The sequence below is a fragment of the Candidatus Oscillochloris fontis genome, assembly GCF_004138135.1.
GTDB classification, from domain to species: Bacteria; Chloroflexota; Chloroflexia; order Chloroflexales; family Chloroflexaceae; genus Oscillochloris; species Oscillochloris fontis.
Genome location: NZ_RYFD01000025.1, coordinates 1 through 57,671, shown reverse-complemented (window position 1 = coordinate 57,671; position 57,671 = coordinate 1). Strand labels below are relative to the sequence as shown.

Genomic DNA, 57,671 nt, shown 5'->3' with positions numbered 1-57,671 from the left:
ACGCGGGCCAAGCGGTGGTGATCTACTACGGCATCCCCGACACCCGCATCACCCACGTTGATGTGCCGCCACCCTTTGAACTGATCGACTCATCAGGCTTAGAGGCCATCGAAGCTACCCGTGCGTTAGGCGCTCGCACGGTGGTGATCACCTACACCGACGCACAGCGCGAGTTTGTGCAGAGCCTGGGGTTTGGCAGCAGCCTACGCGGGGTGGTGAGCCTAGAGGAACTGCGGCGGCGGCTGGGGAGCGATTTCGAGTGGCCCAGAACGATGCCCGAACTGCCCGATTCCAAGGCCGACCCAGCGGGGCTGAAGGAGGCGGTGCGGCGCTTCAGTGAACTGACCTTCAAACCACTGGGGGCAGCGGTGGGCCACTACCTCCGCAGCGCCGACAATCCACGCGGCTACCCCGATCTGGTGATCGAGCGCGCCGGACACGATGCGCTGGCGGTGAGTGCCATGCTAGTGAAGCCCTTCACCGGGCGAATCATCTACTTTGAAGATCTGGGCGGGCGGCGCTACTCCTTCTTCGCCCCACAGATCTGGATGCGCCAGCGGCGCATTCTGATGCCCACCGCGAACATCTACGGTACCCACCTCTCCAACGCCTACGAGATTGTGCGTCTGAGCGACGAGATCAGCGCGGGGCAACTGAGCATCACCGAGCCAACCCTGGTGCCGTGGGAGGAACTGCGCGAGGCCCACCAGGCCATGTGGGAGAACCGCCACGCCGCCGCGACCTATGTGGTCAACCATGCGCTACCCACCGCCGGGTTGCGCACCAAGGACGAATTGTACGAGGCGTGGGAACGTCGCCTCGCATAGATGATCGGTTTTTACCGCCGAGAACGCGGAGGGGCGCAGAGGAACGGAACGGAGGGGCATGCGTTATTTATCCGCAGATTGCGCAGATTATTCCGGTTATTCACCGCCGAGAACGCGGAGGGGCGCAGAGGATGGCAGCATCCCAATGCGTCCCCCTCTGCGTTCCTCGGCGTCCTCGGCGGTTAAATAAGCCTACCGCAGGGAGACCTACAAACCAGTCCCCCTCTGCGTTCCTCGGCGTCCTCGGCGGTCAAATGAGGTTCACCTCCGTAACTGTTCACACTTGGGGTAAAGGAAGCTTCTGATTGACGCAAAGGCGCAAAGACGCAAAGGTTTTGTTGCAGGCTTTGCGCCTTGGCGTCTTTGCGTCAAAACCGGAATGCTAGGAGAACTGTGAACAATTACTCACCTCCGAGGATCGCAGTGTGATCATTGCGTCGGGGCTGCGCCCCGACAAGGCCACCATATTGTGCTATAGTGGTGCCAGCCAATTCACTAGAGCGAGCCACACCATGCCCACCACCGATCTTGAACTCACGATCACCCGTGCTGCTGATGGGGCAACCACCGCCGCCCTGCGGGCTGAGTTGCCCAACCACCGCGCCGATCTCGTGCCACCCGAACCGGTCTCCCTTGATGCTATGGCGCTGCGTGCGCTCACCACCATCCCCGATGCTTACGGAGCCGCCCTGACCGCGATGGTCTTTGCACCGGGGTTGCGCGAGGCTTGGCAGCGGGTGCGCGGCTTTGCCGAAGCGGGCCAGCCGGTGCGGGTGCGCCTCGTGCTGATCGGCGATGATGGGCTGCACGCTATCCGCTGGGAGTTGCTGCGTGACCCCGTGGATAGTACGCCGCTGGCCTCTAGTGAACGCACGCCCTTTTCGCGCTTCATGGTCACTGCGAGCTTGGCCGAGGTGCAGGCCCCGGCCAAACCCACCCTGCACGCCGTCATCGCGGTGGCGAACCCGGATCTGCTACCCAGATACCAGATGGCCCCGGTGGATGTCGCCGCTGAGGTGCAACGTGCCCAGCGCGGCCTGGGTGATCTGGCCGCCACGATCCTGGATGGCCGCGAAGGTCGCCCTAGCGCGAGTCTGGCCAACATCGCTGCCGCGCTGCGCGAGGGGGCCAGCATCCTCTACTTGGTGTGCCACGGGGCGCTGCACGGGGATGGTTCCTCCCTCTTCCTGGAGATGGATGCCAGCGAGGCGTACCAGCCCACCGCCGGGGCGGCGCTGGTGCAGCAGATCAGCGCGCTGACCCGCCACCCGCTGTTGGTGGTGCTCGCTTCGTGCCAGGGGGCGGGCAACACCTACGAACTGTTGGCCGCACTTGGCCCGCAGTTGGCCCGTGCTGGAATTGGCGCGGTGATCGCCATGCAGGGCAATGTGCCGATGGCCCTGGTGGCCCAACTGATGCCGCGTCTCTTCACGGAGCTGCGCCGCGACGGCCAGATTGACCGGGCACTCGCGGCGGCGCGCGCCGCGCTGCACCAGCACCCCGATTGGTGGATGCCGACGCTCTGGATGGCGGTGCGGGACGGAGCGTTGTGGCGGGCGGAGGTGCCTGTTGCAGCACCCTCGCCAAACTTCTCTATCGGTACGGTGCAGCAGATCACGATCAACGGCGGCAACGTGGGCAGCATCATCGGCACAAACTATGGCAACCCGCCTGCCCCGGCGGGGGCGCAATCCGAAGCCATCACCCACCAGCACACCCTCTTGGCGACCCATCGGCGCACCCTCGGCCACTACCTGCAACAGCTTGCCGTCTTCGGTACGGCCTATGCTCCCCCGCATATTATGCACGGTGCCACAGAGGCACGAGCCGGGATCGCCCGCGCTAAAGCGGCGCTGCGCGCTCTGGGGGTCATGGTTGAAGATCTCCCAGATGACACCCTATGAGCCAGCAAGACGCCATCATCACCGCTCTTGCCGCCGCACTCCCCGCCGAACTAGCGGGGCATGCGGGCGATCTCGCCGCGCTGCTCTCCCGTGATCCAGCGGCCATCGCAACCGAAATAGCCGCACGCCCGGTGCTGGCCGTCGCACTAGCCAGTCTCGCTGGGCAGACCATCGCGGTTGCTGGAGCGCCCTTACAGTTCGCCCGCCACCAGATCGGGACGCTCCAAGAGATCACGATCTCCGGTGGCTATGTCCACCAGATTATCGGCACCGCGATCAGCATCCAACTCCCGCCGGTGGGGACGTATCGCGACCTCGCCGCCGCCCTGGAGTTACTCGCCGCCCTCCCACTGGATGACCTGCCGCCCCATGCGCCACTCCCCACGCCCCACCGCATGCCCTTCAGCCGCAACCCGCACTTTGTCGGGCGTGGCGATGACCTCCATTGGCTGGCGGCGACGCTCAAGGGGGGCGCGACCGCCGCGATTGGCCAGATTGCCGCCGCCACTGGGTTGGGTGGTATCGGCAAGACCAACCTCGCCACCGAGTTTGCCCACCGTTACGGCAAGTTCTTCGCTGGGGGCGTCTTCTGGCTCAGCTTCGCCGACCCCCAGGTCATCACGGCCGAGATCGCCGCCTGCGGCATGGCGCTCAACCTACCCGGCTTCGCCGACCTCAAGATTGACGATCAGGTGCGGCGGGTGATCGCCGCGTGGCAGGAAGCGCTGCCGCGCCTGTTGATCTTCGACAACTGCGAAGACGAAGCGCTGCTGGCCCAGTGGCGACCGACGACGGGCGGGTGCCGGGTGCTGGTGACGAGTCGGGCGAGCCAGTGGGAGAGCGTCCTGGGCGTGGTGGAGCGGCGGCTGGATGTACTCGAACGGGCGGAGAGTATCGCCTTGCTGCGCAGCCTGCGCGAAACTCTGGGGGAAGACGAGGCGGCGATGCTGGCCGAGGTGCTCGGCGACCTACCGCTGGCCTTACACCTCGCCGGAAACTTCCTGCGCACCTACCCCCAGGAGCAGCCCGCAGCCTACCGGCAACGCCTCGCGAGCGCCCTGATCAACCATCCCTCGCTCATGGGACGCGGCTCGCGCCACTCGCCAACCAACCACGAACTCCATGTGGCTGTTATGCGCACCCTCACCGACGGTAGCCCCGAAGCGTGTGCTGCGCTCATCGAGAAGCTCACCGTCACCGCCGACGTCTACGCCACCGGGGCGGCTCCTGGTTCCCACGCCGCGCAGCTCGCCGCGCATCTGCGGGGCTTGGCCGAGCATGTGCGATCCTCGTCGTCGTAGGGGCGCATCGCGATGCGCCCCGCGTTATGTGTCCGCAGATGACGCAGATTGCGCAGATTATTCCGGTTCGTAACCCCAGAGGAACGGAACGGAGGGGCATGCGTTATTTATCCGCAGATTGCGCAGATTACGCAGATTATTCCGGTTCGTAACCGCAAAGGACGCAGAGGGGCGCAGAGGGAGACCTACAAACCCTCCCCCTCTGCGTCCTCGGCGGTTAAATAAGCCTACCGCAAGGGAGACCTACAAACCCGTCCCCCTCTGCGTTCCTCTGCGTCCTCGGCGGTTAAATGAAGCGTACCGCAAGGGAGACCTACAAACCCGTCTCCCTCTGCGTTCCTCTGCGTCCTCGGCGGTTAAATGAAGCGTACCGCAAGGGAGACCTACAAACCCTCCCCCTCTGCGTTCCTCTGCGTCCTTGGCGGTTAAATGAAGCGTACCGCAAGGGAGACCTACAAACCCCTCCCCCTCTGCGTCCTCGGCGGTTAAATGATTAAACCCCTACCCCCCCGCATCATCCCCCAGGATAACCACCACATCCGCCGCGCTCATTACCCCCGGCGCGGTGCCCCGCACCACCTCGGCCTTGAAGATTTGACTCAGGCGGCGCACTGTGGCCGGTTTGCCACTCGGATCATAAATGACGGTGCGCGGGTAGTTGCCTTCGGGGGCATTCTCTGGCGGTAGGAGGCGAAAGCCGTTCGCCTCTAACTCCAAACTAATCGTGCGCGCCAGACCAGGGGTGCTGGTGCCGTTCATCACGAGAATCGTTGCCTGCTCCTGGGCCTCGTTGGGCGGCGCGACAAACGCATCGAGTACCTGCTGAATCCCAGCGGGGTCCCAGATCAGATTCGAGCCGATCTCGGTCATGCCCACGACCTCCGGGCTGATGCGCAGTTGCCCAATCGCATCCGGTTCGAGGCTGCCAGCCAAACCGAGCAGGCCGATCAGAACATCGAGGCGATCAATCGGCATCGTGGTCATAACAGGTGGGGTGCTGCCATCTTCTCCGGCGACCGCAGCCAGTAACCCCGGCACGGCCCAAACCTGACCGAGCATCCCCTTCGCCTGGAACTCGTGTAGGATGGCGCGCATGACCTGCTGTTGGCGTTCTGAACGCCCAAAATCGCTGTCAGCGTGGCGGGTGCGGGCGTAGATGAGCGCCCGCTCACCATCCATGCGCTGCGGCCCTGGCTGAAACTCCACCCGCATGATCCCGAAGTCTGCGGTGGGGTACTCATCATCTATAATCAACTGCGGGACATTGATCGTAATCCCTCCGAGGGCGTCAATCATGCCCGCAAAGCCGTCGAAGTTGATCTGGGCGGTATAGTCAACCCGCATGCCCCGGCTGCGCAGATCGAGCACCTGCTCCACCGTCTGGGCCGCGAGCGCCATCCCGCCCTGCTCCGGGGTCGTGCCGGGGCCATACAACTCTTCGGTGCGCGCATAGCCCTGGCCATAGGCGACATTGATCTTGGTGGTGCCAATATCGGGTAATTCGACTTGGGTATCACGCGGGATGGAGAGCAGACTCACCCAGCGCCCGACAGCATCCAGGCGCACGAGGATGAGTGTGTCGCTGCGTACCCCCTCTTCAGGATGGTCGGGGCGTGCATCCACACCGATCAGCAGCAGGTTGGCTCCGATCAGGGGCGTGGCAAGCGGTGGGTTGGAACGTACCTCCGCCAGTGTGATCGCCCCGGCGAGGCGATGCACCTGCCAGTAGAAGATGCCCAGTCCGAGCAGCATGGCCAGCACCAGCAACCCCAACCCCAGCCGGATCTTGGCCCAGGGGAAGCGCGGTGCAGGTGGGGGCGCGGCGGAACGGCGGCGCATCGCCACCGTTTCGCCCGTATAGGCGCGGGGTGGGGTGGAGGGCATGGGGTTCCTTTCGATAGACCTCCGGTGTGGTACGGCTTGTTGTACAAAAAACCGCCACCCACACTAGGTGTCACCGAGCGCGGCTACGATGAGGGCAAAAAAGTCAATTAGTCGGCGATGATTTCGTTCAAGCCATCAATAATTTCGTCCACATCGCTTGGGTCAACGGCACCTACGCGGTTACTGAGGCGTTGGACGGAGAGGGTGCGAATCTGGCTGACTTTGACCCACGATGGTTTGGGTAAGGTTCCATCGGGGAGCGGATAGGTCAATGGATAGCCTGCTAAAGGGCGTTGGCTGGTGATCGCGAGCGCAATCACGGTTCCGGAGCGCGCATTAAAAACGTCATGGCTGATCACGAGTACTGGGCGCGTCCCGGCTTGTTCGAAGCCACGGACGGGGTCAAGATCAGCCCACCAAATATCCCCTCTTAATATACTGGCCATTGCGCGCTATCCTGTTCAAACTGCTCTTCGGCCAATGCCTGTTCGTCCACGGGCGAGAGTTTCGCACTTTCGCGGGCTAAACGGTGCCGACGCATCCGCGTTAATTTATCGGCAAGGGCTTCCTGAATCGCTTTACTCCGATTGGCAAACACCTGTTGCGCAACGAGGCGGTCGAGTTCTGCGAGCAGGCTACTATCAATGGTAATCGCAACCTTGGTGGTCGTCATACGCTACCTCGTGTGCGTGTATCAATCGTCGCAATTTGGTATGATAAATTATCATACCACAGCATACAGGTGATTGCAAGGAATTCCATAACCGTATCGGGGCGCACGATCCAGAATCACGATCCTGTGAACGTCATGCTATGTTGGGGACGCTGCCGCCCAACATGTCTTGTCCATCCTTTACAAACCAATGATCGCCCGCCACACCACCTCGTCATTGATCGGGAGTTGGGTAATCCGCACGCCCACCGCACTGCGCACCGCATTGGCCAGCGCCGCCGCTCCGGCGGTAATCGGCGGCTCACCGACACCGCGCGCCCCGAATGGCCCATGCGGAGCCGGGTTTTCGAGCATGATCGCCTCAATGCTCGGCAGATTGTCGGCACGCGGCAGCGCATAGTCCATAAACGTGGCGGTAAGCAACTCACCATGCTCGTCGTAGCGCAGCGCCTCGTACAAGCCCCAACCTACCCCCTGCGCCGAGGCTCCATGCATCTGGCCCTCGACCAGCATGGGGTTGAGCGCAAAGCCGACATCCTGGATGGCCACGTAGCGCAACGGCGTCACCCGCCCCGTCTCCGGGTCAACCCGCACCTCCACCAGATGCGCCACAAACCCCGGTGCATTCTCGGCGGGTGCGGTGCGACCCACACCCACAATTGGCCCTGGCCCGCCCGCTTGTCGTTCGCCCCGGCGGGCCAGTTTACCCAAGGGGATGCTGCGCTCCGGTGCGCCACGCACACTCACCTGGCCCGCCCCTAGTTCCAGATCCGCAACCGGAGCCGCCAATATCGTGGCGGCCAGTTCTAATAGTTGCTGGCGTGCCGCCTGTGCGGCTGCCGCCACCGCCGCACTCACACTGTAGGTGATCTGGCTGCCACCACTCGAACCCGCAAACGGGCCAGTGCGCGTATCACCCTGGATGATCTCCACCTGCTGCGGCGCAACCCCCAGGATCTCGGCGGCCACCAAGACAAAGCTACTATTCACCCCGGAGATGTCCACCGAACCCACATGCACCCGCACCGTCCCGTCGGCGTCCACGCGGCACACCGCCGCCGCCGGGGTAGAGCTACACGGCCAGCCACCAATCGCTAAGCCCACCGCGTGGCCCGGCTCAGTCGGGCGCTGCGTCCAGAGCGGGTGGCTCCGCGCCGCCTCAAGCACCTGCACCAAACCAATCGAGGGCCACGGGTCGCCATTGCCCATCAGATCGCCCTCGCGGGCGGCATTGTGCAACCGCAACTCTAAGGGGTCGCGGCCCAACTCACGCGCCAGATCATCCATACTCGACTCGATGGCAAACGTGGCCTGCGGCGCACCCGGCGCACGGTACGAACCCACCTGGGGTTTGTGGGTCAACACCTCGGCCACGGCGATCTCGACATTCGGGCAGCGGTAGTAGCCACCCAGCAAGACGGCTACAATCCCACCCAGCGGGTAGGGGTAGACGCCATTGTCGAGCTTGACATCGGCCTTGAGCGCGGTGAGCGTACCATCCTGAGCCGCACCGAGCGTCAGCGTGATCAGCGTTGCCGGCGAGGGGGTAGTAGTCAGGAAATCCTCGCTGCGGGTGAGGGTGAGGCGCACCGGACGCCGCATGCGCAGCGCCGCCGCCGCCACGAGTGGCTCGATGATGCCATACTTGGCCCCGAAGCCACCGCCAAAGGTGGTAGGCACAATCGTCACTTGGTTGAGCGCAAGACCCAGCACCCGCGCCACTTCAGCACGCACCCCAAACTGATCCTGGGTCGCGGTATAGATCGTCAGGGTGGAACGGAACGGATCAACATCGGCGAGGCAGGCATGGGGTTCCAGGTAGCCCTGATGGACAATCGGGGTGCGGTAGGTGCGAGTGAGGGTGACAGCGGCGGCAGCCAGCCCCGCCTCCACATCACCGCGCTGAAAGTGCTTCTGCTCGTGGATGTTGGTGGGCGCGTGGGCCGCAGTATCGGCGCTGCCGCGTGCCACCGCCGCGTGGGTCGCCGTCAGATCAGCCCCGGCCTTGGGCACACCGTGCGGCCAGATCAGTGGCGCAGACGGATCGAGCGCCTGCTCCAGATCGGCCACCACCGGCAAGGGATCATACTCGGCTTGCAGCGCGGCCAGCCCATCGGCGGCGGCGGCCTCACTCTCCGCCAACACCAACGCCACCGGCTCACCGCGATAGCGCACCACATCCTCGGCCAGCGTCGTCGTCTGACGCGAGCCTGCCATTCGCCCCTTTGTCACCAGATCGGTCGCGGTCAGCACCGCCACCACCCCAGCGATGGAGCAGGCAGCACTCGTATCAATACGAACAATCCGCGCATGCGCATACGGGCTGAGCAACACCCGCGCATAGAGCATATTCGGCAGCACCAGATCACCCGCATAGCGCGCACGCCCGGTGATCTTCTCCAAACCATCAATAATCTTACGGCGTTTACCGAGATAAGTCGTCATAGGTGTCACCTTGGATAGCAGAAGCGGGTTATCCGGCAGCAGTATAGCATAGGGAGTACGAGCAATCTTCCGTGAGGGGATTGTTTAGGGCAGAATCAGGGGCATCAGCGCACTCAGCGCCCAGCCAATGATACATGTCGGGATGAGTCCCCAAACTAGGAGGAGAACGATACCACGCCACCACGGGCCAATCGGTTGAAGCACGAACAAGGGATACTGATCTGCCCCCTGCGGCAGCACACGTATGCCGAGGCAGCGGCCAGGTGGTTGGAGGAGCCACAAAACGACCAGGGCAGCACCAATAAACCCCAGGCCAATGTTTGACCAACTACGCGGCAGTGTACCTGCAATGATCAGAGGCATACAGGAAGCAAGGGCAAGTGGGAGCGCGATAGATGCTCTCAGATGCCAATAGAGCGCATGACCTACTTGATACCCATTCGCCTGATGCACCGCAAGCCGAATGACGGCTCGGTGAAAGAGCCTCGGCCAGAGATTCGCGAGGGTACAGTAGATCCAGCCTAGCGAGGTAACACCCCAAGCCCAGAACCATAGCGAGCCGATGAGGGAGTGAACAACGTCCATAAATCATCCCGTAGGGGCGAAGCATCGCCCACCAACCTCGGTCGGGTTCGCCCCTACTTTAGCACGCGGATAAACAGATCACGCAGGAGATCTTCCCACTGGAACCAGAGGGCACCAGACTGCATCTGGGCGGAGCCTGTGCTCAATTCCGCAGCCTGAGCGGGTGCATAGCCATCAATCGGTATACAACTGATAGCCTCCAATAACTCCAGCGCCCGTCTGGTCTCCTCATATGCCCGATCCTGCCGAGACTCAGTCTGCCAGAGATACCTGATTCGTTCGATCTGCCGTGCTAACTCATCGCGCACCTGTGTGCGTAGATCATCGTCGAGAAAGCTACCCAGAGGATCAACATCGAGCGCAGTGATCACCTCACGTAAGAGGGCGGCACTTGTAGCTGTATGAAAGCGGTCGGCAATCTGATAGCGCTTCTCCGTGAGAAGCCGGTGGAAGAACCGACCAACAACAGGGGCGCAATCAACACCGACGGGGAAGGCAGCCAACATCCTTCGGCGTGTGGCGACAAACTCCTTGCGCTCACGAAGCGTCTCGGGAAAGCCATCAAATAACTTGAATCCCAAACCTAGCATCAATGGCGGTAGCCCCAATGCTCGTGCAATAAGAGCAACCTCATCCGGATGCGGACAACCCAGCGCATACAGAAACACGGAGCCACCCGGTAGATACAGCGGCTTCAGCGTCCCCTGCTCGGCATGGGATTGCATCTGCGTCAGTATGTCGTCACGGAAACGACGGTTGTTGTGGAAGGAGAGGATGAGTGTAGTCCCTTACTGTTCTAGCCCGCACACCCAGGAGCTTTAGCTTTCTATTATACGGCAATGAACCAGCAGTATCCTGGGAGCGCGGGCATCCCACAGGGCATGGGCAAATCCTTGGGGCGCAGTAGCTTTAGGTCAACATCCTGTCATCATCCTGTCATGCAAACCGCACGGGTTCTACGATCCTCTGTCGTTCTGATCAAAAGAAATCGTGTATCCACGGAGGTTTGCTATGTTCCAGCGCACCATGATCCCAGTGTTGATCAGTTGTTGCTGCCTGATACTGCTCAGTCTGCTCCCCACCACACCGAGTAGCGCCGCGCCACCCAGTGGCCAGCCGGTGCAGACCGTCCTCGATCCGGCTCAACTGAGTAGTACCGGCAGCGGCGACTACCTCTCGCCGATCACTGCGACTCAACCCTTCACCCATATGCTGCTGCGCTGGGAGGTGGTGCAGCCTGCGCAGAGCGGGGTGCAACTTGAAGTCCGGGCGAGTATGGATGCCACCAACTGGACTCCATGGGGTAGTGTGGGTGAAGATGACGACCTCTGGCAGCCTGCGGATGGCCCCAACCTCCACTGGAGCACGATCATCTACGCCGGGGAGGAGATGCGCTTCTGGCAGGTGCGGGCCACCCTGGGCGCGGCTCCCGATGGCAGCCTGCCAACTCTAGGGCAGATCGCGGTCAATACGGTGGATGCCCACTATGGGCCGAGTACCCCCACCCCTAGCGCCGATCTGGCCGCCATCGGTAAGCCCGCTGTGGTCAGTCGCAGCGACTGGGGCAGCCCTGATGGCCAGGGTAGCCGCGCTACCCCCGCCTACTCTAGCGTGACCCATCTGGTGATCCACCACACCGCCGATTCTAATAGCCTGGGGAGTAGCGAGAAGAGTTGGGCCGACCGGGTGCGGGCGATCTGGTCGTTCCACGCCATTTCGCGTGGCTGGGGCGATATTGGCTACAACTTCCTGATCGATCCGAATGGCCTGATCTATGAAGGTCGCGCCGGGGGCGATAACGCGGTCGGCTTCCACGATACCGCCAACTATGGCTCCATGGGCGTCTCGGTTATGGGCACCTATAGCAGTGTCGCGCCCTCCTCTGCCGCGCAGAGCAGCTTGGTGAACCTGTTGGCATGGAAGGCCGAGCAGCGCAACATTGATCCCCAAGCCAGTACCTCCTACTACGGTTGTACCCGCTCCACCTACTGCGCGCCCTTCAATGCCGGGGGGGTGGTGCCGACCATCTCCGGGCACCGCCAGGTGACACCGGGGCATACGACATGTCCCGGCGATAGTTTCCAGGCGCTCATCCCCAATATCCGGCTCCAAGTACAGAATCGGCTGAATGTTCCCGCCCCGATCACCAGCATGGAGTTGCTGAATGTGCAGTACGACCGCACCACGGTTGTGGCGGGTGAACTGCTCAAAATCACCTTTACCGTGCGCAACAACGGCAATCAGACGATCATGACCCAAGCGCCACAGGCGGGCAACTTCAATGTGGCCGACAGCTACGTCTACGATGAGGATGAGTGCTTCCTCGGCGATGCCGCCCAGAGCTACCCGGTCTACCCCAAGGAGAGTAACCGCTTCCGCGTAACCTTGGGGGTAGTTGAATCCGCCCGCGCCCCGGCGTGCAATGGCGAGAGCGGCGGCTACCCGTGGCGCTGGGGGATCAATGGCGATCTGGCGCCGGGTGCGACGCGCCAAGTGGTGGGCTACCTGCGCTTCCGCGAGCCAGGGACGGTGACGCTGCGCGCCGGGGCGATCAATGAGTATGTGGGCTACATGGCGCGTGATGCCTTTAGCCAGAGCATTACGGTGATTGGTGAGCGTAGTGCGCCAATGCTGAATAGCTATAATGCCAATCTGAACCCAGTCGCCAATGTCTACCGCTTAGGCAATGTGCCGGACAACTTTCTGGCCCGCACCCAGAATGCGCTCTCGATCACCAAGGGCGAGTGGCTGGGCAGTTTTGTGTGGGACGGCACCCCAACCGATTGGGGCCACAGCGGCCCAATTGCCGGGGTCAACGACAATTTTGTGATCGAACAGACCCGCGTCTTCATCGCGCCAACAGCCGGTACCTACACCTTCCAGACTACCAGCGACGATGGCTCGTGGCTATGGGTGGATGGGGTACCCGTCGTTCTGAATAGCGGGCTGCATGCGACCGAGAGCAAGCAGGGCACAATCTACCTCGGTGCTGGACGCCATGTGCTGAGTTTCAAATACTTTGAGCGTGAGGGCGGTGCCTTCGCGGGCTATCGGGTCATGCTCCCCGGCTCCAGCGTCTTTGCGGGGGTGATCGAAGGGCTAGGCGGAAATGGTACCCAAAACGATAGCACCCTGGGCGGAACCTTCCAACAAATTCGTGGCGTCACCCTCGTGGCCGACGACTTTGGGGGCAGTGGCGTGAGCAAACTGCGCATCTCGTTTGATGGGGTGCAGTGGATCGAATTTGCCGGACGCAGCGCCAACATCGGCCAACTCGTAGATGGCCGCTATACCATTTACTACAAGGCGGTAGATGCTGAACAGAACGAATCGGCAACCCAGGTGCTCACCCTCAATGTGGATTCGCGGATGACCATCTGGCGCACCTACATCCCGATGGTGGCACGGTAGAGACGCAATATCTTGCGTCTCTACCGTGCCACCATCGCCCCGATCATCCCCGCCAGATGGCGCAGACTCACCGGCTTGGTCAGGTACTCATTGGCCCCGGCCTCCAAACAGCGCTCGCGGTCGCCCGGCATGGCCAGTGCGGTCAGTGCGATGATCGGGACGTGCGCATAGGCGGGCATCTGGCGCAATCTGCGCGTGGCCTCGATACCATCCATCACTGGCATCTGGATGTCCATCAGGATGAGTTCGGGCTGGGCCTGCTCAACCAGATCGAGTGCCTCCTGACCATTAAGAGCCACCACGACCGTATAGCCATGGCTTTCCAGGTAGTCGCAGATCGTTAAAATATTGACTTGGTTGTCCTCGACGAGCAGAATGCGGTGCCCATGAGAATCGGATACTACCGCCTGGGGCGCGGGTGGCGGAGCAGAACTGATACGACTACTCTGCATCTCTGGCCGACGATAGGGTAACTGGATCGTGAAACGGCTACCCTGGCCCAATTCACTCGCAACCATCACCCCGCCGCCGTGCATCTCGGCCAAGCGCCGCACCAGCGCCAAGCCCAACCCGGTGCCTTCATGCTGGCGGCTCAGGCTCGAATCGAGTTGTTTGAAGGGCTGAAAGAGGCGTGCCACATCTTCTTGGGCAATCCCAATACCCGTATCCTGCACCACAAATGCGATCAGTTCCGCCTCATGTTCAATCTGCACTTCGAGATCAACCCGCCCCTTGGGTGGCGTAAACTTCACCGCGTTACTCAGCAGATTGACCAACATCTGCTTGAGGCGGCGCGGGTCGGCCTCCATCTCGGCCATCTGGTCGTTGAGGTGGAAACTCAGGCGCAGCGACTTCTTCAGTGCCTGTTCCTTCACAAAGAGTAGACTGGCCTGACACACATCAGCGATGCTCACGGGTTCGATCTGGAGATTCAGCCGCCCAGCCTCAACTTTGGAGAGATCAAGAATATCGTTGATCAGCGCGAGCAAGTGTTGGCCACTGGCTTCAATGTTGCGCAGAGCATCAAGCTGGCGCTCATTCAGCGGCCCGCGCACCTCCTCGATCAAGGCTTCACTCAGGCCCAGGATGGCATTCAGCGGAGTACGTAATTCATGGCTCATACTCGCCAGGAACTCGTCTTTGGTACGCGCCGCATGGGCAAGCGCCATGTTGGCTTGGCGCAACGTCTCCTCCGCCTGCTTCTCGACAGTGATGTCGCGCAGTGTGGCTAAATAGTGCGGTTGCCCCTGGATCGTCAAGCCAAAGACCCGCATCCCAACATCACGCATCTCACCATCAGCGCGCTGGAGTTGGAGATTGATGCTCGTGAACTGATTATGCTGCCTGAGATCGTGTGCAACGACCGTCACCAGATCCCACGCCACCGCAGCGGTCATTAACCCGATATTCTCCGGGGTGCGCCCAATCATTTGTGCGCTCGAATAGCCCGTCATCTGCTCGAAGGCGCGGTTGAGTTGTACCACTTCGCCCTGCACAGAGAAGAGGACAAAAGCATCGGGAGAAGATTCGATGAGCAGGCGCGTGCGCTCTTCGGTCTCGCGCAGTGCCAACTCGGCCTTCTTACGTTCGGTGTTATCAAAGACCGTCGAGCGGCTCATCAGGTAATTGCCGTGCTCGTCATACACCGCTGTAGCACTGATCAAGACCGGCATCAGGGTGCCGTCCTTCTTGCACAACTCAAACTCAAGATCGCGCACACTCCCCTGCTGTTTGAAGATCGGGAAGAGATGTTCAAAATCGGGAATGCTGCGCGAACTGAGCATTTCTGTAAAGTGGTGCCCCAATAACTCCTCACGCATGTAGCCCAACCAATCCAAATGGGTCTGGTTGAGCATAATCACAAAACCATCAGAATCCAACGAGTGGTAGCCTACTGGCGCATTCTCGTAGAGATCCTGAACCTCCATGGTGCGCTGCTGGACGCGATCTTCAAGCGTCTGGTTCAGTTCATGCAGCACCCGTTGATTCTGTTCCAGCGACTCTTTGGTGCGCAGGTGGATAATCACATTGCCGATCTCGGAGGCAATCGCCTCCAGCGCATTCCGTGAGAAGGGGGTGATCTCAGCCAAACTATGCGAAGCAAGGAACAGATAGCCCAAGACACCTTCATTGGTCGGGATGGGGATAGTCGCAAAACTGCGCAAGCCCTCAAGGTGCGACACATGGTAGATCGGATCATCGGTGACTGTGCGATAGGATGGCAGATCAATCAAGAGATCCTGAATACGGGGGCTATCAGCAGGATAATCCGCGATTGCTTCTGCGCATGCAGTACTCAGACCGGTATGGTAGGCCAGTTTGAGCGTTTCACAGGTGTGATCAAAGAAGTAGAATCCACCACTATCCATCCCATTGATGCGCAATACAATCTGCAAACAGATCGGTAACGCCTCTTCAATGGAGGTGACACTACTCGTAATCCGGGCGAGATCGCGCTGCGCATAGACCAACTCCTCGGTCTGGTTGCGATCAGTAATATCATAGATGATCGAGAAGAGAACGTCCTGTTCACGGAAGCAAATCGGGGAAGAGTGAACCTCAACTGTGCGCTGGCTCCCATCAGCACGCCGATGTGGGAAGATGAAGTGGCTACGCACTTCGCGCATGGCCTTCTGGCGCTCCGCAGCGATCTGTTCAGGCGAGAGGGTGTTAATCTGTTCGATGTGCATACTCCGCAGTTGCTCTTTGGAGTAACCATAGAAGCATGTCGCGGCCTTGTTGGCTTCAACAATCTGGCCACTCAGTGAATCGATCAACAGCATGATCGCGCCATGCTCCTCGAACATCAACTGAAACTGCTGATCACTCGCTTTAATCGCCGCCTCACACTCATGCCTGCGGCGTGCCCGGGGTGAATATTGGCCGATCAACCATCCCGCCCCCAACGCCAAGATCAAACTAAATCCCAACAACCCGATCTCCCAGAAACCCAATGTGGGGATCAGGTTGAAGCGATCAATGCCGAGGAATACCAAGATCATCCCCAACATCAGAATGATCAAGCCTAGCGGTAGGTTGGGATGGTTGTCGTCCATGATCTTAGCGCAGCATATGCCCCTTACCTAAGCGTGGATTGATCGGCACTCCCGCTGCACACAACGGACACTCCTGGGCGCTCCACGACTCTAGCGGCACGGTTGCCAAACTGTAGAGTTGGGGCGCACCCAACAACTCAGCCGTAACTCCCCCCCGGTTGCAGAGTGCGGCAACGCCAACCACGATCCCACCAGCAGCCTCGACCGCTTCCACCACCATGCGCGCCGAGCCACCCGTGGTCAAGATGTCCTCAACCACCAACACCCGCCGCCCTTGCAGCAGCGCATCATACCCGCGTCGGAAGGTTCGCGCCTTGCCCGTCTCGGTCTGTGTCTCCTCGGCATAGACCGCCAACACCTCACGGCCAGCGGCATACCCCAGGTGGTGCGCCGTCCACTGCGCGATGATCACTCCACCTACGGTTGGCCCCGCCACCGCCTCGATCTCCTGATCGGCGTAGTGGCTGGCGATCTGCGCACAAACAGTACGAGTCGCTTCGGTATGCGGGTAGAGTGCATCTTTGTTTACATAGCTACTGCCATGCCGCCCAGAGGTATAGACAATATGGTCGCCAGTAATCAGCGCACCAACCTGGGCTAAGATCGCTAACACATCACTCATAGTTCAGTTCCTTACTTCCTCCACGGAATACCTTTTTGATGCAAAGACGCGAAGGCGCAAAGTCTTTACTATAGGCATAAGTTCACTCAAAATCTTTGCGTCTTTGCGTCTTTGCGCCTTTGCGCCTTTGCGTCAACCAACTACATGTGCAACTCAGCCGCAATCCGTATCGCAGCCTCATATGGCCCGCCCACCTCTGCCGGAGCCGCCGTAATTGGCCGCCCAATCACCAGATAGTCACTCCCCGCCGCCACCGCCTCGGCGGGTGTCATGACCCGGCGCTGATCGCCACTACTCGCCCACACCGGGCGCACCCCCGGCGTCACGATCAGCAGATCAGGGCCACAAGCAGCGCGGATGGCGGCGATCTCGTGCGGCGAAGCCACCACGCCATCCAATCCGCACGCCTGGGCCATCTGAGCTAGATGGACGACATGCTCGGCAAGTGAACCAGCCACCCCCAACTCATCGCGCAGTGCCGGGGCATCCAGGCTGGTCATGATCGTGACCCCCAACAACAACGGGCGCTGCGGGCCTGCCGCACGCGCCGCCTCGGCGGCGGCGCGCAGCATCGCCGCCCCGCCGTGGCAGTGCAGGGTGAGCATGCGTACCGCTGGCCCCAGCGCACACGCCGAACGTACTGCCCCCGCCACCGTGTTAGGAATGTCGCAAAATTTTAGATCGAGAAAGACCGCCCCGCCCTGGGCGGCCACCGCATGCACCACCTGGGGTACGCCAACCGCCGTGCAAAGTTCCATCCCTACCTTAAAACCACCCACCTGCCCACGCAGTTGCTCAACTAGCGCCAAGGCACTGGCGAGGTCAGCAACATCGAGCGCAACCAGGATGCGCTCGTGGGGTGCTACAGCTACCATACTCTATTTCTCCCTCAAGATACCAGGGCGGTAACGGTTCTTACTTTCCCTGAATTCACATGTTGACGCAAAGACGCCAAGGCGCAAAGCCTTCACTAGAGGCTCCCATCACAACCTTTGCGTCTTCGCGCCTTTGCGTCAAAAAAGGGCTGCCCTTTAACCTACACCATCGCCCGCGCAATGCGGCGCACCACCCCCGGCCCCTGGTAGATCAGGCCGGTATAAATCTGGATCAGATCGGCTCCCGCAGCACGCATGGCCAAGGCATCATCGGGAGTGAAGATGCCACCCACACCAATGATCGGCAGCGTCGGGCCAGCCTCGCGGCGAATGAAGCGTACCACCTCTAAGGCCCGCGCCGCCAATGGACGCCCACTCAGCCCCCCGGCTTCGCTGGCACGCGGATGATCGGCGACGCCCCCCCGACCAATTGTGGTGTTGGTGGCGATGATTCCACTGACCCCATGCTCGGCGGCCACGTCCAACACCTCGCTGATCGCGGCCTCGCTCAGATCAGGCGCAATCTTGACCAGCAGGGGCTTGGGGATGGCGTGGCGCGCTTGGCTGACGCGCTGGTTGATGATCTGGAGTTCCGCCAAAAGTTCACTCAGATGCGCCCGGTCTTGCAGGTTGCGCAGACCCGGCGTGTTGGGCGAACTCACATTCAGCGCAAAGTAACTGCCGAAGTCGTAGAGGGCGCGGAACGACGCACAGTAGTCGTCGGTGGCCTTCTCCAACGGGGCTGCCCGCGACTTGCCCAGGCTAATGCCGATTGGCAGCGACGGCCTCCCCAACTTGCGCAACCGCGCCGCCAGCGCCACCGCGCCGTCATTGTTGAAGCCCATGCGGTTGATCAGCGCCTCATGTTCGGGCAGGCGGAAGATACGTGGGCGCGGGTTACCGGGCTGGATCTGCCAAGTGACCGTACCGGCCTCAACAAAGCCGAAACCCATAGCAGCCCACGCCGCCAGCGCCACGCCGTTCTTATCCATCCCCGCCGCCAACCCCACCGGATTGGGAAAATGCACCCCAAAAAGCGTGCGTCCATACACCGGATTCTGGCGCATGGTCAGAATCCGCCCCAACCAGTTCGCGCCCGGCACCTGGCTCGCCAACGCCAACATGGCCACCGTCGTATCGTGGATCGCCTCAGCATCACCCCCGGCAACACGGAAGAGGATCGGGCGGAGCAATTTCTTGTACAACATAGGCGTTAAAATGGCTCGACGCCCACTTCAGAGAGATCCTCGGCAAAACGCTCCAGATCACGCACGCCACGCAACTTCTCGATCCGCCCCAACAGGCGGCGGCGATCCTGTTCATCGGTGATCACCGCACGCTCGATATATTGGCGCAGATAGATTCCGATCAGTTCCATCTGCTGCGGATTCAGATCTTCACTGCGCATGTAGACTTCAATCGCAGCACTGAGCGCACCGCTAGTCTCTTCCATCCAAAAACGGGGTGGCTTGGCCACGGCGAATGGGTAGGGATAATCGGCATTGGCCACGAAGGTCAGCACGCCAATCTGTTCTGGTTCCTGGGTCATGAGTATCTCACTAACCTACTGCCATACCGAGCGCCTCGTAGAGACGCCCGAAATCGAAGTGATTCTCCATCAGATTGATAAAGTGGCTCAGTTTGGAAGCCTGATGGAAACGCACCCGCCCGAAGAGACTCTCGGCACGATCTACCGTCACCAGGGTATCATCGGGAACGATGATGATCGGCACCTGACGCTCCTCAGCCCGATCCATCACCTGGTAAGCCGGGCGGATGTTGCCGGTCAGCACCAGCGCGTTGGTACTCGTCTCCAACGCGGCCAGTTGCAGATCGCTGCGGTCGCCGCCAGTAATCACCACCTTGTTCGAGCGACGGCGGAAGAAGGAGAGGCTGGCCTCTGCGCCCATCGCACCAATCATGAGCGAGTCGACCATCTTGTGGCACCACTCGCGCTTGCCGATCAACTGCCCACCCAGATGCTCGATCAACTCCTCGACCGTGACCCCAGCCAGGGTACTATCGTGGGGCAAGAGGCCAAAGACAGGGATACCACGCGATTCGAGGAAGGGCACCACCCGGCTCTGCACAAAATCGCGCTGCGGATCTTCAACCTGATTGAGCAATACCCCGATCAGGCGATCACCCACATAGCGCTGCACCGAGAGAATCGTATCCACCGCGAGGCTGGTGTTGTAGCGACTCACCAACAAACCCGGTGCATGAAGAAGATCCGTAACCTGATCAGCACTCAGATCAACTAATGCCCCCTCCGACCAAGTATTCGTCCCCTCCAACACCATCGCGTCCTTATCACGCGAGACCGAGAGATAGGCATCGCGCAAGGTTTTGGCGAAATTATTGGGTTGCCCACGCATAATCGAATCGATCACCCCGGGGGTAATCAGCACCGGCGCAATCTGATCGAGCGGAGCGGAGAGACCGAGCGTTTCACGGATGAAGGCGGCGTCCTCATCGAGCACCTGATCGGCCCGATGGGCCACCGAGACACTGACCGGCTTCATATAGCCAACATTGAACCCATCGCGCTGCATGCGGCGCAGCAGCCCCATGCAGACCGCGCTCTTGCCGACAAAGGTTTCAGTTGACGCGACATAGAGCGTTGCCATTGCTGCCTCCTTGTTTGTAGTGCCGGGTGGTGTGGGTTGAAGACCGAGCACCCAGCACTCAGCACTACTTCAGGATAATCCGCGCATCCAGCACAATTGCCCCTTCACCTTGATTATGGACGACGAGTGGGTTGATATCCATCTCCACAATTTCGGGGAAGTCCATCACCAACTGGCTAACCCGCAACACCGTCTCTTCAATCGCCGCAATATCGGCGGGTGGCTCGCCGCGCACCCCACGCAGGAGCGGGAAGGTACGAATGGAGCGCAGTTGCTCATCGGCCTCTTGTTCACTAATCGGCGCGAGGCGGAAGGCGATGTCCTTGAGCACCTCAACATAGATCCCGCCCATCCCCACGCCAATCAACGGGCCAAACTGGGGGTCACGGGTGACACCGACAAGGATCTCGCGGCCTTTGCGCACCATCTCCTGCACCAGTACGCCCCAGATCCGTGCGCCGGGGCTATACTTGCGCGCCCGATATTCGATCAGTTCGTAGCTATCACGGGCGTTCGCTGCATCGGTAATACCGACCCGCACCCCACCAATGTCGGTCTTGTGCAGAATATCGGGGCTACTGATCTTCATCACCACCGGAAAACCGATCTCAGCCGCGATCTGGGCGGCCTCATCGGGCGAACTTGCGAGGCGGCTCTTGGGCAAACGCATACCGTAGGCATCAATCACCTCACGCGCCTCGATCTCACCGAGTTCCACCCGCCCCGACTCGCGCACACTCGCAAAGAGCGCCCGCACCCGTTCCTTATCCACCTCAAAGATACGGTAGGTCGGTTCAGGACGGTCGCGCCATTCGGTGTAGCGTACCATAGATGCCAACGACTGCACTGCCCGTTCAGGGAAGGTGTAGTTAGGAATAAAGTTCGCACTCAACATCTCTAGGGCGGGACCAAGGCTATACGCACCCATAAAACTCGTCACTACCGGCTTATGATGCAGTTGCGAAAGCTGAATAATCACCTCACAGGTTTCAATCAGGTCACTCTGCGCTTGCGGAGTAAGTAGGACAATCGCCGCATCAACCCCCGGATCAGAGAGCGCAGCGCGCAAACCAACCTCATAACGGTCGCTACGCGCATCACCAATGATATCAATCGGGTTGAAGAAGTTAGCCGTCGGCGGCAACTTCGCCTGGAGCGCCGTCACCGTTTCGGGAGCAAACGTCGCCATCTTCAGGCCACTACGCTCCACCGCGTCAGTTGCAATAATGCCGGGGCCACCCGCATTGGTGATGATCGCAACCCGATTGCCCTTGATCAGTGGTTGGTAGGCGAAGAGCATCGCCAGATCGAACAACTCATTCATCGTGCGGGCGCGCAAGATGCCACTCTGCTGAAAGGCCGCCTCATAGGCAGCCTCGGAACCAGCCAGCGAACCCGTATGCGAAGATGCGGCGCGCGTTCCGGCGGCAGTCGTCCCACTCTTGATCGCAATCACCGGCGTATTTTTGGTCACCTCGCGGGCAGCAGCCACAAAGCCGGGGCCATCGTTAATCCCCTCCAGGTACGCCAGAATGACCTTACTGTGCGGATCGTGGTTCCAGGCATGCAGTAGCGCCACTTCGTCCACATCAGCCTTATTGCCTAACGAGACAAAGCGCGAGAAACCGATCCCCTGCGCCTTACTCCAATCGAGAATCGCGGTACACATCGCACCCGACTGCGACATCAGCGCAATCTCGCCCTTAAAGGGCATCAGGGCCGCGAAAGAGACATTCAGGCTACTCACCGTATCAATGATCCCCAGGCAGTTGGGGCCAATCATACGCATGCCATACTGTTGCACCTTAGCCAGAAGTTGGCGTTCAAGCTCCTTGCCTTCGCCACCAACCTCCTTAAAGCCCGCCGTAATCACCACCAGACCGCGCACCCCCTTCTGACCACACTCATCCACCACCGCCAACACCTGTTGTGGCGGAATGACGATCACCACCAGATCGGGCGTTTCGGGCAGACTCAAAATATTCGGGTAGGCAGGCCGACCGAGAACACTAGTCGCGGAGGGATGGATGGGATAGACAACACCTTGGTAATCATTCTCAATAATATTCTTGAGAACCACATGCCCGAGGCGGTTCGGGTTGGGCGATGCACCGACGACGGCAACCGATTTGGGCGAGAAGATGGTTTCAAGCATATATTCCTCCTTACCTCGCTCGCCGCAACTACTCGACAACCTGCCGGGTCGTACTCGCTAACCGGACGGGCAGGAGCAACAACCAGTGCTCAATCGCGCCCAGCGTAACAACACTTGCAATCAGCGCTAGACGCACCGCCACCGGGGCAGGCGCCAAGGAATCTGCGGTGAGCCAAAGCAGGCCCGCCAGCAAGGTCGAGACCGAAACCGAAGGCAGGAAGAAACAACTAGGCGCATGTCGTGCCCAGAAACTGCCGAGATAGCGCAGGTGCGACGGAAAGAGATCAACCTGGAGCCACGGCACACCGAGCAGGACGTTCAGCTTTGCACTGTGTTGGAGTGCCCAACTCAGGCAAAAGACGATGAAGCCCACCCAGTTGGTGGCGTCGCTGAGGGCGACGAGCATCAGGATGATCTCGGCCAGACAGGCCAATTCGTGATAGAGGTGGGTGGCAAGGGCATAGCCCAACCGGCTGAAGCCCCGTGCGTGACTCGGACAATCACGCTTCCATGGGCCACTGAGGATGCCACTGTAGAAGGCAAGTTCGTGCCACGCCCAGATCAACATCCCCGCCATGAAAGCCTGATAGGCTCCCAGGGTACTCAGATCGTGGCGCGACACAACAAGTTGCCAGTGTGCCAAACCGAGGAGCGGCAGACTAAAGATCAACCCCAAACGCGCCGCACGTGGGCCACGCTGGTTAAGGCCCATCACTCCGGCGGTGAGGGCCACCCAGAGTAGCACCACCGCCAACGGTGGGTACAGGTAGGTCTGCGCCCACACGGGCGGCTCAGGGAGCATAGATAGGTATCCATGACATTAAAGACAGTCACCCGCAATGGATGGTAACACGCTCAGGGTGAGGTGTCAACGCGGGGATGTGGGCGCATCCCCCACGCCGCAAGCAACGCCAGCGCTAACGCCACCGCACCGAGCAAGAAGGTCTCACCCACCACCTGCGCCGCGACATCCATCAGGAAGCGCGCCGGGTCGCTCGTCACCAGCGGGTTATCCACACCCGCCCGGCGCAGCGCGTCCTGGCGTGGCACCCCGTAGAGCGTGAGGCTGGCCACCCCGGCGGTCATGCCCACTAAGCGCAGAGCGATCACGAGTGCCGAGGCGCTGCCGCGCTGGGTGCTGGTGGCAGCCTGCATCACCGCCTCGGCCACCGGCGAGATGAGCAACCCCAAGCCGGTTCCCGTCAGGGCGAGTTCGAGGCCCATCGTCAGGTAGGTACTGTCGGTGTGCCAACGACTCATCAAGAGGGTGCCGAGTAGTGCCAGCACCAGACCAAGAATCGCGGGCGGGCGCGGGCCGAAGCGCCCCGCCAGCGCACCGCCGGGGATGGCGGCCAGCGCCATCGTCAACGTGAGCGCCGAGAGCATCCACCCGGCGTCCCAGGCCGCCCGGCGTAGAATGTCGGGGGCGTCGGGGAATTGCAGCGCCAGCCGGGTGTTGATGAAGAGCGGGACGTTGGTGATCGCCAGCGCCAGGGTAAAACCGACCAGCACATTCACCACGCATGCCAGCGCCGATGATCGCTGCTGAAAGAGGTGCAGGTCAATCAAGGGATGGGCACTGCGCCGTTCCACCCAGACAAACGCGGCCAGCAGGAGCAGCGCGAGCAGCACCAAGGGCAGCGCGTAGGGCGGCGGGCCACTGCGTTGGCCATAGAAGTCGGTCGCCCCCAGTTCGCCACCGGCGGCCAGCCCAATATTGAAGGCGATCAGACTGGCGCTGATCAGCACCGCCCCTAGCCAATCGAAGCCACCCTGATCGCGCTGGTGCGCCACCCCGCGCAAGGCCCACCACGTAAGCGCGAGGGCAAGCAGGCCAATCGGCAGATTGAGCCAGAAGAGCAAGCGCCAACTATCGAAGGCGCGCATCAGCACACCCCCGTAGAGGTGCCCCACCATCCACCCCGCCGTATCCACCGCCCCGATCACACCGAGCGCCAGCGCGCGCCGCGCCGGGGGAAAGAGATCACTCGCCAGCGCCATACTGATTGGCACCATCGCCCCAGCCCCAAACGCCTGCACCACCCGCGCCAGAATGAGCATATCGAGGCTGCCCGCCGCTGCCGCCATTCCCGACCCAACCACAAAGATGCTCAGACAGATCAGATAGACCCGCCGCCGCCCCAGCAGATCCGAGAACCGCCCCATGAAGGTCATGCTCACCGTGTAGGCCAGCAGGTAGCCACTGACCACCCAGGCCGCACGGTTCAGATCGGTATCAATCGAGACGCGCATGTCGAGCATAACCTGAGGCAGCACCGCGCTCACCACGGTGAGATCGAGCGCCCCCAGGAAGATCGCGAGGCAGATGAGCGCGAAGGTGAAGGCCGGTTTGTTGTGAGTATTCACACTTCTCCTAGCATCCCGGTTTTGACGCCAAGACGCCAAGACGCAAAGGCTGCGATTGGGGTCTCTATTGAAAACTTTGCGTCTTTGCGCCTTTGCGTCAATCAGCGTGTGCAGCGTTACGGTTTGGCACACTCCGCCGGAGCCCGCACCTCAATCTGCTTCCCATAATCGCTGAAGGTCAGCGTCCAGGTGGTCGGATTAGTCGCATCGCTGGCCGTATCCACCAGCACCATCTTGGTGGCCCGCATCGTCGTCTGGTCGGCCCAAAGGTCGAGCGCCACCGGGCCAGTACCGAGCATCCCCATACTGATCGGCAGCAGCTTCTCACCAGAGATCGTGCCGCGCAGATGGTAACTCAGCACCCCATTCAGATCCTCGCTGCCAACCAGCGTCACTTCATCAAAGCCATTCTGGAGCAGTTGCTCAATCCCAACCTGTGGGTCAAAGAGCACCGCCGGATTGAAGCCATCACCCTCGGCCAAACAGCCCCACTCACGGGTGAGCGGATTGGTCATATACTGCTGGCCCGCTACCGACGCAGTACGGATCTCAGCCACCGCCGATCCAGTCGTCACAGTCAGAATGGAGAGCACACTATCGGGGCGTTTGAGATCGCCCTCGATGCGGGTGAGCGTAAAGGCACTCACCATGATCGGCTTGCCGGAGAGATCAATCGTAAAGTGGGCACTCTCAGCCGCCTGGGTCGCCCGACCAATCGCCGCACCAAGTTCGCGGGGTGTCGGGGTCGGAACGGGGGTGGCGGTGGGCGTGGGTGGTGCTGCACTACAGGCAGCCAGCAGAGCGAGCAGCGACACGAACAGGAGGGATAATCGGTTGCGCACAGTGACCTCTTCAATCGTGGCTCCTCACTCCATGGTGAGGAGCCACAAACATCCTACGGTTTCCAAACCTCCCAGACCTTGCCGACCAAATCGGGGCCGGGCTTGAGCGTTGTCTGGCCGGGCTGCCAACCAGAGGGCGTTACTTCGCCGGTGGCGCGCACATGCTGGAACGCCTTGATCTGGCGAATCAACTCATCAGGATTGCGCCCCACTTCGGGAGTAATCACCTCCATCGCCCGAATCAAGAAGTCGGGATCAATGATAAAGCGACCGCGAATATCCACACCCGCCGCTTCGTCATACACCCCATAGACCGTACCCACTTTGCCGCCGGCATCGGAGAGCATGGGGAAGGGCACGCCACCCTCAACCATCTTTGAGAGTTCCTGCTCCTGCCAGATCTTATGCACAAAGCGGCTGTCGGTACTCATTGCCAGCACTTCCACACCCAGAGCGACCAGTTCCTGATACTGAGCGGCGACCGCCGCTAGTTCAGTCGGTCAGACAAAGGTGAAGTCACCGGGATAGAAACAGAGCACGAGCCACTTACCACGATAGTCGGAGAGCTTGACCGGACGAAAGCCGAAACCGGGCACAAAAGCACTCGACTCGAAATCAATCGCTTCTTGTCCAACCCGTGCGAGCATAGGAACCTCCCTTATCTGGGGCGTTAGCGACGGTGCGGACGTTGCCGCCACACCCGGTACAATAGGGCCACGCGAAGGCTTGACACAACCATCTCTCAGTTCTGCCACGTTCGGTCTCCTTCAGGTGGATGGGGGTACAATGACCAACCAGCACCTCCTACGACCTGCCTCCTTGTCATGGCAGGCATATTCGTAGATAATTCTACCACCGCTGGATACCGCGCATTGGAGATGATCATGCCCAATTTCTCACCGGATACCGAACATTGGTGGCGTGAGCGCGGTGAACCGCGTGCGCTGGCCACGTTACTGGCCCTCGCGTTGAGCCTGTTTCCGCTTGTGCTGCTTGATCTACTCAACCTGCACCAAGCAGGCCGGGTGGCTCTGGTGCTGGCATGGATCGCCAGTTTGCTCCTTATGGCCCGTCTGCCCGGCATCCTACGCCCGGAGGGCCGTCGCACCGTGGTGCTGGCGGTAGTCTTGCTGGCCACCCTCGGTGTCAGCCTGAGTCTGGGCTTCAAGACACCTGCGGCCAACGCCGCTGAGGGTCTGACCTTCAAATCAAGCCCGCGCATCTCCCAAGATAGTTTCGTGGCCATTTTGCAACGCGCCGGTTCCCCGGCGGCGGCTGATGCGGCCAATCTCTACACGATCATTGTCTCCTATGGTCTCGATCCGGCTGTCGCCCTGGCCTTCTTCCAGCATGAATCCTCGTTCTGTTTGGCCGGTGCCTGCGCCAATAACGATCTGCACAACTGGGGCATGCTGCGTCGTGCGATCAAAGCCGAACGCAGTAGTGGGCGCGTGAGCGGCTTTGCGCGTTACTACTCGTGGGAGGATGGCGTGCGCGATTGGTGTGAACTCATCCTCTACCGTTATGTCAATCGTGGTCTGGATACGGTCGAGAAGGCCATCCCGGTCTATGCACCCAGCAGCGACAACAACGTGCCCAGTGCCTACATCAACACCATCCGCCGCGTGGTGGCCTCGTGGTCAGGGCGGCGCTTCGAGCCGGCCCCTGATCTGCACTCCTACACGAGTAGCCTCGATCAAGCCCTGGTCAGCGAAACCTTTATGTCAGCGGGGATCACCTACCACCCCAACTGGGCCTTCCACACCTATATGCTCGAACAAGCACGTCTCGGTCGTCCGCTTGGCCCGCCGCTAGACGACAGCCGGGTTGTTACGGTGAGTGGCCAACGCTATGCAGTGCAGGTCTTCGCGCAGGATACGCTCTACACGCCATTGGCCGAAGAGGAAGAGAACACCAACTGGTCGGATGTGCGCCGTCTGAGCGATCTGCTGGTGAATACCACCGCAACCCCGGTCGCTACGCCAGAGGGGGAGTGATATGGTAAGATACCCGCATTGACCAAAGCAGCCCACACCCAAGAGTAGCACTATGGAGATCTTCAACATTGGCATCCCTGAGTTCCTGCTGATTGCCGGGTTAGCCCTGGTGATCTTTGGGCCAGAGCGATTGCACCAGGTGACCAACTTCTTGGGTAAGCAGGTCGCTAAAGTGATGGCGTGGCAGCAGAATTCGCCTGAAGTCCAGGCATTAAACCAGATCCGCACTGAGTTTGAGGGCGAAATTGCCAGCCTGCGCGATGAGTTGCTGCGTACCCGCAATCAACTCGATGTGAGTAGGAATGTGACGGCGCTCAAGGAGGAGTTGCGCCCGCTCGTGGATCTGCGCGGTACGCTGAATGGGGCCACGAGCAAGCTCGCCGAACCAACCCCAGCCACGCCAAGTAGCCCGGCACCTGCGCCGACCCTCCCCGACTCCGCCGTGGGAATCTCGCCCCCCAGCGTGCGCAACGATCCCGTCCTGGTGCGCCCGATTAACGCAGTACCCGCCGCTGGCCGCCCAACCAAGAACTTGCCCGCCCCACTCTCGGTGGTGCCCAGCAACGATCTTGAGACCCGCCTAATCGAGATGAGTGCCGATCTGCACGCCTTGATTGCCGAGCTTCAGGCGCGGGGCCACCTCAACCCCGATTGGTCACCGAAACCACCTAGCACGGATCAGGAGCCGGTTGCTTGACTACCCAATCCAAACCGAATCCTACCCAGATCGCCGAGCAAGAGCCATCCGAAGCCGAGATGGGCTTCTTTCAACATCTGGGCGAATTGCGTAAACGCCTCGTCAAAGCCTCGATTGGGGTGCTGATCGGGATGCTCTTCGGTCTCTTCTTGGTGCTGGGGCCACCCCAATTGGTCGACCTGATCATCACGACCTTTGCGCCAGTCAATCCGATCTATGCCCCGGTGCAGTCGGTGGGCACCACCGAGACCTTCACGAGCTATATGTCGGTGGCGCTTACCGTCGGCTTCATCATCGGTATGCCGGTGATTGTCTACCAACTGCTGGCCTTTTTAATGCCTGGGCTACGCAAGCACGAGCAGCGCATGATCCTTATTGCACTGCCCTTTGTGACGCTCTTCTTCTTAGGGGGGATCGCCTTTGGCTGGTTTATTACCGTCCCCACGGCGATCCGTTTTTTGATCGGTTTTTCTAACTCCGAGTTCATTCAGACCCAACCGACGCTCTCCGATTTCCTCAATACCGTCACCACGCTGCTGCTGATCAACGGGATCGTCTTTGAGTTGCCGGTCATTATCTATGTACTGGCCTTTATGGGTGTCGTAACCGCCGCGCAACTCACATCGTTCCGCCGCTTTGCGGTGGTGATTGTGGTGATTGTAGCAGCGATCATCACCCCCACGGGTGATCCGATCAACCTCGCGCTGCTGGCGATCCCGATGTATCTGCTCTACGAGGTGGGGGTGGTGATGGCGCGTTTTGTGCCCAAGCAAAGGTGAGGGCCATGACACAAACCCTACCGCGCCGTCCAACCCAAGGCCATCTCAAAGACCGAACCGCTCATGCTGCTGGCGGCAGGTGAACAGAGGAAGTTGACCAACTCAGCCACTTCACTCGGCTCAATCAGGCGCTTAATCGCGGCTGGTTCGAGCATCACCCGCTCGATCACCTCGTCTGGGGAGATGTTGCGGGTACGAGCTTGGTCGGCGATCTGCTGCTCGACCAGTGGGGTGCGCACGTAGGCCGGGGCGATCAGGTTGACGGTGATGCCATACGGCCCACCCTCCAGTGCGGCGGTGCGGGTGAGGCCGAGCATACCGTGTTTGGCCGCGATGTACCCCACCTTAAACGGCGAGGCGCGCAGGCTGTGGATTGAGCCAATATTGACGATGCGGCCCCACTGCTGGGCCTGCATGTCCGGCCAGACATACTTGGTCAGCAAAAACGGCGCAGTCAGCATGACCGCGATCATCTGCTCCCAGACATCCTCGGCGAAATCGGCAATCGGGTTGATAGACTGAAACCCGGCATTATTGACCAGAATATCCACCGGGCCGAAGTGCGCCTGGGCCGCCGTGACAAGTGCGCGACACGCCTCGCGCTGGGCGAGATCAGTGGGCACAAAGAGCCCCCCAATCGCCTGCGCCACCGCCGCGCCCTCCGAGTTGGGCAGATCGGCCACCACCACCCGCTGCCCCGCCGCCGCCAGACCTTCCGCTACCGCCCGCCCGATCCCGCTCGCCGCACCAGTAACAAGCGCAACCTTGTGCATAGAGAGCCTCCGGTGGGGGTTCGGGGGCGGCTTCGCCCATTACCATGAACTTTAGCCACGCTTGGGGCTGCGCCCCAGACCATCTCTTTTCTCGTATGGTGGCGGCTTCGCCGCCACCATACGAGAAAAAAAGTTCTTCGGGGGCGGCTTGCCGCCTGACTACATGTAGAAGGCAAAGATCCAGACCGCAAACATGAAGGCGATCAGCAACGTGAGAACGATCAGCGTCAGCACGCGGCGGATATCGGTAGTAATCTCAGGCATTGCTCATTCTCCACACGAGATTTCAAGACAGATCGCACGACTAGCCTCTATTGTACCCCCAAAGTCAGGATCTGTCACAGCAGACTGGTGGGGGTGCGGGGGCGGCTCGCCGCCCCCGCAGATCTTTATTTTGGTATGTTTTGGCGGCTTCGCCGCCAAAACATACCAGAATTCTACAGATACCCCATCTGCAAGGCCAGCATCCCCAGGCTCAAAAAGATAAAGAAGCCACACACATCCGTCACCGTGGTGACAAAGATGGACGAGGCCAGCGCGGGGTCAATCCGCAGCACCTTGAGGGTGAGCGGCACCAACACCCCGGCCAACGAGGCCAGGATCATGTTGCCCATCATCGCCACCCCCACCACCAAGCCCAAGGCGGGAATGCCCTTCCAGAGCCAACCCAGCACACCCACCAGCAACCCAATACAGATCCCGTTGCAGATGCCGATGGTCAGTTCGCGCAGCAGAATCTTACCCGCGTTGGCCATACGTACCTCACCGAGCGCCAACGAACGCACAATGAAGGTGAGGGTCTGGGTGCCGGCATTGCCGCCTTGCCCGGCCACAATCGGCATAAACGCGGCCAGCACCGCCGCCTGGGCGATCACATCCTGAAAACCACTCACCACCGAAGCGGCCAGAAAGGCCGTGGCGAGGTTGATCGTCAACCAGAAGACACGGTCGCGGGCGGCGCGCTGGATGGGGCGCGAAACCTCCTCATCCTTATCCACACCCGCCAGCAGGTACATATCCTCGGTCGCCTCTTCCTCCACCGCATCGAGCAGATCACCGGCATCGAGCGCCCCGACCAGCCGCCCAGAGGCATCAATCACCGGTAAAGCGGCCAGACCCGAATCGCTCAGGATGCGCGCCTGCTCCTCAGTCGGAAGATCTTCGGGCAGCGCCACGAGGCTAGGGTTCATCAGTTGCTCAACCCGCGTCTCCGGTGCGGCCACGACCAATTGGTGCAGGCTGAGCGTGCCAATCAGACGACCCGCCTCACCCGTGACAAACAGGTACGACGCGCTATCCGCATCGGGGCGCATCTGGCGCAGCGTATCAATCACCTGTTGCGCCGTCGCGTGGCGCGGAAAACTCAGCGCAGGCGCGTAGGTGAGTCCATCATTCTCGGCGGCAAGCGGGCGTACCACGGGCGCGGCAATCACGCCCTCAACGGGGGTGCGGAATGCGATCATGTGTCCCTCCAGCAAATACCGACCGTGGCAGCAGGGCCACAGACGGCGCGGAGCGACCTGGATGAGCCAAGGGGAAGCAAAAACCCCGGCGTCTGCCGAGGCGGGGAGGAGTATGGGCGCTGGCGGCGCCCACTGGAGGGCGAACGTCAGACAACCAAGATCACACCCGCACCTAAGCAAGCGCACATTGCGTGGCCTAGCAGGTCGCGATGGCTTTGTTGATGACTACCTTCCATATGCCTTTTGGGTAGGCTCCTGTAGCTTGTGAGAAGAGCGTCGCTGCCCTGCAATACTCACCAACAACCGCCCAAGCGGTTGCGCCACAGGCGCGTGAAAGAGTGGGATGGTTGCCCAACCCGTTGGGCAGTATAGATCGTTGCGTGGGGGATGTCAAGGGAAGATCTTCGCCCCTACGCAATGATCCCCTTACGCACCTTGCGCAGCTTGCCCGTGATCGCATTGATGTAGCCATTCTGCATAGCATCCAGAATGTCCAGGGCTTGATCAATACGCTCACGTGCCAGTGCCGGTTTGCCCGCATCCAGCGCCTTGATCGCCTGCGAAATGCGCAGGGCGGCCTCGTCCCGCAGATCTTCATCCACGTTACGCGCCACCGAGACACGCCGCATCAGTTTCTGGAGTTCTTTGATGGGGTCAAAGCGATCTGATTCATCGATCAGATCTTGCAGGGCATCCAGATCAATATGAGCCGCCCCACGCTCACCCGTGTAGTTGTAGGTCTTGATCACATCACCACGCGCAATATCGCCCTGAAAATTGATCTCACCGATCTGATTGCCCTGGCCAAAATCAATCAGTGGACTGTCACCACGCATCGCATCCACCATCATACTGATCGCTGGCGGAATAGGTTGCGGCTCTGGCGCAAAGAGCTTGGTATTGAAGGCCAAACTGGAGATAATCCACTTCATCTGGCCAATCAGACCGGCTCCACGCGGAGCAACACGCAGCACCAGCGGATCAATCGCGCCGCGCTCATAGTAGCCGCCCTCCGGGCGCGGCTGGAGCAGCGCAACGTGGATGCTTGTATGGCGGCGTGTACGCTTAGGGGTGAGCGAGAAGGTCAGCAGGGGCAGATCCGCCCCCGGCATGACCTCGGCATCAACATATTCGCGATCCAGTTCAAAGTCGGGAGCCGCGATCTTGATCCGTACCGGGGCTGGACGGGGCAAACCATCGGCATTGGTGGGGAAGGTGAGCGACATCTCCCCACCATGCACATCGTCCTGGGTAATCTCGGCCCCCGATTCAGTGGTGATGGGCAGACGGTCGCGGAAACCGGGCGAGTTAGGCAGGCAGAGTTGCACCAACAACTCAATCGGATCGCCGACAAACGCTTCGGCGGGGGCGGCGGCATCGAGGCGGCGGCCCTCCACATAGGGCGCGGCTGGATCATTGGCCTGATCGGGCCAGATCCGGCCTTCACGCAGGCGGGTGTAGAGCACCGGCATCCACCAATCGGTCTGCCCACGCACATCAAGGCGCGCATGCGCCAAGGCGCGATCCACCACCCCATCGTGCAGCAGTTCGCGGAAGAAGACCGGCAACATACGGTTGATGGTGGCGATAGCGACATTGCCCTGCATCGCCAGCACTGCCGGAATCCCCGCCTGGGCGATGCGTGGCCCCAGCGCGGCCAGCGCATTGGCGTAGCCATCCCCGGCACTCTCGCAGGAGGCGAGCAGCACCATGCGCGGGCGGTACTCATCAACCAGCCCGGCGAGCAGATCCACCAGATCGCTCCCCGCGCACACCTCGGTCTTGCCTTGGGCATCGGCCAAAAAGAGCTTGGCTTCCTGTTTCGCAAAGCTGCCATGCGCCACGAGGTAGAGGATGTCGTAACCAGGAGCAGCACGCAGCATGCGCCCCAAGGCATTCAGGGTAGACTCGCCCGCTTGGGGGGTGAGCAGATCCACGGCCAGATCGGGCGCAGCGGTGCGGAGGCGTTGCAACTCGGCAGATGGATCGAGCGCCGCCAACCCGAAGCGGCTCAAATCATCGGGGTTGGCCACCACCACCAAGACCCGCAACGCACTGCGTGGGCGCAGCATGATCGCGCCATAAGCCTCGGCACTGACATAGCGGGTGAGGAGAAACCGCGCGTCCAACCCCAACGGTTGTTGGGTAAGCGGATCAACCAGGCACTCCCAGCGTAGCGTGTGTAACTCCGGCTCAGTCAGGTGCAGGCGGATGCGCATGGTATAGCCCGCCTCGCGGGCCGCCGTCATGCGGCTGGTGCATGCCCCAAACGCGGCAGCATCGGCGAAGAGTTGGCTACTCAATGCCTTCCCATAAGCGAGCGCATCATGTTCAAGGCTCTTCAAGGCGCTACGATCCAGCGCCACCGAGAGCGGCCCCACCACATCCTCACCCTGATCGCCGGGGCGGGTGTAGCGCATGCGCAGCCCCAAGCCATCCGCAAAGGGGAATAGTTCCAGTTCGAGGTCGGCGATCTGGTTGGTGGAAGTGGGTTGGTTTGGCATGGGTGTAGTATAGCATAAATGGTGGTATTCTAGTACCTTCGTAACTATTCACACTTGGGGTAAAAGAAACGTTATTGTTCACGCGAAGTCGCGAAGGCGCGGTAATTGTTCACAGTTCTCCTAGCATTCCGGTTTGACGCAAAGACGCCAAGGCGCAAAGCCTTCAACAAAACCTTGGCGTCTTTGCGCCTTTGCGTCAATCAGAAGCTTCCTTTACCCCAAGTGTGAACAGTTACAAGACGCGAAGGTTTTGATGAGGGTCTATCTTGAAAACGTTGCGCCTTAGCGCCTTTGCGTCAAAACCGGAATGCGAAGATACGTGTGGACAGGTACATGTTCTATAGCAAGCGATGATCCCAAGGAACCCTGTATGTTGTATCTACCCGGCAAGATTACGATGTGGAAAGAAGATCGCGGCTATGGCTTCATCACGCCCGATCATGGTGGCCCGGATGTCTTTTTGCATGCCAGTATTTTGCCCAACGAACTCAAACAACCACCCCTACAAACCGAAATCTCCTACGTAGTCGGATATGACAAACAAAACCGTCCGCGTGCGGTTGCGGTGCGCTTTAAGCGCGATCCCACCACGATGTCTATCGTTCCGGCGTTGATCGTGGCCGCCTTCTTTGGTCTGCTCGCTGTGCTGATCATTATTCTTCATATCACACCGATCATATTCGTGGTCTATATTCTAATGAGTCTTCTAACCTTTATCGTCTATGCCACGGATAAACAGAGCGCGATTGTGGGTGAGCGGCGCATCCCAGAGCGCACGCTACACCGGCTCGAATTCCTGTGTGGCTGGCCGGGGGCGCTCTTTGCCCAGCAGTACTACCGGCATAAGAGCCGCAAACAGGAGTATAAGACCACCTTCTGGCTGATGACGGTGTTGAATCTGATTGTGTTGTTGGGGTATGTGTTGGTGGAGATGCTGGTATAATCCCCTCACAAGGGCCGGTCAGGGTGATCGGGCCGCTTTTGGGTTGCCATGCAGAGACTTGCCGACATCATCACCGAGATCGCCGACCTCCCGGCGAGTGCTGCGTTAGCCCGTAGCCTTGCCACTGGCCCGCGCCAACAGCGCGTCGCGCCCGTACCGAATGCCGCGCGTGTGCCGCTGGTTGCGGCGCTGAGCCTGCATAGCCGCACTCCGCTGCTCTATGTCACGATCAATGCCGATGCGGCGCTGCGGGCGGCCGATGATCTGCGCCAGTGGCTTGGCCCCGATGCGGTGCTGCACTATCCGGCCAGCGACGCGATGCCCTATGAGCATATGTCGCCCGGTGATGAGGTGATCGCCCAACGTCTGCGCGTGCTGCAACTCCTCGCCACTGGGCTCCAGCCACCCGTGATTCTGGTCGCTCCGCTCAAGGCGCTGCTCCAACCCACCCTCAGCCCCACCGAGTTGGCGGGTGCGAGTATGACGTTGCAGCGCGATGCGGTGCTGAATCAGGAGCGCCTGCTGCGGACTCTGGTGGCACGCGGCTACCGCCCTACCTCGGCTGTCACCGCGCCCGGTGAGATCAATCGGCGCGGCGGGATTGTTGATCTCTGGCCAAGTGCCGATGATCGCCCGCTGCGCATCGAGTTCTTCGGCGATGAGATCGAGAGCCTGCGCCGCTTTGACCCGGCCACCCAGCGTAGTGAGCAGCGGATTGAGGTGGCGCGTGTCAGCCCACCCCACGAGATCCCGCTCTGGAACCGCGAGCAGGCGCTGGCCTGGATCGAGAGCCTGGACTGTAGTGATCTGCGCCGCGAAACGCAGGCGGAGTGGAACGCTGCGCTTGAGCGGCTGCGCGCCGGGGAGCGCTTTGAGGGCCGCGCCTTCTATGCGCCCTTCTTCCGCGCCCCGATTGGCCCCGCCAGCCCCACCCTGCTCGACCACCTGCCTCCAGAGTGCCTCGTGTTGCTCAGTGAGGCCCACATGTTGGCCCATCACGCCGGTGAGTTGGCGCAGCATGCCGAGGCGCAGCGCTTCAAACTGATTGGTCAGCACGAACTGCCCGCCGCCTTCCCGCGCCCCTATCTGAACTGGGACGAGAGCGGCTTGGATCAGGTGCGCGCATCCTACCGCCTGGTGGATCTGAGCCATAACGAGGATGCCAGCGCTCTGGCTGCGCCCGCCTTCGGGGCCGCTGAACACTTTGGCGGCCAGTTCCGCCGCCTGATCGCCGACATTGTCGCTCGGCTGCGCGCTGGCGAACGGGTGGTGGCGGTCACTGCGCAGGCGGCGCGTCTGCAAGAGTTGGTGAGTGAGGAACTGCATGGCGCGGCCACCTCGGCAGCATTTGTGGCCATTCATGGGATGATCGAGGCGGGTTGGCGCTTGCCGAGCGCCAATCTGACCCTCTACACCGATAGCGAGATCTTCGGCATTCGTCAGCGCCGCCCACTTGCCGAGCGTCGGCGCAAGAATCGCCATGTGGAAGATCGCGCCGCCTTTCTGCGCGGGCTGAAGGTCGGCGATTATGTGGTGCATATTGAACACGGTATCGCCATCTATGATGGCCTGATCCGGCGTACCGTCGGCGAGATCGAGCGCGAATACCTGGTACTGCGCTATGCCGCCGGGGATAAGATCTATGTCCCGGTAGACCAGATTGACCGTGTGACGCGCTATATCGGCGCCGGGGATAGTTCGCCCACACTGACCCGCCTGGGCACCCAGGATTGGGAGCGTGCCAAGCGCAAGGCGCGTGCCGCTGTGCAGGATCTGGCTCAGGATCTGTTAGCCCTCTATGCGCAGCGCCAAACCAAGCGCGGCTACGCCTTCAACCCCGATAACGAGTGGCAGCACGAACTAGAAGGCTCCTTCCCCTATATTGAAACCGAGGATCAACTGCGCGTCTTGGCCGAAGTTAAGCACGACATGGAACATGATGTGCCCATGGATCGCCTGATCTGTGGCGATGTGGGCTTCGGCAAGACCGAAGTGGCGCTGCGCGCTGCCTTCAAGGCGGTACAGGATGGCAAGCAGGTGGCGCTGCTAGTGCCGACTACCGTGCTGGCGCAACAACACTTCGAGACCTTCAAACAGCGCATGGCCGCCTTCCCGCTAAAGGTTGAGATGCTTTCGCGCTTCCGCTCGGCCAAGGAGCAGGATGTGATTATGCGCGAGCTGCTGCTGGGGCGGGTGGATATTCTCATCGGGACGCACCGCCTCCTCAGTAAGGACGTGATCTTTAAGGATCTGGGGCTGGTGATTGTGGACGAGGAGCAGCGTTTTGGCGTGCGCCACAAGGAACGGCTCAAGCAACTGCGCGCCGAGGTGGATGTATTGACGCTCACCGCCACGCCCATCCCGCGCACCCTGCACATGGCCATGGCCGGTATCCGCGACCTGAGCGTGATTGACACCCCGCCCGAAGATCGCATCCCGGTCAAAACCTACGTCACCCCCTACGACGAGACGCTCATCCGCGAGGCGATTCTGCGCGAGTTGGAGCGCAACGGCCAGGTCTACTTCGTACATAACCGGGTGCAGAGCATCTACCACGTGGCCAACCACCTGCGCAACCTCGTTCCCGAAGCCAACATTGGGGTCGGGCATGGCCAACTCGGCGAGCGCGAGTTGGAGCAGGTGATGATTGACTTCTTCGAGGGTCGCCATGACGTGTTGGTCTGTACGACCATCATCGAGAGCGGGCTGGATGTATCGAGCGCCAACACGATGATCATTGACGACGCGACCAACTTTGGCCTGGCACAGCTCTATCAGTTGCGCGGGCGCGTGGGGCGCTCGGCCAACCGCGCCTACGCCTACCTCTTCTACAAGGCGGATCGCGCCATGACCGAAGAGGCACAACAGCGCCTCGAAGCGATCCAGGAGGCCACCGAACTGGGTGCAGGCTTCCGCGTCGCCATGCGCGACTTGGAGATTCGTGGGGCGGGCAACCTGCTCGGAGCAGAACAGAGCGGCCACATCGCAGCGGTGGGCTTCGATCTCTACTCGCGGCTGCTAGAGCAGGCAGTGCAGCAACTCAAACAGCGCGTAGATGCCGCGCAGCACCCCAGCGCCACCCCGCAGCCCCCACCTACCGCCCCGATCATCAACGAGAAGGTGCTGGTAGCCCCGTTGGTGACGCTCGATCTGCCCCTCACCGCCTACCTACCCAACGACTACATCCCCGATGATGCACTGCGCTTAGGCGTCTACCAGCGCATGGTGGGCAGTGAAGAGATCGCCGAAGTGCGTGCATTACGTCAAGAACTCCAAGATCGCTTCGGCAACCCGCCGATCCCCGCGCTGCACCTCCTCACCTGGCTCCAGATCAAGGCGCTCGCATTGCAGGCCGGAGTCACCTCAGTGACCACCAGCAACGAAGAGTTCATCATCCGGCAGCCGATCCTGGATACAGCCGCACGCGAACGGCTACGCCGCCGCTACGGACGAGACCCCAACATCAAAGTGGGGCCACAATTCATCCGGCTCAACCGGCGCGGCGTGGGCGAGCAGTGGAGCGAGAAGGTGATGGGGGTACTGGAGGTGCTGGCGGCCACCTAAATCATCCGCTTCAAACGGAAGAAGAGATAGAGGCCACCCGCAATCACCACCATTACCGCAATGGTGACCGGCAACGCCAGGGGATGCTCGGCATACGGAATGGCCACGTTCATTCCCAGGATGCTGGCGACAAGCGTCATCGGCAGCATAATGACCGAAATCAGGGTAAAGATCTTCATCTCCTGATTGATGCGGTGCGAAGTAAGACTACTCAACGTCGCATCCAAGCCCTCGATAATCTCCTTCTGCTCCTCCAACATATCCCACAGCCGAGTCATACCATCGGTGAGATCACCAAAATAGGCATCTTCATCAAGGCGCAAGTAATCCAGTTCACGCGCTGCCAAGTAGCGAATAACCGGGATATTCGGCTTAAGAATGCGGCGCAGGGCAATAATATCGCGGCGCAAATAGGAGAGTTCCTCCACCGTAGATTGCACATCCCGCTTAAAGATACTCTCCTCAAGTGCATTAAGTTTCTCATCTAAACGGTAGAGCATGGGGAAGCAATAGTTGATCATGGATTCAATCTGGCGATAGATCAGAAAACCAGAGCTACGCCCCATCAACAACTGCCGCCCGCGCTCATCATCGGCGGTCTGCGCAATCCGCCGCATCGGACGCAACTGACCATCGTGGAATGTCACCACATAATCACGCCCCGCAAAGATGTCTACCTCACTCGCAATTGAGAGGCGATCAATCGCATGGAAGACCGGGAAATGCAGCACCAGAAAGACATACTGCGCCTCCTCATTCTCATCAATCTTGGGGCGCTGAAGCTTCGAGAGCACGTCCTCGGTATGGAGAGGGTGGAACTGGTAATGTCCAGCAATAGAGAGAACATCATCACGAGTCGGATAGGCCACATCAACCCACGTCAATCCACCCTCAGTAAAGCAGTTCTGGATCGAAACCGGGCCACTCAGCACGGTGGGTGGCGGTGCAGAATGGGGAATCAGTGTCTTACGCATAAGATGGCGTCCTCAGATCAGATCGGGCAGTATTCACCCCCATTATACGCCCGTCCATGATCGAAGAATGTTGTTCGGCTCGTTTTAGTGGATGAGCATGTGGTGTCCCCCCCTCCTTCAACACTGCATCGCTCGTCCCCCCAACAACAACCGGCCCATTATGGGCCGGTTGTTGGCGTTGAAGATCTGTGTGGTCGTGTGTGGCGGCTACGCCGCCACACACGACCACACATTAGGTTTGGGGATGATATACCTACAACCGTTCAGCCATTGCCTTCGCCTGGGTGAAGAGGCGCAGGTAATCCGGGCCACCCGCTTTGCTGTTGCTGCCCGACATGTTGAAGCCGCCGAAGGGGTGAATGCCCACCAACGCCCCGGTACACTTGCGGTTCAGGTAGAGGTTGCCGACATGGAACTCGTCGCGTGCCCGTTCCAGATGCGCCAGATCGCGGGAGTAGAGCGCCCCCGTCAGACCATACTCGGTGTCATTGGCTATCGCCAGCGCCGCATCAAAGTCTTTGGCCTTGATCAGCGCCAACACCGGGCCAAAGATCTCCTCTTGGGCGATGCGCGCATGCGCGGCTACATCGGCAAAGATCGTCGGGTTGATGAAGAAGCCGCCATCCTCGATCAGCTTGTGATCCACCACTTCGCCCCCCAGCACAAGGCGGCCCTCTTCCTGACCCAAAGCGATATACTCGCTGATCATATCGAAGGCGCGCTTGTCAATCACGGCGGCGACGTGGGTTTCGGGCAGTGCGGCATGGCCCAAACGAAGTTCGGCGGCACGCTCAAGCAAACGCTGGAGGAAGGCGTCATACACCGACTCGACCACAATTGCGCGTGAGCAGGCGCTACACTTCTGGCCCTGGAAGCCAAAGGCCGCCGCCGTCACCCCTTCGGCAGCAGCGCTCAAGTCAGCACTCGCATCCACAATGATCGCGTCTTTACCGCCCATCTCCAGAATTGGCCGCTTGATCCAGTTCTGACCCGGCTGGCGCACGGCGGCACGTTCCAACACCCGCAACCCCACCGCCTTCGAGCCGGTAAAGGCGATGAAGCGGATCTGCGGATGATCCACCAGAAAGTCGCCCAGTACTGCATCGTCACCGACTACCAGATTGACCACTCCCGGCGGCAACCCGGCAGCCTCCAGGATCTCCACGAGGCGCACGGCCAGCAACGGGGCACGCGGCGAGGGCTTGAGCACCACCGTATTGCCGGTGACAATCGGGGCGACGGTGAGGGTGGTGGCAATCGCCAGCGGGAAGTTCCACGGCGGAATGGCCAGCCCTGGCCCCAGTGGGATCTGGCGCAGTTGCAGGTACTCGCCGGGGTAGGGCGTAAGCGGCTGATCGCGGCCTTGCAGATCGAGCGCCTGCCGCGCATAGTATTCACAAAAATCTATCGCCTCGGCCACATCCGCATCGGCCTCGATCCAGGTCTTACTCACCTCATAGACAATCCAGGCCGCCAACTCCTCTTTTTGACGCCGCATCATGGCCGCTGCACGCAACAACACCTGGGCGCGCTGCTCCACCGGCACCCGCCGCCACTGCGCAAAGGCCGCTTCGGCGGCCAGCACCGCCTGGTGCGCCATGGCCTGATCAGCCATACTCACATAGCCAACCACCTTTTTGGGTTCGCAGGGGCTATACGAAGCCAGTTTCTGTGCGCTAAGCAGATGCTCTCCACCAATCAGCAACGGTGCGGTGGCCCCAAACTGGCCCGCGACATGGCGCAGGGCGCGCTGCATCGTCGCACGCCGCTCCGAGGTGGAGAAGTCGCCGAAGGGTTCGGGGCTGTAGGTGGGGAGCATAGGGATCTCCTTTTTTGACACCAATGTAGGGGCGAAGCATCGCCCTCCATGGGGTCTGGGGAATACGGACGGATTGGCGGGCGATGCTTCGCCCCTACGCGATGATCGAGTACCCATGCGGGTGGCTCCGGTGCCACTCCCATGCCGTCGCAATGATCGCCTCAATATCCGGGTAACGTGGCTGCCAGCCGAGTTCCTGGCGGATGCTCTCCGCAGAGGCTACCAGGATGGCCGGATCACCGGCGCGGCGCGGGCCAACCACATGCGGGATGGGGTGCCCCGTTACCCTCCGTGCCGCCTCGATCACCTCTAGGACGCTGAAGCCACTCCCATTCCCCAAATTGTACTTGCGCGAACCGAGCCGATCTAGCGACTCAAAGGCCAAGATATGCGCCTGAGCCAGATCAACCACATGCACATAGTCGCGGATACAGGTACCATCCGGGGTCGGGTAATCATCACCAAAGATCGTAATCTGTTCGCGCTGACCAAGCGCCACCTGGAGGATGAGCGGGATCAGGTGGGTTTCAGGGTCATGGTGTTCGCCGCGCTCCGGCGTATCGCCACTGGCATTGAAGTAACGCATACAGGCATAGCGCAGCCCATAGATACGCTCGAACCAGTGCAGCATGCGCTCAATAAAGAACTTGGACTCGCCATAAGGCGAACCGGGCACAATCCGCTCATGCTCATCAATTGGCATCTTGGCCGGATCATCAAACAGGTTCGCGGTGGAGGAGAGAATGAAACGCCGCACCCCGGCAGCCACCGCTGCCTCCAACAGATTGGCCGCATTCACCAGATTGTCGCGCAGGTAGAGCAGCGGCTGCTGCATACTCTCCCCCACCAGGGTGTAGGAGGCAAAGTGCATGATGCCGTCAATATCGGGATGCGTGGCGAAGAGTTGCGCCAGCGCCGCCCGGTCGGCCAGATCGCCCAGAATAAACGTGGCCGCCGCTGGCACCGCCGCCCGGTGGCCCTGCGAGAGATTATCAAAGACCACCACATGGTGGCCGGCGTCTAAGAGTTCGGCGGCGGTGGCGCTGCCAATATAGCCCGCTCCGCCGGTCACGAGGATCTTCATGGGTATTCCTTTGGTGGGAGTTCGGTGGCGGGCAGAGACACAATATCTTGCGTCTCTTCTACCGGCGGTACCGGCGGTGGCGGCACGGCGACCGCAAACAACGCCTGAATGGAGTTGCGATTGAGACAGACAAAGTTGCGATGCAGCGTAGACCCACCGCCGAGCGGAAAGATCGCCACACTGCTCAGCGCAATGAAATCATCGGTCATCTCGCTGAGCATCGTGCTGATCTCCATATCACTACGTTTGTAGAAATCAGCCCGAATGGCAAACGCCGTCGTAAAGAACATCATCGGCTGAGTATCACGCGGCGGGCTAGGAGCCACAAAGTCGGCGGGTGGCTCTGGCTCCTCTAATACCGTCACTAGCAGCGCTTGATTCAGATCAACCAACAGATGCGCAACTCGTTGCAGTTGCTGCGGCTTACCCAGCGGAGCCACCCCAGCGTCACGCAGCGTAATAAAGCGATTGATGCGGCTATTGAGCGCATCACTCAGTCGGCGGTAGAAGGGCAGATCGTAGGTACCAAAGATGATCAAGCCATCAGTAAAGACCTCGATCTTAAAGCTGAAGGTGTTCGTCATAGCATATACAAGGTCGCATGCATCTCAGGTTGCATGCTGCACCATGGTCAGCGTCTCCCAAAAACCAGGATACGAGACCGCCGCCGAATCAGGGTCGGCAATGGTCATCTCACCTGAAGCAACCAGCGCTGCCACCGCCCACGCCATGGCCAAGCGGTGATCGTGGTGACTCTGCACCTGCGCCCCACGCAGGAGCGGGCCACCCAGGCCAACAATCTTCATGCCGTCACTAGTGGGTTCGACCTTCACCCCCAAGGCACTCAGCCCCTCGGCAACCGTCGCGATACGATCCGTCTCCTTGGCGCGCAACTCCTGGGCATCGCGCACCAGCGTCTCACCCTCGGCACAAGCCGCCGCCACCGCCAGGATGGGGATCTCATCAATCAGACGCGGGATCAGATCGCCCGCGATCTCGGTACCCCGCAACGCCGAGGAGCGCACCGTCACATCTCCGACCGGCTCACTGCCCTCGCTGCGTTGGTTGGTGATCTCGATCTGAGCACCCATCGCCCGCAATACATCCAAGACCCCGCTGCGCGTTGGGTTGAGACAGACACCCGGGGTGGTCAGTTCCGCATCGGGATGAATCGCCGCCGCTACCCACCAGAAGGCCGCACTCGACGGATCGCCGGGAACCCGCAGCGATAACGGGTATGGCAACACCGGGTGGGTCGGTGGATGCAGGGTGATCTGCTCTGGTGTGATCTCCAACTCCACCCCCATGGCGGTCAGCATACGCTCGGTATGATCACGCGAATCGATCCGCCCGGTTAAGGTCAGCGGGCCACTACCACCCAAGCCAGCTAAGAGCAACGCCGACTTGACCTGGGCGGAGGCCACCGGGAGCCGGTAACTCCCGCCCCGGATCGAGGCACCACGTAGCGCCAACGGTGCCCGATCTCCGCCCTGACGACCATCAATCTGCGCTCCCAAGCTGCGCAGTGGCTCGACAATCCGGCGCTGTGGTCGCGAACGCAACGAGGCATCACCCGTCAGCACAGTAAAGATCGGCATCCCCGCCAACAAGCCCGCCAATAGCCGGAGAGTCGTACCTGAATTACCACAATCCAGCACATCGGCTGGTTCGCGTAACCCTTGCAGACCCACCCCATAGACGTGAACCTCATCTCCATTCTGAGTGACATCCACCCCTAGCGCACGAATACATGCAATCGTACTCAGGCAATCGGCCCCGGTCAGAAAATTGGTAATCCGGGCACTCCCCGACGCCACCGCATTAAAGATGACAGCCCGATGCGAGATGGATTTATCGCCGGGAACATCAACAACGCCGCGCAACTGGGCGGCCGTAGAAAGAGTTACAGATGACATAGTCGCTCAACGGGGGCAAGCCCCAGCATCCTCATGATTTCAGATCGGCGGAATCCGGGGACGTAATCAGTTTATACCCAAACCCACGTTGCGTCACCAAATAGCGCGGGTTGGTCGGATCTGGCTCAATCCGTTGGCGCAGACGGTAAACCAACGCATCAATCGCATTGTAGTCGAAGACCTCATAATCCCAAACATCGCGGGCAATCTCATCCTTGCTGATCACCTGACCACGCCGTGAGTAGAGCAGTTCGAGTAGGTGGAACTCCTTCACCGTCAGCGAAGGCTCAAGCACCTGGCCACGCAGAAAGACCTGCTTGGTGCGGCTATCTACCCGCAACTCCTCTCGCACTGCGCGGAGCAACTCTGGTGGCAGCGCACCCTTAACGGTGGCTTCCGGGTCTTGAAAGGTAATGACCGTATCAGCGATAATCACCTGATCCTGATTGCGCAATTCTTGGTTACCCGTCAAACGTTCACCGTTCAGGAACGTACCATTCGTGCTCTCCAGATCATGGAGTACAAACCCATCACCCTCGCGCACAAAGCGGGCATGGCGACGCGAAGCCAGCGGGTGATCGATCACAATATCGTTACTACTATCGCGTCCCACCGAGATCATCTCCTGATCCCATTCCAATTCACGATACTGCCCATCCTGGCGCTTGATTATCAGTTTTGGGGCAGGCGCAGAGAGCATCTGGCAGACCTCCACCATTGCATATAAGAACGTTGTTAAGGGTATTGTAGCATACCGCTTTCGGGTTATGCAGGGCATGTGCAAAGTCAGCTCCGGTGGGGGTGCGGAGGCGGCTGCGCCGCCCCAAGGACTTTGCACATGCCCTGAAAAAACAACACAAATTGGGGCTTGGGGCGCAACCCTGTGGTACAATCGGAATTAGCGGCGCATCGTCGTTGATGCACGAGGTATCTATGGGTCATACCTTCGCGTTTGCCATGCAGAAGGGCGGGGTCGGCAAGACGACCACCACGCTCAGTTTGGGTACCATGCTGGCCGGGCGCGGGCATCGGGTCTTGTTGATCGATCTTGATCCGCAAGCCAATCTAACGCAAGGGCTTGGTATCCAGCCCGACACGCTAGAGTATAGTGTCTACGAAGTGCTCCTCAACCCAGAGCGCGGGGTCGAGTTTGCCACCCAAACCACCGCTGCGGGCGTAGATCTAGTGCCAGCCTCGCTCGATCTGGCCGGGGCCGAACTCGAACTGGCCGGGAAGGTCGGGCGCGAACTCCTGCTGCGCAAAGCACTCCGCGCCACCCACACCGCCTACGACTACATCCTGATCGATCCGCCACCCAGCCTGGGCATCTTCTCACTCAACGCGCTGGCGGCTGCGGATTATGTGCTGGTGCCACTGCAACTCCACGCCTACGCGCTCAAGGCCATGCCCCAGCTTGAAGCCACCATCGAACTGATCCGCGAGATTCACCCCAACCTGAGCATTGGGGGCATCATCTGCACCTTGGCGGATCGGCGTACCAATCTCTCGCTCCAGATTGAACAACAGGTACGTACACGCTATACCGATCTCGTCTTTGAAACAACCATCCCGATCAACGTCAAGCTGGCGGAAGCCCCCTCAGCCGGACAGCCCATCGGGGTCTATGCGCCGCAGAGCGCGGGGGCCATTGCCTACGCCACGCTCGCTGCGGAGTTGGAGGCGCGCTATGCCACACCACGATGATCCACCCACTCCGATCCGGCGCGGGCAGGGCATCCGGCTCTCGACCCGCAAACCCGCGCCACTTGAGCCGCTCGATACATCGCCGCCACTGCCCCCCGATACCCCGATTGCGCGTGGGCGCGGTCTGCGGCTCACCAGCACCCCGGAGACGCGGGCACCCCACATCCGCCGCTCGGCCATCCAGATGGCGTCGGGGGTGATCAGTTACCTCCAAAGCGGCAGCGGCCCCGCCCTCATCCTGCTGCATGGCTTCGGAGCCTCCGGCAACTTCTGGCGCGGGGTGCTGCACTCCCTCTCACCCCAACATACCTGTTACGCCCCCGATCTGCCCGGTTTCGGCAATTCGCCCGCCCGCAATGCCGCACCCACCCTCGAAAGCCTCGCCTACGAGATCCTCGCCTTCGCCGATTCGTTGGGGCTTGATGAGTTTGACCTCGCAGGCCACGCCTTGGGAGCCGCCGTTGCCGCTACCGTCGCCGGACTTCAACCCGACCGCGTCAACCGCCTGGTGCTAACCAGCCTAGCACTACGGCCCTTTGCCCCAGAGTTGCTGGCGATGATCGTGGGCCGCTCACCCTTCGACGCCGCACTGACTATGGCGCGCCCAGTCCTTGATCTCTGGCGTCCATGGGCCAGCCTCGCCATGCGCGCCAAAGCCACCAGCCAACTGCTGGCCTCGCAACTCATGGCTGGCGCACCCGGCGATGAGCAACTGTGGCAGAGTTATCTGGTGGATTTTGCCAACGCCGATGGGCGCGCCGCGCTTACCACCTATGCGGCTCACGCCGACCCAACGCTGATCGCGAGCCTCGAAGCGATCCGTGCCCCCACGCTCCTGATCAGTGGCAAAGCGGATCGTATCGCCCGCCCCGCCCAGGCCGCTGCGGTACTCGAACGTATCCCCGGTGCCCAACTGGCCCTGCTGGAGATGTGTGGGCATCTACCGCCGATTGAATTTCCCGATGCCTACAACACCATCCTGCACGATTTTTTGTGTGCGTAGCGACGCAACATATTGCGTCTACGCTACCCCGCAACATGTTGAGACGCAATATATTGCGTCTCTAAAACAACGTATTTGCCAACTTGCGCCGATAGGCCGGCACCAACGGATCTTCATCGCCCAAGGCTGCAAAGAGACCCAACAACGCCTTGCGTGCCCCATCATCCTGGAAACTGCGATCACGGGCCACAATCGCGAGTAACTCACTCATCGCCCCGGAGTAGGCGCCGCTGCGTACCATCTGCGCCGCTTGATGGTAGCGTTGCGCCAGATCACCCTCGGCGGGTTGCGTGGCCAGCGCCAAAAAATCGGCTAAAGGCAACATCGCCTGCGCCCGTGCATAAAAGGACGTCCCCACCGGAATTTGGCGCAACGTCTGAAAGCCCTCGTCTTCACCCTGCATCAGCAACAAACGCCCCAAGTTGAACATCGCCCCCGCGTTCTGCGGATCTTCACCCAGAATCAGGCGGTAGCGCGCCGCCGCTGCCTGCGGATCGCTGGCCTCAAGCGCCTGGGCCGCCTCTAGGAGTGAATCGCCCTGCTGGGGCAGAAACCGCTTCAACCAGGTGCGGATCTGGGCTTCAGAGAGCGCCCCCACAAACTCATCCACGATCTTACCGTTGAAGACCGCCTTCACCGCCGGGATGCTCTGGATACGAAAAGTGGCCCCTAGGCGCTGGTTCTCATCTACATTTACCTTCGCCAACACCCACGCCCCCTTGGCTTCACTCGCTAGACGCTCTAGTGTGGGGCCAAGCGCCCGACACGGCCCGCACCAGGGTGCCCAGAAGTCAATCACCACTGGGACATCCTTGGATCGCGCCATCACCTCCTGCTCAAAGTTGCTCTCATCAACCTCGATAACCGCCGGGTGACGCTGGGTGGTTGGGTTCTGCTTCGTTCCGCTCAACATTATGGCTTCCTCATACTGAGATCTTTGCAACGTGTCTCCACCATTGTGATGCACCACAATGGCAGTACGTTACGCATTGTAGCCGATCCCTCCACCACCGAGAAGCCATCCAATGTTAGAGGAATGTATAAATCACTACTCCTCACTCTGCCCCGCTGACAAGACCCGGTACGGATCAACTGCACACACCACCATGTTCTTACCCGTCTGTTTGGCTTGGTAGAGCGCTTGATCGGCACGTTCCAGTAGGGTGGAAGCCCGAATCTCACCATGCGCCGTCGCGACCCCACAACTCAAGGTGATGTGGTCGCTCACCTGGCTGCCCTTGTGCAGAATATTGAGCGCCTCGATATTCGCCCGCACTAGTTCGGCTATTGCGTAGGCTCCGTCGGTTGTGGTATGCGGTAACACAATCACAAACTCCTCGCCTCCGTAGCGCGCCACTATATCACCGGGGCGCTTGATCGTCGCCGCTAAAGACATCCCCAGCTGGCGGAGCGCCTGATCACCCATCTGGTGCCCATAGATGTCGTTGTAGGTCTTGAAGTAGTCCACATCACACAGAATGATCGAGAGCGGTGACTGTTCACGCCGACTACGCAAGAATTCACGGTGCAGGTAGGCATCAAAATAGCGCCGATTATAGACCTGCGTCAGACCATCAAACTGCGACTGACGCTCAAAATCGGTGAAGGTCTGTTGTAAGCGACGACCAAAAAAGACCAACCCGACCAACCCGACCAAGCCAATTACCGCATGGCTCAAGATGATCGGCCAAATGACCACCGGGCGCGAGGCAAACGAGACACTAATGCCGCCCCGAATATCACCCACCTGATAACCTTGCACCTCATGGCACTTTAAGCAACTCGCTTGGGTAATCAGGGGCGCCATGTAACGAAAGGTCGGCAGATTCGTGGCATCCCAGGTATACGACTCGCTCATGCCCTGCTGCTCAAACGAAGATAATGCCTGTGCCTCCCAAGGATCAGCAACATTATCTGGATTGATCGGCTTAAGACTAGTAATATGAAAGCGAATTTGATTGCCTTTTTCGGCCAATTCGCCGATCAGACGAGTCATATATGCAGGATTGATCTTCGTCAGCACCATGCCATTCTCTAAACGCAGATCGCGATCCGCATCCTGAAGATAGGGGTTGGGCTGAATGTGCTCCGAAACCGGAACATACAAACCACCAAGCTGCGCATTCCATTCGCGCACCGTGACAATCATCTCAAAGAAGGCACGCCCAACTTGGATATCAGCATGCTGCTGCGCTGAACGGATTTGAGTGATATTCCATACTACTGAAGCGAACACCAACATCAACCAGAAGAGAATACTGATCGTTATGTAGTGGCGTCGCATGGGTATGCTGCTTTCTCAATCGAGGGGATAGCATGTTGAGGTATACCAAAATTATACCTATGAATAAAATTATGTCAATCCACACAAATAATGAACGTTTCCTGTGCAAAAGGTTGAGGTAGAGGCAAAGCAGTGCCCTCCATGGATCAGGGGAACCCGAACGAGGTTAGAGGGCGATGCTTCGCCCCTACTCCAACAATCTGCTATATAATACAATTGAATCCCACTGGCCCGATCTTTGCTTGAAGGAGAGTAGCAATGCCGAGCCGCGCCATACCCGAGGGCGGAAAGATTACGATAGACAACGGGGTGCTCAACGTACCGGACAACCCGATCATTCCCTTTGTCGAGGGTGACGGTACCGGGCGCGATATCTGGCGCGCCAGTGTGCGGGTCTTCGATGCTGCGGTTGAGAAGGCTTACGGCGGGACGCGCAAGATCCAATGGTACGAGGTGCTCGCTGGCGAGAAGGCATTTACCGAGACGGGGAACTGGCTGCCTGATGCGACAGTCGAAGCCTTTCGAGAGTATCTCGTCGGTATCAAGGGGCCACTCACCACCCCGATTGGCGGTGGTATCCGTTCGCTCAACGTCGCCCTGCGCCAGTTGCTCGATCTCTATGTCTGTCTGCGTCCCGTCCGCCACTTCGCCGGCGTCCCCTCACCCGTCAAGCGCCCGGATAAAGTTGACATGGTGATCTTTCGCGAAAATACCGAAGACATCTATGCCGGTATTGAGTATCGCGCCGGAACACCTGAGTCCCAGCAGGTGCTAGATTTCCTCCAGGCCACCTTCCCCAAGGATTTTGCCAAGATCCGCTTCGGTACCGCCGAACGCACCGATGAGTTCCTGGAGATGATCCATGAATCCCCGGAGGGTCAGGTTGATGTCGGAGTCGGCTTCAAGACGATGAGCCGCCTGGGTGCTGAGCGACTCGTTGGGGCTGCGATCCAGTACGCGATCAATTTTAAGCGCAAGAATGTCACGCTGGTCCACAAGGGGAACATTATGAAGTTCACCGAAGGGGCCTTCCGCGATTGGGGCTATGAGTATGCCGAGCGCACCTTTGGCGATCATGTCTATACCTGGGCGCAGTGGGAGCGCACCAAGGCAGCACGCGGCGAAGCAGCCGCGAATGCTGAGCAGAATGCCGCGCTAGAAGCAGGTAAGATCCTGATCAAGGACGCGATTGCGGATATTACGCTCCAGCAGGTGCTCACCCGCCCCAATGAGTTTGATGTGATCGCTACGCCGAACCTGAATGGCGATTACCTCAGCGATGCCCTCGCTGCCCAGGTCGGTGGGATCGGAATCGCTCCCGGCGGTAATATCAACTATGTCACCGGCCACGCGATCTTTGAGGCCACCCACGGAACCGCCCCGAAGTATAGCGATCTCGATAAGGTCAATCCCGGTTCGGTCATCCTCTCCGGCGATATGATGCTGCGCTATATGGGTTGGGTCGAGGCCGCCGACTTGATCGTCGCTGCGTTAGGGAAGACAATCACCGATAAGATCGTCACCTACGACTTCGCACGCCAAATGGAGCATGCCACCGAAGTTAAGACCTCCGAGTTCGCCGATGCACTCATCGCCAATATGGATGTCATCCTCGCCGGGGGTGGCCAGACCGATGAGGGTAGCGCCGTCGGCCCGGAGTTGCTCAAACGCGCCGAGGGTCGCGTCTATCCCCGCGAGACGGTCGGGTCGGTCATGACCCGCACGGTCATCGCGGTGCCTGGGGAAGCCTCGATCCGCGAGGTCTCGCAGCATATGCAGGCACGCGGTATCCATTCAGTGATCGTCATGCCCGATGCCACTGGCCAGTGGGGTATCATGACCATGCGCGATATTCTGAAGAAGATCGCCGCTATCGGCAAGGATATTAACGGCATGAAGGTGGAGACGGTCAGCACCCGCCCACTGATTACCGCCACCCCCGATATGACGATTGTCGAGTGCGCCCAATTGATGCTCGACAAGAATATTCGCCGCGTGGTGGTCACCGAGGATGAGGAGCCAATCGGGATCATTAGCGATACCGACATCTTCCACTTTGTGGTGGGGTAGAGTGTATGGTATGGTTTGGCGGCTTCGCCGCCAAACCATACCATACACGATCTTGTACCTACGGTAGGATCTCCCAGTTCCCTGCGCCCGACTGCGCTTGGGTATTCCCCGTAACGGTGAAGTAGACATCCACCCGCTTGCCGGTTGCCTTGCTGCGGAAGTGTACTGCATACAGCCCCGATTGGGCACCCGCCGGTGAATGCAGGTCTATCGCGGGCACATAGCCAATCCGCCCCTCAGTATCCGTCACCATCGGTTCAGCCTGTAGCACATAGTACCCACTCGGATTAGTCGTCCAGACCTCAACCGGCTCGCTGGGGTTAAAGCCCCAACCACGAATCTGGAAGGTGGTACCGCCTGGCCCTTCAGGCGGGGTCGAGCCACCATTCACACTCGCTGGGCGCGCTGTCCCCGGCCCGGCCACATAATCGCGGGTGAGTTTGAACGATGCAGCGGCGACCACATTGCTACTCCGCCCTTGAATCACCGCTTGGTAGACGCCATCGGGCAAGCCAGTGGTATCTATCAGCGTATAGGCCACCGTACCTTCAATCGCTACCTGTGGGATCACTTGGCTCTGGCCATCCGGCTTGGTAATCCAGGCACTCACCTGCTCACCCGCCGTAAAACCACCCCCGTACATCTCAAAGAGCGTCCCCGACGGTGCCGCCACCGGCGCGATCATGACCAAACCTTGGGTGGGGAGTTGATCATGAACCGGAACACCAAGTTGGTCGGTATTGCCGGGGGGGGCGCTAGCCGTGCCACCCACGAAGAAGTAGCCCACCGCCTGTTTGCCACTACTCACGCCTTGGGCATTGAACGACCAGATCCCGGTTGGATCACCGGCGGCGGTAGTGATGGCAAGACTATCGCCGCCAATCCCACCACTGCCATCAGCCGTCACCTGGAAATCGGCCCCAGAAGTGGATTGATCGGGCAGGGTGATCCAGATCCCGACCCGCTCACCGGGCGTAAAGCCATTCGCACTGAATGCGAAACTCGTACCGGGCGGGCCACTCTGTGGCGTCACCGTCGCATTCACATTCGGTGGAAGAGTCGGCACGGGTACCGGGGTCGGAGCCGGTGTGCCTGGGTTGGTCAGATCGGTGGAGGCCAGTTTACGCCCTAGATGGCTCAGCAACACCCGCTCACCCGGCGGCAAGTTGGGCCAATACTCGAAGCGCGCTCGCTCGAAATATTGTACCGTGTGCCACTCGCCATCTTCGAGGATCTCGTCAATCTCCTCACTCAACGGGTAACCGAAGATGCGCACATCACCGCGAGTCTCCCAGATCTCCTTGAAACCATATTTAATGATATGCTGCGTCTCTGGGATGTAGCGCTGATCCGCACTATTCTCAATCGGTGGTACCTTGGGGAAGATCCGATTCTGTGTCACCTCAGCACCGAGGTTGCCGAGTTGTACCTGGAGTTGACCATTCACATCGGCCAGCTCGAACCTCGCCCGCTCGAACCACTGCATGGTTCGTCCATTCGCCGCCACAAACTCCGCACTAATCGGGAAACCAAAGATGGCAATCCCACCATTAGCTTCCCAAAAACTGCGGAAGGAACCACCTACCGAATGGCCCGTCTCAGGGAAATAGCGTGAATCATCCTGAGCAAAACTTGTCTGCCCTGTAGGTAGCACCAAACTGAGCGCCAGGAGAAGAATCACCACCTGCACTAGTGGGCGAGAGAACCTATGAGCCATCAGCGCCTCCTTACCTTATGATGCCTGATGTATAAACCTCATCATTGTCAAGCATCTCGTATCCCAAGCGGTTTGTCAAGACACTGAACTTCCCGGAAACTCTAATTCTTGCTACAATACCTCTACCCTGCCCCGTAATCAGATGAAGAAGGCTTTCTTATGCAGAAAGATCGGGGACATCGCCGCTTTGCGGTTCGCATTACCATCATCTATGCAACCATGAGCACGCTCTGGATTATTGCGAGTGATGTGCTTCTTATCTATGAGTCTCAATTCAACAGCTTGGAATTGAGTTTGTATAATATCGCCAAGGGGCTATTCTTTGTCTCCGTTACCGCCAGTATCCTCTTTTGGCTCCTCTGGGGAATTGAAGACGAGATCTTTCTCAAGAGTTCAGCACTTGAGGCGGCAGCGAATGCAATTGTGATCTCTGATATGAACGGTAAAATCGAATGGGTTAACCCAGCATTTGCGAAGCTTACCGGCTATGGTGTGGATGAGGCCAAGGGTCAGACGACCCGCCTGTTGCGCTCTGGACAACACGAGGATCTCTTCTATAAACAACTCTGGAATACCATCCTCGCCGATCAGGTCTGGCATGGCATTATGGTCAATCGGCGCAAAGATGGTACTCTCTATGATGAAGAACAGACGATTACTCCGGTAAAGGACGCACGCGGAGTCATTCGCCATTTTATTGCGATTAAACAAGATATTAGTGACCGCCGTGAACACGAATTAGCTCTCCAAAACGCCCACCGAGCGCTCACCGATGCTTACGATGCCACGATTGTGGGCTGGTCACGCGCCCTCGATATGCGCGATCAGGAGACCCATGGCCATAGTGAGCGCGTCACCGAACTGACCGTGCGTTTGGCCCGCACAATGGGGATCGCGGAAGAGGAGATCGAGCATCTGCGTCGGGGTGCCCTGTTGCACGATATTGGCAAGATGGGAATTCCCGATTCGGTATTACTCAAAACTGGCACCTTAACCGATGATGAGTGGGCCTTGATGCGGATGCATCCGATCTATTCCTATGAACTACTGCAACAGATCGAATTTCTCCGCCCCGCCCTGTCCATCCCAATCTCGCACCACGAACGCTGGGATGGCCAAGGCTACCCGGCGGGACTCAAGGGTGAACAAATTCCCCTCGCAGCGCGCATCTTTGCCGTGATTGATGTTTGGGACGCGCTCACCAATGATCGCCCCTACCGTAAGGCATGGCCACCCGAACGTGCCCGTAGCTATATCGCACAGCAGGCGGGAATTCATTTTGATCCTGAGGTGGTCACGGTCTTCTTGGAACATATTGATATGTGGATATCCTATGCTGAGAGGCATCCATGAGCATGGCCGCTCGCAATACAGGGCTACGCATCCTGGTTCGCGGTGCGGTTCAAGGGGTCGGGTTTCGCCCCTTTGTCTATCGGCTGGCCCATAGGTTGGCGTTGGTCGGCTGGGTGTTGAATGGGGGCGATGGGGTAACGATTGAGGTGGAGGGGAACGTGACCCAATTGGAAGCCTTTCTGCAACAACTCCAGGCTGCACCACCTCCACGTGCCCACATTATCCAGATCGAGACTACCTGGCACGCCCCCCACGGCTATACCGGCTTCCAGATCCGCCCCAGCCAGCCACATGGCCGCCCAACAACGCTCATCGCTCCCGATACCGCCACATGCCCCGATTGTCTGGCTGAGATCCGCGATCCTGCTAATCGCCGTTTTGGCTATGCCTTCACCAACTGTACCAACTGCGGGCCGCGCTTCTCGATTATGACCGCGCTGCCCTATGATCGCCCGAATACCACCATGCGCTCGTTTAGACTCTGCCCTGCTTGCGGGGCTGAGTACGGCGACCCTGTTGATCGCCGTTTTCACGCCCAGCCCAACGCCTGCCCCGTATGCGGGCCGCGACTGGCGTTTAACGTGGCGGGAGAGGCCGCATCTCCCGCCACGGATGATCCCCTCAACGCTGCTGCTGCCGCGTTGCGCCAGGGGCAGATCCTGGCCCTCAAAGGGATCGGTGGCTACCAGTTGCTGGTTGACCCCCGCAATGCCGAGGCGGTGGCGCGGTTGCGCATCCGCAAAGCTCGCCCGGCCAAGCCACTCGCCCTGATGGCCCGCGATCTGGAACAGGCGGCGGCGCTAGTGCAGATTGATCCGCTCGCCGCTGATCTCCTCACCTCCGCCGAAGCTCCGATTGTGCTCCTCCCACGCACCACCCAACCGCGCATCCCGATTGCCGATGCGGTCGCGCCGGGTAGCCCCTACCTGGGCGTGATGCTCCCCTGTTCACCACTCCATCACCTCTTGCTGCACCGCCTCGATGTGCCACTGGTGGCGACGAGCGGCAACTTACGTGATGAGCCGATCTGTATTCACGAAGCCGAAGCCCACCAGCGCCTCGGCCAGATCGCCGATGCCTTCCTCACCCATAACCGCCCCATCGAGCGCCATGTAGATGATAGTGTGGTGCAGGTGATCGCCGCTACTCCACGCATCATCCGCCGTGCCCGTGGCTATGCACCACTGCCGGTGGCGCTCCCCGCAACGCCGCCGTCTACCCTCGCACTGGGGGGGCACCTCAAAAATACTATCGCGCTTAGCCTCGGACAGCAGGTCTTCATCTCGCAACATATCGGCGATCTCAGTACGCTTGAGGCGCGCTCCGCCTTCGAGCGGGTTATCCAAGACTTTTTGCGCCTCTACCCCACCCAGCCAGCGCTGGTCGCCCACGACTTGCACCCCGACTATGTGAGTAGTCAGGTGGCGCATACGACGCTCATACCCGATGTTCCGCGTATCGCCATCCAGCACCATCACGCCCACTTTGCCGCCTGTCTCGCCGAGCATGGGGTGCTTGAACCGGCACTAGGGGTGATCTGGGACGGGACAGGCTATGGCGTTGATGGCACGATCTGGGGCGGCGAGTTCCTGCTTGGTCAACTCCACGCCAGCCAGCGGATCGGCCATCTACGCCCCTTCCGGCTGCCCGGCGGCGAGGCGGCGGTGCGCGAACCGGCCCGCGTGGCGCTCGCGCTCCTCTGGGAGACCCTTGGCCCCGCAGGGGTGGAGTGCGCCGATCTGGCTCCACTGGACACCTTCAACCCAACCCAGCGCAACCTGCTGCTGCGGATGCTCCAACAGGGACTCAATAGCCCACGTACTAGCAGCGCCGGTCGCCTCTTTGATGGTGTTGCCGCGCTCCTCGGCCTCTTCCCACAGGTCAGTTTTGAAGGCCAAGCCGCGATAGCCCTCGAATATCTCGCCGATCCCTACGAGCAGAGCGCCTACCCGTTGGTGTGGGATCGAGGCGAAGCCCAACCCCATACCGCAGGCAGGGTTACATGCCCACCCAACCCGTTCGTCCTCGATTGGCGGCCAGCGATCAGCGCCATCCTCGACGATCTGCGACAAGGGGTAGCCCGCGAACGCATCGCCGCCCGCTTCCACAATGGCGTCATCAGCGCCATCTGCGCACTCGCCCGCCAGGTGGGGGTACACACAGTAGCCCTCAGTGGCGGTTGCTTCCAGAATCGCTACCTCGCCGAAGGTGCCATCAACCAACTCCAAATTGCCCACCAGCGCCCGTTACTCCCACGCCAAATCCCCGTCAATGATGGCGGACTGAGCTATGGCCAAGTTGCCACGATGATCTCTACAATCAACTGAAAAGGAACGCCCCATGTGCCTCGGTATACCCGGACAAATCATCTCCATGGAACCCAACGAGCTCGGCATGACCCACGGCAAAGTCAATTTTGGCGGTATCATCAAGGATATTTGCTTGGCCTACACCCCCGAAGCCCAGGTCGGTGACTATGTCATCGTTCATGTCGGCTTCTCGATCAGTATAATTGATGCCGAAGAGGCCGAGCAGACACTGCACTACCTGCGCGAGTTGGATCAGATTGAGTAGGGGCGAAGCATCGCCCCTACGCATGGATCAGGGCATGTGCAAAGTCCTTGGGGCTGCGCCCCAAACCCTCATTTTTGTTGTTTTTTGGCGGCGTAGCCGCCAAAAAACAACAAAAAAATATCTTCGGGGGCGGCGAAGCCGCCTCCAAACCCCCACCGGAGGTGACTTTGCACATGCCCTGACGCATGGATCAGCCTGATTGCCCTATAGACAAAAACACAGTATGATACGTCCAGATCATAGCTGATCGGAAGGAGCATAACATGAGCGAACAAGGGACTAGTCGCCAAGGTCGCTTTGGGGAAATGTTGGATCAAGCCGAGGCGATTGTCACCGGAGTTGTCCGAATTGGGTATGGTGTTGTTGGCTGGCCCCTCCAACTCCTACCAGAAGAGTCACGCATTCATATCAATAATGCGATCCGTGAGTTGAGCCATGGGGTCATTGACATTCCAAAGGGCTTGGCCGATATTGCCATCCGCGAAGTGGAGCATTGGGCTGATCACGATAGTCTACCAGCCGGGCGCACCACCCTCAAGGTGGAGATTATTGACGAGAGCTATACGGCACCAGCCCCCCGCCTGATCGCCGCCCCGGTTAAGGTCGAGGCACCTGCTGCTCCGGTCAAGATCGTGGCTGAAGAGCCTGCTCCGGTCAAGATCGTGGCTGAAGAGCCTGCTCCGGTCAAGATCGTGGCTGAAGAGCCGGTCGCCCCGGTCGTCGTCGAGGAGCCGGTCGCCCCGGTTGTCGTCGAGGAGCCGGTCGCCCCGGTCGTCGTCGAGGAGCCGGTCGCCCCGGTCGTCGTCGAGGAGCCGGTCGCCCCGGTCGCCGTCGAGGAGCCTGCCGCCCCGGTCGTCGTCGAGGAGCCGGTCGCCC

General features: G+C 60.0%; 45 protein-coding genes (1 of these 45 running past the window's edge). 16 read left to right on the top strand and 29 right to left on the bottom strand.

Annotated elements, in window-relative coordinates; translation table 11 throughout:
* The 3 genes from EKD03_RS10920 to EKD03_RS10910 form a co-directional block, all read left to right on the top strand.
* On the top strand, nucleotides 1-827 hold the final stretch of the coding sequence (locus tag EKD03_RS10920) for an AMP-binding protein (RefSeq protein WP_129630495.1). The gene continues 4,696 nt to the left of window position 1, outside the view; only the last 827 of its 5,523 coding nucleotides appear in the window; the start codon falls outside the window, past its left edge; its stop codon occupies nucleotides 825-827.
* Nucleotides 828-1,252: 425 nt separating this feature from the next.
* Nucleotides 1,253-2,731: a CHAT domain-containing protein gene (locus EKD03_RS10915; RefSeq protein WP_129630493.1), complete on the top strand. Its 1,479-nt coding sequence runs from the start codon at nucleotides 1,253-1,255 to the stop codon at nucleotides 2,729-2,731.
* Complete coding sequence (locus EKD03_RS10910) at nucleotides 2,728-4,032, top strand: NB-ARC domain-containing protein (protein ID WP_129630491.1); 1,305 nt, start codon at nucleotides 2,728-2,730, stop codon at nucleotides 4,030-4,032. Before EKD03_RS10915 ends, EKD03_RS10910 begins: the two co-directional genes overlap by 4 nt.
* Before the next feature lie 501 nt (nucleotides 4,033-4,533).
* On the opposite strand, the gene EKD03_RS10905 is transcribed toward EKD03_RS10910, so the two are convergent.
* The 6 genes from EKD03_RS10905 to EKD03_RS10880 form a co-directional block, all read right to left on the bottom strand.
* Entirely contained in the window at nucleotides 4,534-5,916 is a 1,383-nt protein-coding gene (locus EKD03_RS10905) for an LCP family protein (RefSeq protein ID WP_129630489.1), read from the bottom strand.
* 107 nt (nucleotides 5,917-6,023) lie between these two features.
* Nucleotides 6,024-6,362: a type II toxin-antitoxin system PemK/MazF family toxin gene (locus tag EKD03_RS10900; RefSeq protein WP_129630487.1), complete on the bottom strand. Its 339-nt coding sequence runs from the start codon at nucleotides 6,360-6,362 to the stop codon at nucleotides 6,024-6,026.
* A complete protein-coding gene (locus EKD03_RS10895) occupies nucleotides 6,347-6,589 on the bottom strand; it encodes a ribbon-helix-helix domain-containing protein (protein ID WP_129630485.1) in 243 nt (80 codons plus the stop codon). The genes EKD03_RS10900 and EKD03_RS10895 overlap by 16 nt, the downstream gene beginning before the upstream one ends.
* A 180-nt stretch (nucleotides 6,590-6,769) precedes the next feature.
* The gene (locus tag EKD03_RS10890; protein ID WP_129630484.1) at nucleotides 6,770-9,034 is read right to left on the bottom strand and encodes a xanthine dehydrogenase family protein molybdopterin-binding subunit; all 2,265 of its coding nucleotides are present in this window, start codon (nucleotides 9,032-9,034) and stop codon (nucleotides 6,770-6,772) included.
* A gap of 84 nt (nucleotides 9,035-9,118) precedes the next feature.
* Nucleotides 9,119-9,397 carry a hypothetical protein gene (locus tag EKD03_RS10885; protein WP_129630482.1) on the bottom strand — a complete coding sequence of 93 codons (279 nt, stop codon included), beginning with the start codon at nucleotides 9,395-9,397 and terminating at the stop codon, nucleotides 9,119-9,121.
* A gap of 275 nt (nucleotides 9,398-9,672) precedes the next feature.
* Nucleotides 9,673-10,200, bottom strand: a complete 528-nt coding sequence (locus EKD03_RS10880) for a hypothetical protein (RefSeq protein WP_129630480.1) — start codon at nucleotides 10,198-10,200, stop codon at nucleotides 9,673-9,675.
* A 430-nt stretch (nucleotides 10,201-10,630) separates the two neighbouring features.
* On the opposite strand from EKD03_RS10880, the gene EKD03_RS10875 reads away from it, so the two are divergent.
* Entirely contained in the window at nucleotides 10,631-13,030 is a 2,400-nt protein-coding gene (locus EKD03_RS10875; RefSeq protein ID WP_129630478.1) for an N-acetylmuramoyl-L-alanine amidase, read from the top strand.
* A gap of 20 nt (nucleotides 13,031-13,050) precedes the next feature.
* Here the strand turns inward: EKD03_RS10875 and EKD03_RS10870 are convergent, their stop codons facing one another.
* From EKD03_RS10870 to prxU, 11 genes are all read right to left on the bottom strand, one after another.
* Complete coding sequence (locus EKD03_RS10870; protein ID WP_129630476.1) at nucleotides 13,051-16,086, bottom strand: PAS domain S-box protein; 3,036 nt, start codon at nucleotides 16,084-16,086, stop codon at nucleotides 13,051-13,053.
* Between the two features lie 4 nt (nucleotides 16,087-16,090).
* On the bottom strand, nucleotides 16,091-16,708 hold the full coding sequence (locus EKD03_RS10865) for an orotate phosphoribosyltransferase (RefSeq protein ID WP_129630474.1): 618 nt from the start codon (nucleotides 16,706-16,708) through the stop codon (nucleotides 16,091-16,093).
* A 140-nt stretch (nucleotides 16,709-16,848) separates the two neighbouring features.
* Nucleotides 16,849-17,583 carry an orotidine-5'-phosphate decarboxylase gene (gene pyrF, locus EKD03_RS10860; RefSeq protein WP_129630472.1) on the bottom strand — a complete coding sequence of 245 codons (735 nt, stop codon included), beginning with the start codon at nucleotides 17,581-17,583 and terminating at the stop codon, nucleotides 16,849-16,851.
* 161 nt (nucleotides 17,584-17,744) lie between these two features.
* Nucleotides 17,745-18,791: a quinone-dependent dihydroorotate dehydrogenase gene (locus tag EKD03_RS10855; RefSeq protein WP_129630470.1), complete on the bottom strand. Its 1,047-nt coding sequence runs from the start codon at nucleotides 18,789-18,791 to the stop codon at nucleotides 17,745-17,747.
* Between the two features lie 5 nt (nucleotides 18,792-18,796).
* Complete coding sequence (locus EKD03_RS10850) at nucleotides 18,797-19,132, bottom strand: hypothetical protein (protein WP_129630468.1); 336 nt, start codon at nucleotides 19,130-19,132, stop codon at nucleotides 18,797-18,799.
* Nucleotides 19,133-19,142: 10 nt separating this feature from the next.
* Nucleotides 19,143-20,213 (bottom strand): phosphotransacetylase family protein, encoded by a 1,071-nt coding sequence (locus EKD03_RS10845; protein WP_129630466.1) that lies wholly within the window; start codon nucleotides 20,211-20,213, stop codon nucleotides 19,143-19,145.
* 64 nt (nucleotides 20,214-20,277) lie between these two features.
* Nucleotides 20,278-22,368: an acetate--CoA ligase alpha subunit gene (gene acs, locus EKD03_RS10840; RefSeq protein WP_129630464.1), complete on the bottom strand. Its 2,091-nt coding sequence runs from the start codon at nucleotides 22,366-22,368 to the stop codon at nucleotides 20,278-20,280.
* Between the two features lie 28 nt (nucleotides 22,369-22,396).
* Nucleotides 22,397-23,170: a putative photosynthetic complex assembly protein PuhE gene (puhE, locus tag EKD03_RS10835; RefSeq protein ID WP_238613487.1), complete on the bottom strand. Its 774-nt coding sequence runs from the start codon at nucleotides 23,168-23,170 to the stop codon at nucleotides 22,397-22,399.
* Nucleotides 23,171-23,223: 53 nt separating this feature from the next.
* Complete coding sequence (locus EKD03_RS10830) at nucleotides 23,224-24,735, bottom strand: MFS transporter (RefSeq protein ID WP_129630463.1); 1,512 nt, start codon at nucleotides 24,733-24,735, stop codon at nucleotides 23,224-23,226.
* Nucleotides 24,736-24,851: 116 nt separating this feature from the next.
* The gene (locus EKD03_RS10825; protein WP_238613486.1) at nucleotides 24,852-25,577 is read right to left on the bottom strand and encodes an LppX_LprAFG lipoprotein; all 726 of its coding nucleotides are present in this window, start codon (nucleotides 25,575-25,577) and stop codon (nucleotides 24,852-24,854) included.
* Nucleotides 25,578-25,630: 53 nt separating this feature from the next.
* Nucleotides 25,631-26,224 (bottom strand): thioredoxin-dependent peroxiredoxin, encoded by a 594-nt coding sequence (gene prxU / locus EKD03_RS10820; protein WP_129630460.1) that lies wholly within the window; start codon nucleotides 26,222-26,224, stop codon nucleotides 25,631-25,633.
* A gap of 237 nt (nucleotides 26,225-26,461) precedes the next feature.
* On the opposite strand from prxU, the gene EKD03_RS10815 reads away from it, so the two are divergent.
* Genes EKD03_RS10815 through tatC form a run of 3 tightly spaced genes read left to right on the top strand, consistent with a single transcriptional unit; the run spans nucleotide 26,462 to nucleotide 29,050 of the window.
* Nucleotides 26,462-27,574 (top strand): glucosaminidase domain-containing protein, encoded by a 1,113-nt coding sequence (locus EKD03_RS10815; RefSeq protein WP_161569241.1) that lies wholly within the window; start codon nucleotides 26,462-26,464, stop codon nucleotides 27,572-27,574.
* Between the two features lie 52 nt (nucleotides 27,575-27,626).
* Nucleotides 27,627-28,271, top strand: coding sequence for a twin-arginine translocase TatA/TatE family subunit (locus EKD03_RS10810; protein WP_129630455.1), 645 nt, complete (start codon nucleotides 27,627-27,629; stop codon nucleotides 28,269-28,271).
* Nucleotides 28,268-29,050: a twin-arginine translocase subunit TatC gene (gene tatC / locus EKD03_RS10805; RefSeq protein ID WP_129630453.1), complete on the top strand. Its 783-nt coding sequence runs from the start codon at nucleotides 28,268-28,270 to the stop codon at nucleotides 29,048-29,050. The genes EKD03_RS10810 and tatC overlap by 4 nt, the downstream gene beginning before the upstream one ends.
* A gap of 17 nt (nucleotides 29,051-29,067) precedes the next feature.
* On the opposite strand, the gene EKD03_RS10800 is transcribed toward tatC, so the two are convergent.
* The 3 genes from EKD03_RS10800 to EKD03_RS10790 all read right to left on the bottom strand — a co-directional run bounded on the left by EKD03_RS10800 (nucleotide 29,068) and on the right by EKD03_RS10790 (nucleotide 33,790).
* The gene (locus EKD03_RS10800; RefSeq protein ID WP_129630451.1) at nucleotides 29,068-29,823 is read right to left on the bottom strand and encodes a 3-hydroxybutyrate dehydrogenase; all 756 of its coding nucleotides are present in this window, start codon (nucleotides 29,821-29,823) and stop codon (nucleotides 29,068-29,070) included.
* A 437-nt stretch (nucleotides 29,824-30,260) separates the two neighbouring features.
* Nucleotides 30,261-31,286: a magnesium transporter gene (gene mgtE, locus EKD03_RS10795; RefSeq protein ID WP_129630448.1), complete on the bottom strand. Its 1,026-nt coding sequence runs from the start codon at nucleotides 31,284-31,286 to the stop codon at nucleotides 30,261-30,263.
* A gap of 410 nt (nucleotides 31,287-31,696) precedes the next feature.
* Complete coding sequence (locus EKD03_RS10790) at nucleotides 31,697-33,790, bottom strand: CHAT domain-containing protein (protein ID WP_129630446.1); 2,094 nt, start codon at nucleotides 33,788-33,790, stop codon at nucleotides 31,697-31,699.
* A gap of 370 nt (nucleotides 33,791-34,160) precedes the next feature.
* Between EKD03_RS10790 and EKD03_RS10785 the strand changes: the two genes are divergently transcribed.
* Both EKD03_RS10785 and mfd read left to right on the top strand, forming a co-directional pair.
* The gene (locus EKD03_RS10785) at nucleotides 34,161-34,733 is read left to right on the top strand and encodes a DUF1294 domain-containing protein (RefSeq protein ID WP_161569240.1); all 573 of its coding nucleotides are present in this window, start codon (nucleotides 34,161-34,163) and stop codon (nucleotides 34,731-34,733) included.
* 48 nt (nucleotides 34,734-34,781) lie between these two features.
* Nucleotides 34,782-38,297: a transcription-repair coupling factor gene (gene mfd, locus EKD03_RS10780; RefSeq protein ID WP_129630442.1), complete on the top strand. Its 3,516-nt coding sequence runs from the start codon at nucleotides 34,782-34,784 to the stop codon at nucleotides 38,295-38,297.
* Here mfd and EKD03_RS10775 read toward each other — a convergent pair.
* From EKD03_RS10775 to EKD03_RS10750, 6 genes are all read right to left on the bottom strand, one after another.
* Nucleotides 38,294-39,271 (bottom strand): magnesium transporter CorA family protein, encoded by a 978-nt coding sequence (locus tag EKD03_RS10775; protein WP_129630440.1) that lies wholly within the window; start codon nucleotides 39,269-39,271, stop codon nucleotides 38,294-38,296. The genes mfd and EKD03_RS10775 overlap by 4 nt on opposite strands.
* 253 nt (nucleotides 39,272-39,524) lie before the next feature.
* Nucleotides 39,525-41,090 carry an L-glutamate gamma-semialdehyde dehydrogenase gene (gene pruA / locus EKD03_RS10770; protein ID WP_129630438.1) on the bottom strand — a complete coding sequence of 522 codons (1,566 nt, stop codon included), beginning with the start codon at nucleotides 41,088-41,090 and terminating at the stop codon, nucleotides 39,525-39,527.
* Between the two features lie 94 nt (nucleotides 41,091-41,184).
* Nucleotides 41,185-42,174, bottom strand: coding sequence for a UDP-glucose 4-epimerase GalE (gene galE / locus EKD03_RS10765; protein WP_129630436.1), 990 nt, complete (start codon nucleotides 42,172-42,174; stop codon nucleotides 41,185-41,187).
* Nucleotides 42,171-42,758 (bottom strand): hypothetical protein, encoded by a 588-nt coding sequence (locus EKD03_RS10760; protein WP_129630434.1) that lies wholly within the window; start codon nucleotides 42,756-42,758, stop codon nucleotides 42,171-42,173. Before EKD03_RS10760 ends, galE begins: the two co-directional genes overlap by 4 nt.
* 24 nt (nucleotides 42,759-42,782) lie before the next feature.
* The gene (aroA, locus tag EKD03_RS10755) at nucleotides 42,783-44,090 is read right to left on the bottom strand and encodes a 3-phosphoshikimate 1-carboxyvinyltransferase (RefSeq protein ID WP_129630432.1); all 1,308 of its coding nucleotides are present in this window, start codon (nucleotides 44,088-44,090) and stop codon (nucleotides 42,783-42,785) included.
* A 31-nt stretch (nucleotides 44,091-44,121) separates the two neighbouring features.
* Complete coding sequence (locus EKD03_RS10750; RefSeq protein ID WP_129630430.1) at nucleotides 44,122-44,790, bottom strand: FHA domain-containing protein; 669 nt, start codon at nucleotides 44,788-44,790, stop codon at nucleotides 44,122-44,124.
* Nucleotides 44,791-45,023: 233 nt separating this feature from the next.
* Between EKD03_RS10750 and EKD03_RS10745 the strand changes: the two genes are divergently transcribed.
* On the top strand, nucleotides 45,024-45,794 hold the full coding sequence (locus EKD03_RS10745; protein ID WP_129630428.1) for a ParA family protein: 771 nt from the start codon (nucleotides 45,024-45,026) through the stop codon (nucleotides 45,792-45,794).
* A complete protein-coding gene (locus tag EKD03_RS10740; RefSeq protein ID WP_161569239.1) occupies nucleotides 45,778-46,797 on the top strand; it encodes an alpha/beta fold hydrolase in 1,020 nt (339 codons plus the stop codon). The genes EKD03_RS10745 and EKD03_RS10740 overlap by 17 nt, the downstream gene beginning before the upstream one ends.
* A gap of 61 nt (nucleotides 46,798-46,858) precedes the next feature.
* Here EKD03_RS10740 and EKD03_RS10735 read toward each other — a convergent pair whose 3' ends face one another.
* Together EKD03_RS10735 and EKD03_RS10730 are read right to left on the bottom strand one after the other, a co-directional pair.
* Entirely contained in the window at nucleotides 46,859-47,710 is an 852-nt protein-coding gene (locus tag EKD03_RS10735) for a tetratricopeptide repeat protein (RefSeq protein WP_129630424.1), read from the bottom strand.
* A gap of 135 nt (nucleotides 47,711-47,845) precedes the next feature.
* Nucleotides 47,846-49,081, bottom strand: coding sequence for a diguanylate cyclase domain-containing protein (locus EKD03_RS10730; RefSeq protein ID WP_129630422.1), 1,236 nt, complete (start codon nucleotides 49,079-49,081; stop codon nucleotides 47,846-47,848).
* A 258-nt stretch (nucleotides 49,082-49,339) separates the two neighbouring features.
* Between EKD03_RS10730 and icd the strand changes: the two genes are divergently transcribed.
* A complete protein-coding gene (gene icd, locus EKD03_RS10725) occupies nucleotides 49,340-51,151 on the top strand; it encodes an NADP-dependent isocitrate dehydrogenase (protein ID WP_129630420.1) in 1,812 nt (603 codons plus the stop codon).
* Nucleotides 51,152-51,209: 58 nt separating this feature from the next.
* Here the strand turns inward: icd and EKD03_RS10720 are convergent, their stop codons facing one another.
* Nucleotides 51,210-52,868: a hypothetical protein gene (locus tag EKD03_RS10720; protein WP_129630418.1), complete on the bottom strand. Its 1,659-nt coding sequence runs from the start codon at nucleotides 52,866-52,868 to the stop codon at nucleotides 51,210-51,212.
* Between the two features lie 159 nt (nucleotides 52,869-53,027).
* Here EKD03_RS10720 and EKD03_RS10715 point away from each other — a divergent pair, with 159 nt between their 5' ends.
* The 4 genes from EKD03_RS10715 to EKD03_RS10700 form a co-directional block, all read left to right on the top strand.
* Entirely contained in the window at nucleotides 53,028-54,221 is a 1,194-nt protein-coding gene (locus EKD03_RS10715) for an HD-GYP domain-containing protein (protein ID WP_129630416.1), read from the top strand.
* Nucleotides 54,222-54,223: 2 nt separating this feature from the next.
* Complete coding sequence (gene hypF / locus EKD03_RS10710; protein WP_129630414.1) at nucleotides 54,224-56,548, top strand: carbamoyltransferase HypF; 2,325 nt, start codon at nucleotides 54,224-54,226, stop codon at nucleotides 56,546-56,548.
* Between the two features lie 13 nt (nucleotides 56,549-56,561).
* A complete protein-coding gene (locus EKD03_RS10705) occupies nucleotides 56,562-56,795 on the top strand; it encodes a HypC/HybG/HupF family hydrogenase formation chaperone (RefSeq protein WP_129630412.1) in 234 nt (77 codons plus the stop codon).
* Nucleotides 56,796-57,058: 263 nt separating this feature from the next.
* A partial coding sequence (locus tag EKD03_RS10700; protein ID WP_476695791.1) for a hypothetical protein occupies nucleotides 57,059-57,671 on the top strand: 613 nt, incomplete at its 3' end.

Bases quoted from the DNA above. Each gene is read 5' to 3' on its own strand.
- EKD03_RS10870 (WP_129630476.1), bottom strand. From the start codon at position 16,086: ATGGACGACAACCATCCCAACCTACCGCTAGGCTTGATCATTCTGATG.
- EKD03_RS10905 (WP_129630489.1), bottom strand. From the start codon at position 5,916: ATGCCCTCCACCCCACCCCGCGCCTATACGGGCGAAACGGTGGCGATG.
- EKD03_RS10890 (WP_129630484.1), bottom strand. From the start codon at position 9,034: ATGACGACTTATCTCGGTAAACGCCGTAAGATTATTGATGGTTTGGAG.
- EKD03_RS10895 (WP_129630485.1), bottom strand. From the start codon at position 6,589: ATGACGACCACCAAGGTTGCGATTACCATTGATAGTAGCCTGCTCGCA.
- EKD03_RS10775 (WP_129630440.1), bottom strand. From the start codon at position 39,271: ATGCGTAAGACACTGATTCCCCATTCTGCACCGCCACCCACCGTGCTG.
- EKD03_RS10750 (WP_129630430.1), bottom strand. From the start codon at position 44,790: ATGCTCTCTGCGCCTGCCCCAAAACTGATAATCAAGCGCCAGGATGGG.
- EKD03_RS10730 (WP_129630422.1), bottom strand. From the start codon at position 49,081: ATGCGACGCCACTACATAACGATCAGTATTCTCTTCTGGTTGATGTTG.
- pyrF (WP_129630472.1), bottom strand. From the start codon at position 17,583: ATGGTAGCTGTAGCACCCCACGAGCGCATCCTGGTTGCGCTCGATGTT.
- EKD03_RS10885 (WP_129630482.1), bottom strand. From the start codon at position 9,397: ATGCCTCTGATCATTGCAGGTACACTGCCGCGTAGTTGGTCAAACATT.
- EKD03_RS10705 (WP_129630412.1), top strand. From the start codon at position 56,562: ATGTGCCTCGGTATACCCGGACAAATCATCTCCATGGAACCCAACGAG.
- EKD03_RS10735 (WP_129630424.1), bottom strand. From the start codon at position 47,710: ATGTTGAGCGGAACGAAGCAGAACCCAACCACCCAGCGTCACCCGGCG.
- icd (WP_129630420.1), top strand. From the start codon at position 49,340: ATGCCGAGCCGCGCCATACCCGAGGGCGGAAAGATTACGATAGACAAC.
- EKD03_RS10785 (WP_161569240.1), top strand. From the start codon at position 34,161: ATGTTGTATCTACCCGGCAAGATTACGATGTGGAAAGAAGATCGCGGC.
- EKD03_RS10850 (WP_129630468.1), bottom strand. From the start codon at position 19,132: ATGACCCAGGAACCAGAACAGATTGGCGTGCTGACCTTCGTGGCCAAT.
- acs (WP_129630464.1), bottom strand. From the start codon at position 22,368: ATGCTTGAAACCATCTTCTCGCCCAAATCGGTTGCCGTCGTCGGTGCA.
- pruA (WP_129630438.1), bottom strand. From the start codon at position 41,090: ATGCTCCCCACCTACAGCCCCGAACCCTTCGGCGACTTCTCCACCTCG.
- EKD03_RS10800 (WP_129630451.1), bottom strand. From the start codon at position 29,823: ATGCACAAGGTTGCGCTTGTTACTGGTGCGGCGAGCGGGATCGGGCGG.
- EKD03_RS10900 (WP_129630487.1), bottom strand. From the start codon at position 6,362: ATGGCCAGTATATTAAGAGGGGATATTTGGTGGGCTGATCTTGACCCC.
- galE (WP_129630436.1), bottom strand. From the start codon at position 42,174: ATGAAGATCCTCGTGACCGGCGGAGCGGGCTATATTGGCAGCGCCACC.
- EKD03_RS10845 (WP_129630466.1), bottom strand. From the start codon at position 20,213: ATGGCAACGCTCTATGTCGCGTCAACTGAAACCTTTGTCGGCAAGAGC.
- aroA (WP_129630432.1), bottom strand. From the start codon at position 44,090: ATGTCATCTGTAACTCTTTCTACGGCCGCCCAGTTGCGCGGCGTTGTT.
- mgtE (WP_129630448.1), bottom strand. From the start codon at position 31,286: ATGATCGCATTCCGCACCCCCGTTGAGGGCGTGATTGCCGCGCCCGTG.
- EKD03_RS10790 (WP_129630446.1), bottom strand. From the start codon at position 33,790: ATGCCAAACCAACCCACTTCCACCAACCAGATCGCCGACCTCGAACTG.
- EKD03_RS10760 (WP_129630434.1), bottom strand. From the start codon at position 42,758: ATGACGAACACCTTCAGCTTTAAGATCGAGGTCTTTACTGATGGCTTG.
- EKD03_RS10745 (WP_129630428.1), top strand. From the start codon at position 45,024: ATGGGTCATACCTTCGCGTTTGCCATGCAGAAGGGCGGGGTCGGCAAG.
- EKD03_RS10740 (WP_161569239.1), top strand. From the start codon at position 45,778: ATGCCACACCACGATGATCCACCCACTCCGATCCGGCGCGGGCAGGGC.
- EKD03_RS10810 (WP_129630455.1), top strand. From the start codon at position 27,627: ATGGAGATCTTCAACATTGGCATCCCTGAGTTCCTGCTGATTGCCGGG.
- EKD03_RS10910 (WP_129630491.1), top strand. From the start codon at position 2,728: ATGAGCCAGCAAGACGCCATCATCACCGCTCTTGCCGCCGCACTCCCC.
- puhE (WP_238613487.1), bottom strand. From the start codon at position 23,170: ATGCTCCCTGAGCCGCCCGTGTGGGCGCAGACCTACCTGTACCCACCG.
- EKD03_RS10715 (WP_129630416.1), top strand. From the start codon at position 53,028: ATGCAGAAAGATCGGGGACATCGCCGCTTTGCGGTTCGCATTACCATC.
- EKD03_RS10815 (WP_161569241.1), top strand. From the start codon at position 26,462: ATGCCCAATTTCTCACCGGATACCGAACATTGGTGGCGTGAGCGCGGT.
- EKD03_RS10720 (WP_129630418.1), bottom strand. From the start codon at position 52,868: ATGGCTCATAGGTTCTCTCGCCCACTAGTGCAGGTGGTGATTCTTCTC.
- mfd (WP_129630442.1), top strand. From the start codon at position 34,782: ATGCAGAGACTTGCCGACATCATCACCGAGATCGCCGACCTCCCGGCG.
- EKD03_RS10875 (WP_129630478.1), top strand. From the start codon at position 10,631: ATGTTCCAGCGCACCATGATCCCAGTGTTGATCAGTTGTTGCTGCCTG.
- hypF (WP_129630414.1), top strand. From the start codon at position 54,224: ATGGCCGCTCGCAATACAGGGCTACGCATCCTGGTTCGCGGTGCGGTT.
- EKD03_RS10855 (WP_129630470.1), bottom strand. From the start codon at position 18,791: ATGTTGTACAAGAAATTGCTCCGCCCGATCCTCTTCCGTGTTGCCGGG.
- EKD03_RS10865 (WP_129630474.1), bottom strand. From the start codon at position 16,708: ATGAGTGATGTGTTAGCGATCTTAGCCCAGGTTGGTGCGCTGATTACT.